This is a genomic window from Halosimplex amylolyticum, assembly GCF_051414035.1.
GTDB classification, from domain to species: Archaea; Halobacteriota; Halobacteria; order Halobacteriales; family Haloarculaceae; genus Halosimplex; species Halosimplex amylolyticum.
Window position 1 is genome coordinate 55079 of the sequence record NZ_JBLKNW010000010.1, and the last position, 53896, is coordinate 108974.

The window sequence follows — 53896 nt, forward strand, 5'->3', positions numbered from 1 at the left end:
GCGCTTGCTCGGCCAGCACCGCGTTGAGCGCGGCGCCGATCAGGACGACGATGCTCCCCGCGTAGTACCACGTCACTAGCAACAGCACGACGCCGAACGCCCCGTAGACGTCGAACTGCCCGGCCATGCCCGCGTAGATCCGAAACGCCGTCCCGAGGAGCGTCCACCCGACGGCCGCGAAAACCGTCCCCGGCGCCGCCGCGCGGAGGGACCCGTCGACGTCGGGGAAGACGTAGAACAGGGGGTAGAAGACGACTGTCAGCACGACCACGAGCGCGACGGTCCCGAGCGCGCCGACGAAGGCGACGCCGGAGTAGCTGACGAGCGTGCCGACCACGACGAGCGCAGCCAGCCCGATGCCGACCGCGCCGAGCGCGACGACGGCGTCGCGGACCCGGCCGACCATCGACGCGGCCGCCTCCGTGCCGTAGATCCGCGAGAACGCGACGTCCAGCCCGCGAAACACTTTGAGCGTACTCCACGCGAGCAGCGGCAGGCTGACCACCGTCGCCGGGGCGCGCCCCGTGGCGTCGAGCAGCGTCGTTCGGACCAGGTCCTGTCCGACTGGCGAGAGCGCGTCGCCGGTGACCGCGAGGACCTCCGCGGCCAGATCCTCCCCGCCGACCGCCGACGCGACGACCAGCAGGAGCATCAGCGACGGGAGCAGGGAGACGAAGGCGTAGTAGGCGATGCCCGCCGCCAGGAACGTCACTTCGCGCTCCCGGACGAGCGCGAAGACGGCCCGCGCGACGGTGACGGCGTCGCGGCCGAAGACGACCGCCCGACCGCCGGCTGAGTCACTCTGCACGCTTTCGACTGCGGCCCTGTCACACTAATAGCCCGGGCACTGACTCGGCCGGTGTGGGAGCATCGACTCGGCCGGACCGGGGCACAGACCCGATCGGGCTGGGACATCGGCCCAACCGGGCCGGGGAACCGACTCGGCCGGGCCGGGGCGCTGACCGAGACGGAAGGCCGCCGGCCCGTGTGACGAAAGGACCAAGACGCGGCCGCTGCGACCGATGGGTATGGACCGCAAGCTGGACGGGGTCGTGATGCGCGCGACCGTCGTCCTGCTCGTCGCCGGCCTCTGTCTCGTCGCCGCCGGGACCGCCGGACTCGGTGGCTCGATCCCGCTCGTCGTCGCCCTCGCCGTCGTCGGCGGCGGCCTGCGCCTCGTCGCGACGGCCGTCGACGCGTCCGGCGACGGCCTCGGCGTCCAGGAGGTCGCGGCCGACCTCTGGATCGGCCCGCTGCTCGCGGCCGCCGTCGTCGTCCTCTGGCTCGACGCGTCCCACGGCGAGGTGCAGGCGCTGGGCGGCCTCGTCGGCCTCCTCGGCATGCTGAACTACTTCCTGCGCCCCCTCTATCACCTCGTCTACGGCGTCGCCGGCCGCGTCGGGATCGCGTGACTGCTCGCCGAGCGCCCGTTTACTCCTCGTCGAGTGCCGCGGCCCGGATCTCGGTCACGTCGGCGTCGGTCTTGAACGTCGTCCCGCCGTAGTGGGTCCGCGAGGCCGCGTGACCCGCCTGGCGCAGCCGTTCGAGGAACTCGTCCATCGCCACGGCACCGACGCCCCAGCGCTTGCACAGCCGGTGCTGGTCGTAGTGGGTCGGCTCGTCGAGCTCCGCCGCGACCCTCTCGCAGAGGTCGCTGGCTTCCTCGGCGGTCCCCATGCCGTCGTCGACGGCGTCGCGGACCGCGTCGGCGAACGCGGGGTCGCAGGTCCGCCCGAGCCAGATCGGCCCGGCGGTCTGGATGGCCTCGTCGCACTTCGGGCACCACTCATGCGGGTCGGCGATCAGCCCGCGCGTCGCCTCGCGGAACAGGCAGTGCTCGCAGTGGTCGACGTGACCCAGGTCCTCGATCAGCGCGTCGGCGGCCTGCGCGCCGGAGTCCAGGCGGAGGTACGTCCGGGCGTAGTGCTTGGTGGCGTGGCTGAACACCGGTTCGGCGGCCAGGTCGTAGCGCGCCGCGGTGCGGACGAGCGCCGAAATGAGGACTCTGAGCCCCATCTCGGCGTGGTACTCGGTGTTGCGCGGGACCGCCGAGTAGTGGCGGACGCCGCTCTCGAAGTGCGCGCCGCAGAGGGGTGCGGTGTCGGTCGCGGTGATGCAGACCAGCCGGCTCGCTCCCCGGAACGCCGCGTCGGCGAAGGGGATCGGCGTGCCGAACGGGTCGACGTCGACCACGTCGAAGGTCTCCTCGTGCATGAGCGCGTTGGCGTCGCGGTGGACGACCCGTCCGTCCAGATCGTTGCGCGCGAGGTTCTCCCGGCACAGTTCGACTGCGTCGGGGTCGACGTCACACAGCGTCGCGTCGTACCCCTCGGCGGCGGCGCGGACGCCGCGAATCCCGGAGGCGGCGTTGGCGTCGAGGTAACTGGGAGTTCGGTCGTCGTCGCTCTCGGGGTCACGCTCCCCTTCGAGTGCCCGCAAGACGGCGACGGTCAGGTCGCGGTTCAGCTCCTGGACGGGGTTGAAGAACACGCCCTCGCCGACGCCGGCGTCGGCCTGCTCGGGCACCTCGACCGCAACCGTTCCCTCGGTGACGCGCATACGTCGGTGTCTGACCGGCGACCGCGAAAAGGGATGCGTTCTCGGACCGGCGGACGCTCGCCTCGCCGACGCGAGTCCGGGGGTTCACACCGCCTTACCCGCGGCCGTCGCGCGGTACGCCCGGATTTCGCCTCTCGTGCACCGAACCTGTTTAGTCCGGGTATCACAAAGAGGTGGTATCGTGAACGCGGTCGACCGCTGGGAGACCGCGCTGGCCGACTCGGGGGAGCTCACCCCCGACGCCGTCGACCTGATCCTCGACGCCCACGGCGAGCGCGGCGCCCGCGCGATCGAAGCCGTCTCCGAGCGGCGCGTCAAGGAGTACCGCGATTTCACCGTCGTCGTCGGCCACGACGACGAGTACGTCGTCGAATCTGACTCCTGTGACTGCAAGGACGCCACCTACAACCTCGACGACGAGGACCCCGAGGAGCTGTGCTGGCACGCCATCGCCGTCCGCATCGCCCGCGCCATCGACGCCCTCGACCACCACGACATGTGGTACTCCGAAGTCCGGGAGTTTCTCTAGACCCCATCTTTTTCCCGGCCGGGTTTCCTCGCGCGCCGTAGGCGCGCTGCGGGAACCCGGCCAGCAAAAACATGGGTGAAAAAGCGCGGACTCGGCTTCGCCTCGTCCGCGTGAACCGCGCTCGCTCCGCTCGCGCGGATGCTTGCCACAACCCACTTCGCTCGGGGTCGTTCCTACCTGCACACCGCAACTCGAATCACAGCCACGGCACCGCCCCCGAAACTCTTGGATCGTCGGTCCATTGGAGGTGCTATGCAAACGCCGGTCGGGTTCCTGGTCGATCTCGTGGCCGAGACGGTAAACGAGTTGGCGGCGGCGCTCATGGCCGCTATCCCCCGGCTCGTGATGGCCGTCATCTTCGTCTCGCTCGCCTACGTCGCGATCAAGGTCGTCCTCACCGTCCTCCGCCGGTTCCTCCGCGGCGTCTACCCCGACGACCAGGACCTCATCGCGCAACTGTGGGTCACCGTCGCCGGCGTCTTCCTCTGGTTCGGCGCCGCGCTCGTGCTCTTGAACATCCTCGGGATGGGCGCGGTGGCCGCGAGCCTCGGCACCGCCACCGGCTTCCTCGCGCTCGGCGTCTCCTACGCCCTCTCGGACATGATCGAAGACGCGGTCTCCGGCGTCTACCTCCTCCGCGACCCGGACTTCAACCCGGGGGATCGCGTCACGACGCAGTCGATCACCGGGACCGTCCGAACCATCGAACTCCGGAAGACCCGGTTCGAACTCGACGACGGGGACACCGTCGTGCTCGCGAACAACGAGGTCGAGAAGCGCTGGACGAAAGAGGCCCGCGGGGGCGACTGACCGGCGGGCGGCGTCGACCGGTCGGACTTCACGGGCGCGGTTCCGCCGTTCAGTCGCGGACCGCCGCCCGCTGGTCGGGGATCAGGTCGAACCGCTCGTTCGTGTCGCCGAGCACCAACAGTGCGTAGTACCGCAGGTACGTGATCACCGGGACCTGCACGAACGCGGCGACGGCGATCACCGCGAGGACGAACAGGATGCCGACGACGACGAACGCCGCGATCCCGACGGGCTCGGCGAGGACGAACAGCCCGAACGCCAGCGCGGCCAGGACGCCGAAGGGGATCAACAGCAGGACGGCGAGGATCGCCGTGACGACGCCCACCAGCGCGCTGCCGACGATCCCGAGGACGAACGCGAGGACGGCGTACGCGAGGTACTCGGTCCACTGCCCGACGAGCGTGGACCAGAAGCGCCGCCAGCCAGCGAGCACCCCACAGTCCTCGACCATCATCACCGGGACGACGAACGCGGTCGTGAACCCGCCGACGATCGCGGCGACGAGCGCGAGCGCGACGAAGGCCGGGACCAGCAGCACCGCGAGGACGACCGCCGCGGGGCCCCAGTCGCCGAGCGCCAGCGGCACGAAGACGAGCGCCGCCAGGAGCGCCGCGGCGGCCAGGATCGCCAGCCCGACGACCAGTCGGAACCCGAACAGGCGCAGTCCGCGTCGGAAGTACCGCCGCCAGTACGTGCGGATCTCGACGTGCTCCTCGCGGAGCGACTCGACGAGGACGAACTCCATCACCGACCCGACGAGCAGGAGGACCAGGCCGACCGCGATCGCGATCACGATCGCGACGGCGACCGCGACCCAGGCTTCGACCGGGATATCGACCGGCGCGTCGACCGGACCGCCCGGCATCGGCGATTCGTCGGTGGGCCCGCTCCCGCCGAACTGGGCACCGCCCGCGTTCGCCGTCGGCAGACCGACGAACAGGCCGATCAGCGCGAGCTTCGCCCACCGCGTCCGGTCCACGGGCCGGAGAAACGCGCTGGTCGCCCGATAGGCGTCGTCGATCGCGTCGAGCGCGGACAGTGACATGTCTCACCGTCCGCGCGAACGTCGGAAAAGTATGTGTCGAATAGTCGCCACGTAACGCGACCGTACCGCGCCGTAGCGCCCGGTTATTGGGACCCGGGTTCGAGCCGGTAGCGGACCGTGGGCTGGCCCTCGAACGTGGGCCCGCCGCCGGCGTGTTCGAACCCCGCGTCCTCGGCGGACTCGCGGGTCCCGCTCTCGTCCTCGGGGACGAGGAGTTCGACGGTCATCCCCTCCGCCGTCGCGAAGCGGATGGGCTCTTCGAGCAGGCGGTCGCGGACGGCCGCCGACCCTTCGAGCTGCGTGACGTGGACCGTGTCTTCGCGCGCGTCGTAGCTGACGAACCCCTGTATCTCCCCGTCGTCGGCCGCGACGCGGACGGTCCGGTCGTGGACCAGGTTCCGCATCACGTCCTGTGGAGACGCCGTGAGCTCCGCCAGCCGCTCCGCGTCCGCTTCGACCGCGTCCCGGATGTCCATACCGCCACCAGGCTCCCTGCGCCATTAAATCCCCGCCTAGGAGTGGACTTCGGTTTCACTGGAACGGAGAACCGTACCGGCGACGGAACTGCAGCGGTGAACAGCGTGAAAGCCCCGACTCGGTAGACTCGCGCGAGTCGCTGCGCGCCTCACTTCGTTCGGTGCTTGCTTCCTCGTGCTTCGTCTACCGAGTCGCCCCTTTCATTCCCACCCGCTTCGGCCGGTCGGTCTGTCTGTGCGGGTGGGAATGAAAGGGGCCGGGCGCTCGCCGGTTACTGACGAAGTAAGCACCGCAGCGAAGCGAGGAGCGCAACGAGTCAGGACCGGTCGAGCGCCCGGGGGCTTTCACGCTGTCCTCGTTGCTGTCTCCGGTCGTAGTCGCAAACACACCGACGCGAATCCCTCGTACCCAAACCGTTTACTCCGCACCGGTCGAATCGCGGGCGTGAGCGAGGACGACCGCGCCTGCTGTAGCCCCGCACGCGAGACGGACCACACCGGCCACAGCGACGATTCCACTGCGGACTCGGACTGGCGGACCGAACCCGCCACGGAGGACGGCGAGCGCACGGACCGGATGGTCCGAATCGACGGCGGAACCTTCCGGATGGGCACCGACGAGGACGTGGGCTTCCCCGAGGACGGCGAGGGGCCGGCCCGCGAGGTCACGACCGGTTCCTACTTCATCGACAGATACGCCGTCACGAACGCCGAGTTCCTGGCGTTCGTCCGCGAGACGGGATACACGACCGACGCCGAGCGCTTCGGCTGGTCGTTCGTCTTCGAGGACTTCGTGGCCGAGGGCGACCGCGAGCACGCGCGCGAACGCGTCCCCGGCGCGGACTGGTGGGTCGCCGTCGCGGGCGCCGACTGGTTCCACCCCCGCGGCCCGAGTTCGAGCGTCGTCGACGACGACCTGCTGAAACACCCGGTGACGCACGTCTCCTGGGCCGACGCGGCGGCGTACGCCGACTGGGCGGGCAAGCGCCTCCCCACCGAAGCCGAGTGGGAGCGAGCGGCCCGCGGCGGCCGCGAGGGCACCCGCTTCCCGTGGGGCGACGAACTCGAACCGGGCGGCGAACACCGCTGTAACGTCTGGCAGGGCGACTTTCCGGAGCACAACACCGGCGCGGACGGCTACCTCGCCACCGCGCCGGTCGACGCCTACGAGCCCAACGGCTTCGGCCTCTACGACGTCTGCGGCAACGTCTGGGAGTGGTGTCGCGACTGGTTCAGCCCCGACCACCACACCACGGACGCCTACGATCCCGAGAACCCGACGGGCCCGGCGACCGGCGACGAGCGGGTGATGCGCGGCGGGTCGCACCTCTGTCACGAGTCGTGGTGCAACCGCTACCGGCTGGCCGCCCGGTCGAGCAACGACCCCGAGAGCTCGGCCGGCAACGTCGGCTTCCGCTGCGTCGTCGACGCCGCACGATAGCTATCGGACGTCGGATAGAAATCGCGTTCGCCACACGCTGAAGTCCCCACCGGGCCTCGGTCGATCTGATGACGGCGTTCGACCCCGAACCACCCTCCACGAACGGTACCCGCTCGCGCAGAACGGTCCTCCGAGCGGTCGCCGGCCTCGCGATGGCCGGCGGCCTCGCGGGCTGTAACGACACCTCCGGCGCTCCCACCGACTCGCCGGCGTCCGGCGGAACCGGGACCGCCACGCCGGGGTCCACTGCGGCGCCCACGGTCACGGCACCGCCGACGGCGACGCCGACGCCCGGTTCGACACCGTCGGAAACGGCGACGGCGACAGCGTCCCCCACGCCCGCGGGACGGAAGACCGCCCGCGAGTTCGTCGCGCACCTCCGCGCGGGCGAGTTCGACGCCGCGCACTCGCTGTTCGCCGATGACCTCGCGTCGCAGATGCCCCGGTCGACGCTCGAACGCTACTGGCTCGGTCTCACCGCCCAGCACGGTGCAGTCGGGTCGGTCGGGAGCGTCGAATCGGACGTCCGCGACGGGTCGGAGACGCTCGTCGTCCCCGTCGACTGCGCCGAAGGGGACCAGCCGACCGAACTCGTCGTCGACGGCGAGGGGCGCGTCTCGGGGCTGTGGTTCCCCGGGGAGTACTCGTCGCCCGACTACGTCGACGAGTCGGCGTTCGCCGAGCGGACGCTGACGCTCGAACCCGAGGGCTGCTCGCTCCCCGCGACGCTCTCGGTGCCCGCGAGCGACGACGGGGGGACGACGACCGCGACGGCGACGGCCGCTGCGACCGCGACGGCCACCCGAACCGCGACTACCGACGGAACGGCCACCGACACCGCGGCGGCCGCTACTGCGGACGGCGTTCCCGGCGTCGTCCTCGTTCACGGGAGCGGCGCCCACGACCGCGACGAGACCATCGGCCCGAACAAGCCCTTTCGAGATGTCGCACAGGGCCTCGCCAGCCGCGGCGTCGCGGTCCTGCGCTACGAGAAGCGAACGTACGCCTGTGACCGGCCGCGCGCGGAGTGGGCTATCGACGACATCATCGTCGACGACGCCGTCCACGCGCTGGGCGTCCTCCGGGAACAGGACGAGGTGGACCCAGGGCGAACCGTCGTGGCGGGCCACAGCGTCGGCGCGACGTGCGTCCCCCGGATCGCCGAGCGCGACGGTTCGGTGGCCGGCGGCGCGCTCCTCGCCGGCAACGCCCGCCCGTTCACCGAGGTCTACCCCGAACAGGTAAAACACATCTTCGAGGTCCAGGGCGGCCTCTCCGCGCGAGAAGAGCGCCAGCTCTCGACGGTGAAACAGCTCATGTCCGCCGTCGAGGACGGCTCCGTGGCCGACGACCGCCAGATCGGCCCGCTCCCTGGTATCTGGTGGAAGACGCTCTTCGAGTACGACCAGGTGGCGACCGCCAACCGCGTCGACGCACCGCTGTTCGTCGCCCACGGCGGACGTGACTTCCAGATCCCCGTCGACCCGGCGCTGTCGGGCTGGCGCGAGGGCCTCGACGACCCAGCCGCCCACCGCTTCGAACGCTATTCCGCCCTTTCACACCTGTTGCAGCCCGGAGCAGAGCCCTCGCTGACGACGGAGTACGTCTTCCCCGACAACGTCGCGGAGGCCCTCGTGGCGGACCTCGCCGACTGGGTGACCGGACTGTAGGCCAGCCGCTCGCTCGTCTGGTTCCGGCGACTCGGCGATGGACTTGTGAGCGTCGGCCGCGAACCGTCGAGGCATGCGACGGGAACCCGCCCGTGTGTCGCGGCCGTGAGTCCGCCGGGAGAGGAGTCCTCGGGGCGCGGCGACGACTCCGCAGAGTCAGGCGCGTCCGACGACTCGCACGTCGACCCGTCGGAGGCGTTCGCGGCGCTGTCGGATCCGCTCCGGGTGGACATCCTCCGTGCGCTGGCCGCCTTCCACCGCGAGTCCGGCCCTGGGCCGATCGGCTTCGCCGACCTGCGAAAGCGCGTCGACGTGCGCGACTCCGGGCGCTTTCGCTACCACCTGAACGAACTCCGCGACCACTTCGTGCGCAAGGCCGACGGCGGCTACCGGCTCACCCACGCTGGCATCGAAATCGTCGCGGCCATCCTCGCCGGGACCTACACGGAGCGCGGGTCGATGGGCCCCGAACCGCTCGATAGCGTCTGCTCGCTCTGCGACGCCTCGGCCGTCGCGGTCTACGAGGACGGGTACTGTGCCGTCTCCTGCGAGAACGACCACCCCCTGTTCCACTGGAGCGTCCCGCCCGCCGCGGCCGCCGACGCGTCGCTCCCCGAGGTCGTCTCCCGCGCCGAACTGTTCGCCCGCCAGGCCATCGAGCGGACGCTCGCGGGCGTCTGTCCGAAGTGCTCCGCGCCGGTCGATCCCGCCATCGTCGAAGACGACGCCGCTCCCACGCCCCGCCTTCGCGCCCGCTGTGACACCTGCGGCGCCACCATGGCGGGCCCGGTCGGCTTCTGCCTGCTCGTCGATCCCGCGGTCGAGTCCTTCTACCGCCGTCACGACCGGCCGCTCGACGACCTGTACGTCTGGGAACCCGCGTTCGTCGCCGACGACTCGACCGTCTCCGTCGCGGCGACCGACCCGCTCCGCGTCGAGATCTCGGTCACCCTCGACGACGAGACGCTCGCGGTCTCCGTCGACGAGGCCGGCCGCGTGTCCGTCGACCAGTCCGACCACCCGTCCACCGACCAGTCCGACCGCCCGTCCACCGACGAGCCGAGCCGCGGCAGCGAGTGACAGATCGCGAATAGAAATCTCGTTCGCCGAGCGCTGAAGTGAGCGCCGGTCGTCGATCCTCGTATGTCCGTGAACAGTCCCGACGCAGGTGAGCCGAGCCTGATCGCCGAAGCGAAATCGATGGCGGCGTCGCCGCTGCTGTACATCGGTGCGATCACGGTCGTCGTCGGCCTCGAGATCGTCGAACTCCTCCCGCTGTCGGACACCCTCACGGCGCTGTCGCTCTTCCCGATCGCGCTCGCGCTGCTGTACGGGCAACTGGCGCTCCTGGCGTTGCTGCGCCGCCGCGGCTACGCCGGAATGTGTGGGTGACCATGTACGCCGACCCCGACCCCGAGTGTGACGACGCGGAGTGGGGGAGGGGGCGGGCGATGCCGGTGCCGGTCGCCGTCGCCGCCGCGTTCGCCGGGGTCTACCTGGCCGTCTACGGATTCGACCGCTACCTCGACTACGCGGCGATGCTCGGCCCGCGCGGCGAGTGGCTCCAGTTCGCCGTCGTGGCCGGCGTCGTCGGTCTCCACGGCGCCGTCCACGCCGTCGCCTACGCGCTGCTGGGCGAGGGGTCGTGGCGCGACGCGGCGGTCGACGCGTCGCTGTTCCCCGGCGGCGTCGACCCCGTGCGTGTCACGGTGTTCCCGGACGGGCCGATCCGCCGCTCGGCGTACCTCGTCGGCGTCGCGGCGCCCGGCGTCCTGCTCGGCGTCGTCCCCGCGACGTGGGCGCTGGTGACCGGCAACCCCCTCGCGCTGTTCGTCGGCCTCGTGGGGGTTCTGCTGACCGGCTCGGACGTGGGCGAGCTGATCGAGACGGCGCGGGCTCCGGACGCCGCGGGCACGGTGGAGTTCGCGTCCTCGTGACGGGGACGTCAGTCTCGACTGTAGTCGTCACTCGGTAAATGTCGCCGAGAGAAACCCGTCGTCGACGGTGACGATCTCCCCGGTCGTGTAGCTCGCGGCGTCGCTCGCCAGGTAGATCGCCGCGCCCGCGATCTCCTCGGGCCGACCCAGCCGCTCCTGGGTCGTCCGGTCTTTGATGGTCTCGAAGCGCGGTTCGCCCTCGGTGTAGGTGCCCTGTGTCTGCTCGCTGATGATAAAGCCCGGCCGCACGGCGTTGACCCGGATCGCCGGACCGAGTTCCTCGGCGGCGACGCGGACGAGCGTGTCGAGCCCGCCCTTCGCCACGGAGTAGGCCGCGAGATTCGGGATCGCGCTCTCGGCCGACGCCGACGCGACGTGGAGGATCGACCCTTCGTCCATCGCCTCGGCGAATATCTGTGTCGCCCGGTAGGCTCCCTTCAGTTGCACGTCGAAGACGGCGTCCCACTGGTCGTCGGTGACCGTCTCGATGCTCTCGCGGGCGATGTAGCTCGGCGCGTAGACGAGGACGTCGACGGATCCGAACTCGGCTTCGACCGCGTCGCGGAGCGCAGTGACGTCGGCGCGGTCGGTCGCGTCGCAGGTCCGTTCGAGCGTCTCGGCGCCGCGCTCGCGGAGTTCGTCGGCGGTTCGGGCGACGCGGTCTTCGTCGCGAGAGGTGGCGACGACGTTCGCGCCCTCCTCGGCGAAGCCCAGGGCGATGGCCCGACCGATCCCGCTCGTCGCACCGATCAGGACCGCGGTCTTCCCCTCGACCGTGACCGGCGTGTGGGAGTAATCGAGTGGCATATCTCCCAGTCGGCGCGGTGGGACTTGGTGGTTCGTTTCGCGGCCGATTTCGTGACTCGCGGGATCTCGGGGGAATCCCGACCGGCACGGTTACGGCTCGCTGGCCCCCCGGTCGACGGGGATCCCGCGCCGTTCGAGCGCCGTCAGGAGGTGGGGGAGGTCGCAGTCGCCGATCACGTCGGCGACGGTGAGCCGTGAGTCGAACGGGACCGCCCGGCGCGTCGCCATCTCGTAGAAGCTCGGTCCGAGGTCCGAGAGCTCGACGCGGGCGACGTTCTCCGCGGCGGCCGCCGCGTACAGGGCCTGGTAGCTCCCGACTCCCTCGCTGACGAACGAGACCTGCGCGGCGCCGGTCTCCGAGCGGAGAACGGCAGCGGCCCGGAGCACGTCGAAGACGCGCATCGCCAGGAGCGACGTGTCCAGCAACAACGCGTCGTTGGCGAACTTGAACTCGGTGCCGAACGTCCCGTAGTAGTCGTCCGCCCAGGACGGAACCGGGATGGTCCGGTTGCGCACGGCGCCGACGCCGCGCGGGTCGAACACCAGCACCGTCCCGTACTCGTTCGCGAGCGAGGCGACCGTCTCGCTCCGCTCCGGGAGTTCCGCGGTCCCGCGGTCGAACAGGACGACCGCTGGCGACTCCGGGTCGGTCTCGGGATCCGACGCGAGAACGCCCGTAACGACGACGTCCGGATCGCGTTCGGTCCTGAACCAGACGCGTTCGACGGCCAGCCCGTCTTCCGTCGTTCGGTGGACGACCCGCGGATGCAGGTCACAGGACTCTCTGTCGAGGTCGAAGCGCTCCGCGACGGTCGCCCGCAGTTGCTCGCCGTAATCGTCACCGTCGTCGTCGACCCGCGGGCTCGCCCCCGCGTCGGGATACCTCGCCGCGACGTGGGCCGCTATCACGTCGTCGATGGTCCGTTCGTCCGCGTATTCGTCGAGGACGTTCCCCGCCTCGGTGCAGCGCACAGCGGACCCGTCGAGCGGCGCCGGGTCGTCGACGGGTCGGTACTCGCCGGCGTCGAGCCGGTCACACAGCCACTCGAACAGGTCGTCACGAAATTCCCACACCGCGCAGTGCTGGGCGTCGGCGACGGTCAGGTCGACCTCGTCTTCTGCGTCGTAGCAGGCGTAGACGTCCCGGACGCGGTCGAGCGCGTCGTGGGTGCCTTCGATGGGGAAGTACCGGTCGTGGGCCGCGGCGCCGACGCAGAGGGGGAGCGGCGCCAGGGCGGCGAGGAGGTCGTCGTAATCGATCCCGCGGTCGACGCTGCCGACGAGCGCCTGCTCGGCGTGCGTCCGGTTCCCGGTTTTCAGCTGTTCGTACCGTTCCGAGACCGAACAGCAGGGCGCGGCGGCGTCGATTCGGTCGTCGAGCAGGGAGAGATAGATCGTCTGCAGGCCACCGCCGGAGGTCCCCGTGACGCCGATCCTGTCCTCGTCGACGTCGGGGCGCCCGCAGAGGAAATCGAGGGCGCACCGGTCGTCGTGGATCACGTACCGGGCGAGATTCGTTCCGGCGTAGAAGCACTTCTGGCCGGCGTAGCTGTGCGGGAAGACCCCTCCGCCACCACTGACTTTCGCGTCCTCGTGGTCCAGGTCCCGATACTGGCGGCGTTCCCCCTGTCCGAGCGGGTCGACGACGAGCACGACGAACCCGTTCTTCGCGAGTTCGACGCACGCTCGCTGGTTCCACTCGTCTTCTCTGGCCGGTCCGGCGTGTCCGCAGAGGAAGAGGATCCCCGGATGCGGCCCGTCGCCGTCGGGCACGTAGCGGTTCGCTGTCACGTGGTAGTCCGGGCGACTCTCGAACGTCACGCACTCGACGGCGTACCCCTCGCGCTCGCGGCGGTCGGTGGTCTCCACGCCCAGGTCGGCAGACCGGTCGGGGAGGCCGCCGATACTCGCCGTCAGGAACGAGCGGACCCGCTCTCGGTGGGCCTCGGCGTCGGCTCGCGACTCGACGTCGTCCAGGGTCCCGCTCCCGCCGCCGCTCCCGAGTTTCGCTTCCGCTCGCCGGAGGAGATAGCGCGACAGCTGGTCCTCGACGTCGAAGTGCCCGTCGACGGCGGTGTCGAACCCGTCCATACACCCCCTGGGTCGCTCGACGCGTACATAAGGGTTGTTCAGGGGTGTCACGGCGTGGCGCGCAGCGACGGACGGAATCTCGGAATACGGAGACAGCGCGCCCTGACCGATAAATCGCGGCAGAACCGGCAGTCAGCGGGATCCGCAGGTCACCGATTCAGCGTGTGGATGGCTTTGCCGAGCGCGTTGGCGCAGGCCTCGCGGATGGCCTCGGAGAGGGTGGGGTGGGTGTGGACCGTCGCGGCCACGTCTTCGAGTTGCGCGCCCATCTCGACGGCCAGCGCGAGTTCGCCGATGAGTTCGGAGGCCTCCGGGGCGACGACCTGCGCGCCGAGAACGAACTCGCTGTCGGCGTCGCCGACGACGCGGACGAACCCGTCGTCCTCGCCGTGGGTGAGCGCGCGACCGTTCGCCCGTAGCGGGAACTCGCCGACGAGCGGGTCGAAGCCCGCCTCCTCGGCCTCGGCTTCGGTCATCCCGACGGTGCCGATCTCGGGGTCGGTGAACACGGCGGCGGGAATGGCCTGGTGGTCCAGCGCGGAGGGCTCGCCGGCGACGACCTCGGCGGCGACCTCCCCCTCGGCGCTGGCCTTGTGCGCGAGCATCGGCTCGCCGGCCACGTCGCCCACGGCGAAGACGTGCTCGACGTCCGTGCGGGCCTCGTGGTCGGTCTCCAGGAAGCCGTTCTCGTTCGGTTCGAGTCCGACGGCGTCGAGTTCGAGCGTGTCCGTGACGGGCCGGCGACCGACTGCGACCAGGCACTTCTCTGCACCGAACTCCTCGATATCGCCGTCCTCGTTCTCGGTCCGGACCGTCATGCCGTCCCCGGCCTCCTCCCAGCCCTGCGCGGCCTGACCGAAGTAGAAGTCGACGCCCAGCTCTTCGGCACGCTTGCGGACCACGCGCGAGACGTCGTCCTCGTAGCCCGGGAGCACGTCGTCCAGCATCTCGACGACGGTCACGTCGCAGCCGAGCTTCTGGTACACCGTCGAGAGTTCCATGCCGATGTAGCCGGCCCCGACGACGACCATGCTCTGGGGCACGGCGTCGAGCGCGAGCGCCTGCCGCGAGGAGAGCACGCGTTCGCCGTCGAACTCGAAGCCCGGTACCTCGATGGGCTTCGAGCCGGTCGAGACGATGGCGTGTTCGAACTCGATGGTCTCCGAGCCCTGGCCCTCGCCGCCGTGGACGATGCGGGCCTTGTTCTCGCCGGCGAACTCCGCGCGGCCCTCGACGAGGTTGACCCCCGCGGCTTTGCAGAGCTTCTCGACGCCGCCGGTGAGCTGGTCGACGACGCCGTCTTTCCACTCGACCATGCCCTGCAGGTCCACCGCCGGGTCGGCGTAGATGCCCATCTCCTCGGCGTGGCCGGCGTCGTGAGCCACGTCCGTCGCCGAGATCATCGCCTTCGACGGGATGCACCCGTAGTTCAGGCAGGTCCCCCCGTAGGCGTCCTTCTCGACGAGGGTCACGTCGAGGTCGAGCTGTCCGGCGCGGATGGCGGCGACGTAGCCGCCCGGCCCCGCGCCGATGACCAGTACGTCGGTTCCAGTAGTGACGTCTCCGACGACCATCTGTTAGTCGAACGGTCGTCCGGGCGGGGTTTAACTGTGGCGAGCGAGCAGGCGATGGCCGCGCGAACCGGTGACCGGCGGCCGGCCCCCGGTCAGATCACGTTCACGTGGCCGTCGGAGACGAACTCACACTCCTCGGTCGGGTCGAACGTTATCTCGAGCTGGTGAGTCACGACCATCCCGCCGATGATCTTCGCGGCCTCCTCGGGGGCCATGTCCGGGTCGGCGCTGTTGACGTCCTGGGCGACGACGTAGTATCGCCACATCCCGAGCCGTGCGTCCTTTCGCCGGAAGTCGAACTCGCCCGTGTAGACGCCGTCGTCGGGCTTCTGGTCCGGGTCGATGCCGTCGTCCTGCAGCACGAACCGCTCGTACTCGCCGTTCGGGCCGGCGAGGATACACTGGACGAACAGCTCGTCCCCGGTCACCTGGTTCCCGTCCTCGTCGAAGAACTCCGCCTCGACGACGAAGGGGTCCCGCTGGCCCGTGTCGACGACGTCGGGCGCGCGGATCTCGTAGCGCGAGAGGACGTGCTGGTTCGTGTTGGTCTCGCTGACGCTGTGGGTGTACGTCCCTCCGGTCGTCTGGCGGGTGTACGTCCACTTCACGTCGGCGGCGAACGGTCGTCCGAGCGCGATGGGCTCCCCGTAAGAGATCTCCGCATCGAGCCGCTCGCTCGTGGTCTGTTCGCCGGCGCTCGGGTCGGTGTTGTCCTGACCGCGCCGGAACGGGTCGCGGTCGTCGGAGTAGACGGCGGCCGTCGCCGCCGCCGCCGCGGCCGCGACCAGGCCCGCTACCAGGTAGCTGCTGCTCCCGCCCGACGCGCTGACGCCACAGCAGTCTTCGTCCCCGCCTGCGCCGCCACCACCGCCACCGCCGCCACCGACGATCACGGTACCGCCCTCCTGTGACGCGGCGATCGCGGCGGCGATCAGGAGGACGACGACGATGATACACAGGACGATCTTCCACCAGGGATCCTGGAACGGGAGGTCGCCGTGCTTCCCGTCGTAGGGAGGCGTCCGCTCGACACCGACCGACATCTCCTCGGGGAGGTACCCCGGCGGACAGAACTCGAAGTCCTCCTCGTGGCCCTCGAACGCCTGCAGGTATTCGATCACGTCCGGTCGTCCGTCGACGCGGGTCTGCTCCGGTCTGTCCCTGTCCGGCGTCCGGCAACAGCGATCCCGTGGCTCGACCATGTCCGTGAACTGGACCTCCATGTTCCCTTCCGGCGTCTCCGCACCGAACGTGAGCGTGTTCGGGTCGAAGTTCACCCGCGTGACGAATATCTTCTTGATCAACCGAGTGCGGTCTGACCCGTTCTCCGCCACGAAGCTGACGTGGTGCACGCCGGGCGAGACGGCGCTGAAGTCGGCCTCCCAGGACACCTGTCGCGAGGCGCCACTCGAGAGCCCGGACACCTCGTGGGTCCGGGGAGACACGGTGAGCGCCGGCGTCGATGCCCCTTCGATGTACACGTTCACACTGGTGGGAGAGTTGCCGACGTTCCGCAGGTGGACGTTGATGTTCTGGGCCCCGATCGACGTCTCGAAGATGCCGTCGGGGAGCATGAGGCCAGTGATCTGTTCGGTCGCGAACGGTCGGTTGGGGATGGTGACGTGCGTCATCGGTTCGCCTCCGTGACGAGGACGGTCAGTCCGCCCAGCGGTCGGTCGCGGTCGGTGCGTCGGTCGCTCCGGAGCGTGACGTTCACGAGCGCGGCCTCCCCGTCGAGGCGCCCGACGAGCGAGAAGCCGGTCTGTCGCTGTGCGTCGAGTTCGAGGTCGCCGATCCGCTCCTCGGCGTCGTCGACGTCGTCGAGGTCCGGACACGGCTCGTCCACGAACCCGAGGTCCTCGACGGCCCCCTCGTCGGGCAGTTCGAACTCTGGTCCGAACAGCGATTCGAGTCCCCGGACCGACTCGAAGTCGACCTGTTCGGCTCTCAGACTGAACGTCTGGGGAACGCGTTCTGCGTTGTGGACCTCGAACGCGAACGAGAACCGGTACTCCATCGACTCCAGCGCCTGGACTATCGTGATGTTCCGCTGTGCGATGTGTCTATCCGTCGGGACGTCGAAGGACCCGCTCGGCGACAGGGGGTCGAGGGGCTCGTGGAACACCTCCGCCAGCAGGCACACGTGCCCCTCGTTGACGAACTCCGGTACCCACGGCGTCAGACACAGCACCTCGGTCGTCTCCCCCGGGTCCAGGCTGACGTACGAAGTCCCGATCTGAGTCGCGGTCGTCCGGTCGAAGGCGACGGACGGGTTCGCCCAGTAGAACCGCACCACGGCGTTCTCGGCTCGCTCGCTCCCTTCGTTGCGTACGCGCGCCCAGACGTAACACGGCTCACCGGCGACCGGCGTCCCGGGAGTCCCCTGCGGGTCGCCACCCGGGACGGTCCAGATGTCGTTGCTCGCCCACCAGGGCTCGCCGTCGCGTATGGTAAGTTCGACAGTCATTATACGGTGAATACATTTCGATTTCACACGAATAGTAACCAGCCCGCTATCGCTGGGTTGGGGAGAGTAAGTCCGACTTACCTCGGAACCGCCCGACGGCACTGTCACTCGGAAGATCACTCGCGCGTCGAAGCCACGCCCGGTGGTCGGACGTTCGAGGAGGTGCGACACGGAGGCGGGCCGAGCGCGGCCGCTGGCGGATCCGGGCGACGCGGAGGAGCGGCGAACGAGACGCCTGCCCGCGCTCCGATCGACGCGTTACTCCAGCAACAGCAGGGTCGGGTCTTCGAGGTACTCCTTGAGCGTGTTGACGAACCGCGCGGCGTCGGCGCCATCGACGACCCGGTGGTCGATCGACAGCGAGAGCGTCAGCACGTCCCGTGCAACCACCTCGCCGTCAACGACCATCGGCCGCTTCTCGATGGCACCGAGGCCGAGGATCGCCGTCTCGGGGTAGTTGATGATCGGCGTGGCGTACTCGCCGCCGATGGCCCCGAAGTTGGTGATGGTGAACGTACCGCCCTGCATCTCCTCGCGGGCGATCGAGCGTTCGCGGGCCTTCGAGACGAGTTCGTTCGTCTCCGAGGCCAGCTGCAAGAGGCCCTTGCCGTCGACGTCTTTCACGACCGGGACCATCAGCCCGGCGTCGGTCGCGGTCGCGACGCCGACGTTGTGGTCGGACTTGAAGACGATCTCGTCGTTCTCTTCGTCGAGTTGCGTGTTGAGCACCGGGTGCTCGGCCAGCGCGGCGGCGACGGCTTTCATCACGAACGGCACGTAGGTCAGCTTCACGCCACGTTCCTCCGCGCGCGGTTTGAGCTTCTCCCGCAGCTCGACCAGCGCCGTCGCGTCCACCTTGTCGTGGTGGGTGACGTGCGGCGCGGTGAACTTCGAGCGCTCCATCGCCTCGCCGATGGTCTTGCGGACGCCCCGGTAGGGCTCGCGGCGGTCACCCTCCGCGGCCGCGACGGCGTCGGGTCCGGCGCCGCTCTCTGCCGTCGTCGTCGGCGGCCCCGCTTCGCCGGCGCTCTCAGCCTCGGCGAGCGCCTCGGCGTCGGCCTCCTGCGCCCGCTGCTGGACCTCCGCGTACTCGCGGACCGCCGCCTCGTCGACGTAGGGCTCGCCGTCGCGCATCTCGTCGGTCGGTACGTCGTCGATGTCGACGCCGAGTTCGTCGGCGACCTGCCGCGTGGCCGGCGCGGCCAGCGTCCGGTCGCGCCCGGCGGCCTCGATGGACTGGGCCGCGGCGCCCGCGCCGGTCGCGCCCGCCGCTCCGCCGGCGCTCGCGCCCGCCGGCTCGCCTGCGTCGCCGTCGTCGATGCGCGAGACGGCGGATTTCAGCCCGCCGCTGTCCCCCGACTGGCCGTCTCCCCCGTCGTCACCGATGCGGCTGACGGCGGATTCGAGTTGCGTGCCGCCGTCGTCGGACTCGCCCTCGTCTTCCGCGGCGGCGCGCACGTCGGCCTCGGTGACGCGACCGCCGGGACCGGATCCCGCGACGGCCGCGATGTCGACGCCGAGTTCCCGTGCGAGCCGACGGGCGCTCGGTGCGGCGAACACGCGCCCGCCCTGTCCGTTCACCGACTCACTCGCCTGCGCGGCGTCGCCGCCCTCGTCCGCGACGGCCTGTTCGGACGCTCCGACCGTCGCTGACTCGTCGGACACGGCCTCGGTCTCCGTGTCGGCGGTGGCGTCCTGGTCGCTCTCTTCCGTCGGCGCCTCGCCTTCCACGTCGAAGGTGATGATCACCGTCCCGACCGGGACCACCTCGCCGGGTTCGGCGAGCAACTCTCGGACCGTCCCGTTGACGGGCGAGGGGACGTCGACGACGGCCTTGTCGGTCTCCACGTCGGCGACGACCTGATCTTCGGTGACCGTGTCGCCGGGTTCGACGTGCCACTCCAGGAGCTCGCCCTCGGCGACGCCCTCGCCCACGTCCGGCAGCTTGAACTCGCGGACCATGGCTCAGAACTCGAAAGCGTCCCTGATGCCGTCTTCGATGCGCTCCGGTTCGGGCAGGTAGTAGTCCTCCAGCGCGTACAGCGGGTAGGGCACGTCGAAGCCGGTGATCCGCTCGATGGGCGCCTCCTGGTACAGCAGCGCCTCTTCCTGGATGGTCGCCGTGATCTCGCCGGCGAGCCCGCCCGTCTTGGGCGCTTCGTGGACGACCGCGGCGCGGCCGGTCTTCTTGAACGACTCGACGATGGCCTCCTCGTCCAGCGGCGAGAGCGTCCGCAGGTCGACGACCTCGACGTCGATCTCGCCGGCGAGATTTTCGGCGGCCTCCATCGTCGGCCGGGTCATCGCGCCCCAGGTGAACACGGAGACGTCCTCGCCCTCGCGGCGGACGGCCGCCTCGCCCAGCGGCACGGTGTACTCGTCCTCCGGTACGTCCTCGCGGAACGCCCGGTAGATCAGTTTCGGTTCGAGGAAGATCACCGGGTCGGGGTCGCGAATCGCCGAGGCGAGCAGCCCCTTCGTGTCGTAGGGCGTGCTCGGTATGACGACCTTGAGGCCGGGTTCGTGGACGAAGAAGGCCTCCTTCGATTCGGAGTGGTGCTCCGGGGCGCGGATGCCGCCGCCGTAGGGCGCCCGGACGACGAGCGGGCAGGTAAACTCCCCGCGCGAGCGCGTCCGCAGGCGCGCCGCGTGCGAGACGATCTGGTCGAACGCGGGGTAGATGAACCCCATGAACTGGATCTCCGGCACGGGGCGCAGGCCGTAGGCGGCCATGCCGATGGCGGAGCCGACGATGCCGGACTCCGCGAGGGGCGTGTCGATCACGCGGTCGGCGCCGAACTCGTCGAGCAGTCCCTCGGTGGCGCGGAAGACGCCGCCGTTCTCGCCCACGTCCTCCCCCATCACGACGACGCGGTCGTCGCGTGCCATCTCCGTCTGGAGGCCGTCCCGGACGGCCTGGACCAGGGTCAGACTCTGCGTTTCGCCGCTCGATGCCTCCGCGTCGCTCTCGCTGTCGGTAGTTTGACTCATGATTACTCCAGGAGCGCCTCGTCGCCGTGTCGGTCGCGCAGTCGCTGCAGGTAGTCGATCTGTTCGTCCAGTCGCTTCGGCATGCCCTCGTAGACGTGTGCGAACATCTCCGACGGGTCGGGCCGCTTGACGTCCTCGGCCCCGGAGATCGCGTCGGCCACCGCCTCCTCGACGTCGCTCTGGATGGCGTCGACGCGCTCGTCGTCGAGCACACCGCGATCACGCAGGAACGCCTCCATCCGCGGGATCGGGTCCTTCGCGCGCCACTTCTGGACCTCTTCCTCGTCGCGGTAGACCGAGGGGTCGTCGGCGGTCGTGTGGGCGCCGTAGCGGTACTGAACGGCCTCGATCAGCGTCGGTCGCAACTCGTCGGGGTTGGGGTGTTTGGCCTTCTCGACGGCGGCTTTGGTCACCTGGTACACCGCGAGCGGGTCCATCCCGTCGACCTGGACGCCCTCGAAGCCGTAGGCGTCGGCCTTCTGGGCGAGCGTCGCGCTCCGCGTCTGGCGCTCGCGGGGGACGGAGATGGCCCACTGGTTGTTGTTGCAGAAAAAGACCGCGGGCACGTCGAACACGCCCGCGAAGTTGAGCCCCTCGTGGAAGTCGCCCTCGCTCGTGGCGCCGTCGCCGAAGTAACAGAGGAACGCCTTGCTCTCGTCTTTGAGCTTCGACGCCCACGCGGCCCCCGTGGCGTGGGGGATCTGCGTCGCGATGGGCACGGCGACCGAGAAGATGTTCTCGTCCTCCCGGACGTTGCCCTCCTCGTGGCCCATCCAGTACAGCAGCGTCTGCTGCAGTGACAGGCCCTTGTGGAGCATCGCGGCGTGCTCCCGGTAGCTCGGGAACAGCCAGTCGTCGTCTGCCAGCGCGTGGACGCTGCCGATCTGTGCGCCCTCCTGGCCGGACAGCGGCGGATACGTGCCCATCCGACCCTGGCGCTGCAGGCTCACCGCTCGCTGGTCGAAGTGCCTGGCGAGTTTCATCTCCCGGTACATCTCGACGAGCGTCTCGTCGGACAGGTCCGGGACGGTCGCCCCCTCCCGTACCTGTCCCTCCTCGTCGAGGACCTGGATCCGGTCCTCCGGATCGCGCTGTAAAGTGCTCATAAAACCCTCCGAAGCATACCCGGACCAAGTAGGGCTGTCGGCTTAAGGATTTTCGTAAATAGCTTTCGCTGCACCCCAATCTTGCCAGTCTGGGTGGGCGAACCGGCGACGACGGAGCAACTTTCGATCGGTTTCACCTCTAAAAACCGGGTCAAATTAGACGAACGTCCAATTCGACCGATTCGACCCTCGTGGGAAATTAGCTGTCGATCACCGGGCGTCGGTATCACGTCGTTCCACCAACTTACTTGTCAGCTGCCCGTCTCGATGGGATCGATGGAACCGGACCGATCGTCGGGCAGCACCCGGCGGGCAGTACTGGCGAGCGCGCTGGGGGTCGCCACGGCCGGGTGTCGACTCCCGGGCAGCGACAGGGAGACGCCGACACAGGCGGACACGACGTCCACACCCGCTCAAGCCACTGCCGAAGGGACCACGCCCGGCGAGTGGGACCGACCCCTGGAAGTCGTCCACGGCTGGTACGACGACATCCTCGAACGCGGCCCGGCGGCGCTCGCGTCGGCGTTCGAAAACGCCCATCCCGATGTCCCGTTCAGCGTCGACGTCGCCGCCGATACGGCCTCCGAACGGTACGATCGCTACCTCGAACGCCGCTTCCAGAACGAGGACCCGCCCGGTTCCTTCGCGACGACGCCGGGGGCGACGCTCGACCGGTTCGGTTACGTCCTCGAAGACTGCGAGGAATCCGTCTGGACGGCCGCGGACCTCCGGACCCACGTCGAACCCGACGTCCGCCGGACGTGCGTGATCGACGACCAGTGGGTCGCCGTCCCGATCAGTGCTCACCGAGTGAACACGCTGTTCTACAATCCGTCGGTGCTCGACGCGGCCGGCGTCGACGCGTCGTCGCTCGCCGGCGTCGACGACCTGCTCGGCGCGTTCCGGCGCGTCCAGGCCGAGACCGACGCCACGCCACTCGGACACGCCGGAATGTACCCCTGGACCACCTTCCAGTTCCTCGAAACGCTCCTCGCGAACCGGGGGACCCACGACGACGTGCGTCTGGGCGAGGGATCCGTGGCCGACGTTCGGGCGGCGCTGGAGACGGCGAAACCGATGCTGACGGACTACGCGGATCCGGACGGAGACACGCACGGGTATCGGGAGGCGGCCGAACGGCTAGCCGCCGGTCGCGCGGCGTTCGTCCAGCAAGGGTCCTGGCTGGCCCGGCACCTCGAATCGAACGGACACGCCTACGGCGAGGACTGGGACGCGGTCCCGTTCCCCGGCGGCAGTGAGACCTTCCTGGTGTCGCTGTCGGCGTTCGCGTATCCGGCCTGGAATCCGACGCCGACGAAGACCGAGCAGTGGCTCCGGGTCGTCGGGAGCGAGGCCGGGCAACTCGCGTTCAACGAGCCGCTGTGGTCGGCTCCCGTCAGAGAGGACTGCTCGACGGATCGGCTCGGCCCGTTCCAGACCGACCTGTACGAGCAGTTGCGGGACGATCGGACGGGATTCGCGCTCTCGATGGCCCACGGTGTGGGATTGAGACGTGATCGGGTGGCTGACGTACACGGGGCGCTCCGGGACCATTTCAGCGGATCTACGTACGCCGTTTCGGAAGCCGCCATCGAGGTCTACGCGGCGATCAGGTGATCACCGTCGCGTCAGGCCCGTCTCGCTTCGACGCGCGCCCGCTCGACGCTCTTGCCGTCCCGCAGGACTGCGTCGACGAACAGTTCCCCCGCTCGATACGACGACCGGACCATCGGCCCGGAGGCGCAGTAGAGGAAGTCGAGTTCCTCCTCGGCGACGCGTTGCCAGGTGTCGAAGGCGTCCGGGTGGACGTAGTCGGCGACTTCGAGGTGCGACCGGGAGGGCTGGAGGTACTGGCCGAGCGTCACCACGTCGACGCCCACGCTCCGCAGGTCGGCGAGCGTCTGGTACACCTCGTGGTCGTACTCGCCGACGCCGAGCATGACGCTCGTCTTGACGTACGACGCAGACTCGGCGGCGGCCTGGCGCAGGACCGAGAGGGACTGCTCGTACCCCGCCCGACGGTCCCGGACTGGCCACTGCAGGCGCTCGACCGTCTCGACGTTGTGGGCGAACACGTCGGGTTCGGCCTCCAGCACGTTCCGGACGAGTCGCTCCTCGCCCTGGAAGTCGGGCACGAGCGCCTCGACGAGGATACCCGGGTGGCGCTCCTTGATCGCCTCGACGGTCCGCGCGAAGTGGCCGGCGCCCTGGTCCGGCAGGTCGTCCCGATCCACCGAGGTGAGGACGACGTAGTCCAGCCCGATCTCGGCGACGGCGTCGGCCACCTGCTCGGGTTCGTCCTCGTCCAGCGGGTCCATCCCGCCGGTCTCGACGTCGCAGAAGTTACAGCCCCGCGAGCAGGTGTCGCCCATCAGCATGAACGTGGCCGTGCCGGGGCCGTCGCGCCCGCTCCAGCACTCTCCCATGTTCGGGCAGTTGGCCTCCTCACAGACGGTGTTGAGATCACGGTCGCGGAGGCTCTCTTTGATCTCCGTGAAGCGCTCGCCCGACGGCGGCCGCATCTTCAACCACTCGGGCTTGCGGGCGCGACTCATTGACGGAGGTTAGATTCGGTCGCTGAAAAACGTGCGGGAGTCAGATCCCCGTCCGGTCCGGTGCGGGAGTCAGATCCCCGTCCGGTCCGGTGCGGGAGTCAGATCCCGTCCGGTCCGGTACGAGCGAACGACAGAACTGTGACCTGTCGGACAGGATATCAATGGATAGACCATTACGTCTGTACGCGGTAAGACGTATACGAACAGTCGCCATGGTCTCACTGCTGGTCGTCGCCGGACTGATCGTCGCAGCGTTCGTCGGATTCAACATCGGCGGGTCGTCGACCGGTGTCGCCTTCGGCCCGGCCGTCGGGAGCCGCCTCGTCAGGAAAGCGACCGCCGCCGCGCTCTTTACGGTCTTCGCGTTCCTGGGGGCGTGGACGGTCGGTCGGAAGGTCATCGTGACCATGAGCGAGGGCATCGTCCCGGCCGCGCAGTTCTCCCCCGTCGCTGGCGTCGGGGTCCTGTTCTTCACCGGCCTCTCGCTGCTGGTCTCCAATCTCTACGGCGTCCCCGCGTCGACGTCGATGACGGCCGTGGGTTCGATCGTGGGCCTCGGACTCGCGACGGGGTCGCTCAACGAGGCACTGATGTTCACGATCGTCTCCGCGTGGATCGTCGCCCCGCTCATCGGGTTCGGGATCGGTGCGATCGTCGGGCGGTACGTCTATCCCCAGCTCGCGGCTCGTCTGGCGTTCACGCGTCTCGAACGCCAGTTGGTACAGATCGACCGCTCGGGCAGTGTCCCGCGCCTTCGACTCAACGAGAACGCGTCACGGCAGGACCTCGTCGGGTCGGCGCTGGTGCTCGGGATCGCCTGTTACATGGGGTTCAGCGCGGGCGCCTCGAACGCCGCGAACGCCGTCGCCCCGCTGGTCGGCAACGGCGCAGTTAGTATCGATCAAGGGGTATTACTCGCCGTCGCTGCCATCAGCCTCGGCGGGTTCACGATCGCCAGGCGCACCCTCGCGACGGTCGGCGACGGCATCACGGACCTCCCCATCCTGGCGGCGCTCATCGTCTCCACCGTCGGCGCGTCGATCATCACCGTCCTCTCGTACTACGGCATTCCCGCGAGCCTCGCCGTGAGCACGACCTGCTGTATCATCGGTCTGGGCTGGGGTCGGGCGAGTCGTGCCGTCACGCTCGCGGAACTCGCAACTCCCACGCCGGGGGAGACGCCGAGTACGGAGTTCACCGCCGACGCACTCGCTGCCCCCTCGACGGTGGACAGCGGATCCGAACCCCAGACCGTGGGCGAGATCGCGGCGGGAGAGTCCCCGGACACCGAAACTCGACAGGGCGACGCTCCGTCGGTCCCTCCGATCGGGGAAGAGGACCTCGAAGAGCTGACCGCCGAGAGCCTGTTCGACCCGGCGGCGACGACCCGAATCATCTCCCTCTGGATCCTCACGCCGTCGCTGTCGGTCGTCGGATCGTTCGTCCTCTTCGCCCTGCTCCTGTAATCCGGCCACTCGACCGGGTATCAGCCACCCTCTCTCGCTACCGGACTTCCACACCGCCGTCGGCCGGCAGGGGTCCGCTAAACGAACTCCGTCTGGAACCGGCTGATGTTCTCGTCGGTCCCGGCCACCACGAGTTCGTCACCGGGTTCGATCACGAACGACGCGCCGGGGTTGGTGACGACGCTCCCCGCTCGTTCGGCGGCGACCACGGTACAGCCGGTCCGGTTACGGATGTCCGCGTCGGCGAGCGAATCGCCGACAGCACCGGGGACTGTCGTCCTGACGAGTTTGAGCTGCGTCCCCGACGAGAGGATCTCTTCGCCGAGGACGATCGACGCGAGCATCCGACCGTTGACCGCCGAGAGCGAGAGCACGTAGTCCGCGCCGGCGCGATACAGTTTCGACACGTTCTCGTGCTCGTTCGCCTGGGCGATGATCTCGATGCGTGGATTGAGTTCGCGGATGACGAACGTCGCGAAGATGGCCGTCGTATCGTCCGATAGCGCGAGGACGACGGTGCCGGCGTCGTCGATACCGGCCTCCCGGAGGACCGGTCGCTCGGTCGCGTCGCCGACCACGTCGACGGTCGAGCCCGCCGCGAGGTCGATAGTGGTGTACTGGTACCTGTCGTTCGAGAGCGCGGCCGTGACGGCCCGCCCGACGACGCCCATCCCAGCGATGACGACGTCTCCCCGCCGGCGCCGTCCCTCGGAGCGCGTCATCTCCTTCAGTCGGTCGAGTTCCGCCTCTCCGCCGGTCGCGACGAGGACGCTCCGGGCGTCGAATCTGGTGTCGAGCGGCGGTGGACTCCGGAAGGTTCCCCGGACCCACACCCCGATGACGGCCGCGCCCGTTCGCTCCGTGACGTCGCTCTCGTCGATGGTCTGGCCGATCAGTTCGCTCCCGCTCTGGAGTGGGAACTCCGCGATGTCGAAGTGCTCGTCGATCTCGACGGCTTCGGTGGCCTCCGGGTCGAACGTCCCGACCGCTTTTGCGGCGAGCTGCTCGCCCAGTATCTGCTTGGGCGAGAGCACGTGGTCGGCCCCCGCGTACCGGTGGTAATCGGCGGTGTCCGGGTCGTCGGCAAGGCTGACCGTCCGGACGTCGGGACTGACCGCTCGGGCGGAGAGGAGGACGCTCGGATTGGTCTCGTCGTCGACGTTGGCGATCAGCGTGTCGGCGTGCTCCAGCCGGGCACGTCGGAGTGCCGCGTCCGACTCGGGATCCCCGAACATCACCGTGTAGCCCGCCGTGTACAGGTCGTTGGCACTCTCCCGGTCTGCGTCGACGACGACGTACTCGACGCCGCGTTCGGTGAGTTCGTCGATGAGGACCTCCTCGCGGGGCCCGTAGTCACAGAGGACGACGTGCTCGTCGACGTCTCGAACCGACGTCGGGGCGCTTGACGTGAAGGCGTCCTCGAAGAGAGGCACGACGAGCACCGGGAGCGCCGCGAAGATGAGCACGAGCCCCGAGAGAGACATGAGCGAGACGAGGTAGTTCATCTGCGGGCTCGACCACGGGGCGTCCCCGCCGTACCCCACGGTGGTGACCGTCTGGACGACGGCTTCGATCGACCGGTACAACGGCTGCGGTCGCCCCTCCCACGTGGCCATCCCGTAGTTGTACAGGACCACGAACCCGGAGAGCACACCGACGACGAGGACGACGTAGTAGACGGTGAGACGCGTTCGCCGGTCCATCCTCTCTAGTATCGGGGCGGGGCCAGTAATATCCACTCCCCGGAAGCGGGTGCCTATCGACGGCGGCGACGACCGTCGGCCCCCGACGCCGACGGTCGACGCCCGCACGACGGTCACGGAGCCGGAGAGCGTCGCCCTACGCCCGACAGACGGCGAGCACCGACGCCAGCCCTTCGAGTCCGACCAGTCGTTCGACGTCCAGTCCCGCCGCTTCTAGCAGGTCCTCGAACTCGTCGGCGCGGAAGAAGTGCGTCTCGGTGAACGCCGAGTCGTAGCCGAGGCGGTCGACGAAGTCGCGGTCGGAGTCGCGCTCACCCCGACGGCCGCCCGCGAAGCCGAGTGATCCGCTCGGTCAGCGGCGGGTGGTACGACAGCAACCGCGACGGGCCGGTCGCTTCCACGACGAACCGGTGCTCGGCGAGCGTCTCCAGCGCGCTCGCGAGCGCGGTTCCGCTCACGGCCTCGGCGGCGTAGGCGTCGGCCTGTGCCTCGGTCCGGCGGACGATCCACGCCAGGACAACGGCCGCGGGGGCGATGCCGATCAGGAGCGTCGCCAGCGCGATTCCGGGCGCGACGGACGCGACGCCGAGCGCGACGCCCGCCGCCACGGCGACCAGCGAGTACCGCAGGAGGACGTGCTCGCGCTCGTGGTGGCCGACCTCGTGGGCGACGACGGCGCGCAGTTCCTCGTCGTCGAGCACGGCGAACAGCGACTCGGTGCAGAAGACGTACTCGCCGCCGGGGACGAACCCGGCGGCGACGGCGCTCCCGAGGCGCGTCCGGTCGTCGACGACCCGGAGGCGGACGCCGGGCGGGAGCACGTCCGCGACGGCCGCGCGCTCGGCGTCGGTCGGCCAGCGGGTCCGCAGGGCGACGACCAGCGCGAACGGCGTGAGCGCCGTCGCGACAAGGCCGATCCCCACCGCAGCGAGGACGCGCGGCAACCCACCGGGAACCAGCGCGATGGCGCCGGCGGCGAGGAGCACGGCGAGGAATCCGACGCCGTCCCGTTCGAGTTCCCACGCCGCGGCGTCGCGGTAGCGGAGTCGAAACCCGCGGACGGCGCGTCGGTAGGGGACCGTCGCCAGGCGGACGGCGAGCGCGAGGGCCACGACCGGCAGGGCGTAGACCGCGACGGCGACGAGGACGCCGGCGACCGCACCGACCGTCGCCGCTCCCGTCGAGCCCGCGAGGGCGTCGGTCGCAGTGGCCTGCGCCGTCCGCGCGAGACCGAACCGGTTGGTGACGACCGCGGTCAGGGCCCCGCCGGCGAGCAGTCCCCGGTGGCGGAGGGCCCGGAGCTCGGCAGCGGTCTCGGCGTCACCGGCCGGCCCCTCGTAGGAGGTCCGGGCGCGCCAGCGGACCGCCGCACCGACGACCAGGACGACCGTCGCGTTGACTGCGACGGCCGTCGCGGCGGGGAGCGGAGGACTCACTCCCGGAGCGACGACTGGCGGACACAAAATGTCATCGAACGATTCTGTACTTCAATCAAAACATAGATACAAATATTTAACATGTAGTGGGGAGTGAGGATACGGCATGTTCGATGTGTCGCGCGAGGACATCGTGGGGGGGTCGCTGGCCCGGGCCCTGGTGATACTGGCCGGACCGCTGGTCGCCCAGAACTTCGCGCTGGTCGCGCAGTCGGTGGTGGACCTCTTCTGGGTCGGCCGGCTCGGCGGGCAGGCCGTGGCGGCTGTCGGCCTCGCGGCCGTCGTCGTCGCGCTGCTGACGGTGCCACTCCGCGGGTTCTTCGTGGGGGGACAGATCGTCACCTCCCAGCGCGTCGGGGCCGACGAGACGGTCGCGGCCCGGCGAGTGCCGTTCACCGCGGCCGCCGGTGCGATCGTCGTCGCGGGAGTGCTCGGCCTCGGACTCGTCGCCGCGGCCGATCCGATCGCGGGCGCGTTCGTCGACGACCCGACCGTCCAGCGGTACGCGGTCAGCTACCTCACGGCCTACGCGCTCGCGCTCGTCGCCATCGCCGCCAGCGACACGCTGGAGAGCGGCTTCACCGGGTGGGGCGACACGCGCGCGGCGCTGTACGTCAACCTCACCGCCATCGTCGTCAACGTGATCGCCGACCCCTTCCTCATCCTCGGCTGGTGGGTGTTCCCCCGGCTCGAGCTGTTCGGCGCCGCGCTCGCGACCGCCATCGGCTACGGCTGCGGCGCCCTGTTCGCGCTCGCGCTCGCGGCCCGCGGCCGACAGGGGTTCGTGCTCACCCGCGAGGCGCTCCGGCCGCACCTCGACACGGCCCGCGAAGTGGTCGACGTCGGCCTCCCCATCGCCGGGCAGAGCGCCGGCCGGCAGGTCGCTCGCCTCGGGATGATCGCCATCGTCTCCGCGGTCGGCGGGTCGGCCGGCCTGGCGGCATACCACATCGGGTCGCAGGTCGCGACCGTCGCGTTCGTCCCCGCCCAGGGCGTCGCCCAGGCCGCGACGAGCGTCGTCGGGCAGAATCTCGGCGCGGAGCAGCCCTCGCGCGCTCGCCGGGCCACCTGGACCGGCGTGGCCATCGCCGCCGTCGGACTCACGGTGTTCGGCGCGATCCAGTGGGTCTTCCCCGCGTCCATCGCACAGGTCTTCGTCCCCGACCTGTCCGGGCAGGCGCTGGAGTACACCGTGCTCTACCTGCAGATCCTCGCCTACGGCTACTGGGCGCTGGGCGCTATCTACACGGTCGAGGCGGGCTTCAACGGCGCCGGGAACACGGACGTGAGCATGTACTCGACGCTCGCACAGTACTGGGCGGTCCGCCTGCCGGTCGCGCTCGTCGGCGCGTACGTCCTCGACCTGGGCGTCGCCGCCGTCTTCTGGGGCGTCACCCTCTCGAACGCCGCCGCGGCGCTGTGGCTGGCGGCGTACTTCTATCGCTCGGCCGACCGCGGGATGCTCCATCGGGCCGCGGACGACGCCGCGGCGTCGGACTGAGCGCGGCCCTCGCCGACGCGGGCTGCCGCGGTCGGTTCGCGCACGACCGCGTGACTCGCCCGCGACCACTTTCACTCCGGCATAGAAACGCATATGGCGACGGGGCCCCCGCCTCCTGTCGTGTCATCGTACGCCGACGGCGAGACGGAGCTGGCGGTGTCGGAGGTGTTGCCCGAGTACGCCGACGCGTTCCCCTTCGAGCGGTTCAACGCCATGCAGTGTTCGGTGTTGCCGGCCCTGCTCGACTCCGCGGAGAACGTCGTCGTCAGCGCGCCGACCGCCAGCGGCAAGACCGCACTCGCCGAAGTCGCCATCTGCGAAGCCATCGAAGCCGACGGAACCGCCCTCTTCCTCGCCCCGCTGCGCGCCCTGACGAACGAGAAGGAGAGCGAGTGGGAGCGCTTCGAGGAGATGGGCTACTCCGTCTACGTCGTCACCGGCGAACGCGACCTGAACCCGCGCCGCGCCGAGCGGGCGGACATCCTCGTGATGACGCCCGAGAAGGCCGACTCCGCCACCCGGAAACACGACTCGCCGCGCTACTCCTTCATCACCGACGTGGACTGCTGCGTCATCGACGAGGTCCACCTGCTCGACTCGGAGAAGCGCGGCTCCGTGCTGGAAGTGACAGTATCGAGACTGCGCCGCCTCTGTGACCCCCGCGTGGTCGCGCTCTCGGCGACGATGCCGAACGTCGACGACGTGGCCGGGTGGCTCGACGCGCCCGCCGACAACACCTTCGAGTTCGGCGACGAGTACCGGCCGGTCCCGCTGCACGCCGACGTGCGGACGTACACCCACGGCGACAACGCCTTCGCCGACAAGTACCGTCGACTCTACCGCGCGCTCGACATCGCCGAACCGCACATCCGCGACGAGGGGCAGGCGCTCGTGTTCGTCTCCTCGCGGCAGGACACCGTCCAGGCCGCCAAGAAGGCCCGCGACGAGATCGTCGAGCGCGACATCCCGATGGGCGCCCGCGGCGACTACGACTTCCACACCGACGCCTCCGATCTCTCGAACGACACGCTCCGCCAGTCCGTCCTCGACGGGGTCGGCTTCCACCACGCCGGGCTCTCGAAGGACGACAAGAACCTCGTCGAGCAGTGGTTCAAGGAGGGGAAACTCCAGCTCCTCTTCTCGACGTCGACGCTCGCGTGGGGCGTGAACCTCCCCGCCCGCTGCGTCGTCATCCGCGACACGAAGCTCCACGACCCCCTGGAGGGCGAGGTGGACATGAGCCCGCTCGACGTCCTCCAGATGCTCGGCCGGGCCGGTCGACCGGGCTACGACGACAAGGGGTACGCCTGGGTCGTCTGCGACTCCGCGGACGCCGACAAGTACCGGACGCTCCTGCGAGACGGCAAGGAGATCGAGTCGCGACTCGCAGAGGACCTGGACGCCCACCTCAACGCGGAGATCGCGCTGGGGACCATCGGCGACATCGACGACGTGATGGACTGGCTGGAGACGACGTTTTACTACGTTCGCGCCCAGAGCGCCCCCGACGAGTACGCCTCCGAGAGCGCGCTCCGCGAGCGGGTGAGCGACACGCTCCGGTCGCTGGTCGCCAGCGGGTTCGTCGAGCGCGAGGACATGCGCCTCGAACCCACGCCGCTCGGTCGCCTCGCCTCGAAGTTTTACCTGCGGCTCGACACCGCCCGCGAGTTCGCCGACCTGGCCGAACAGGCCGAGGAAGACGGCGAACTCGGCCAGGACGCCATCCTGCGAGCCATCGCGACTGCCGCGGAATTCGACAGCGTCAGCGCGCGCTCGGACGAGCGCGACGCCGTCGCTGCCGTCCTCGGCCAGACCGAGGACCTGGACCCGGGCGGTCGGAAGGTGCTCGCGATCCTCGAATCGCGGATGCGCGGGACGACACCCGGCGAGTTACAGAGCGACGCCTGGGTCATCACCCAGAACGCCCTCCGCCTGCTCGCCGCGCTCCGCGCGTTCCTCGACCGACTGGCCGGCGCCGAGGCCGCCAACCTCGCCTGCCGCATCGAGGCCCGCATCGAGAACGGCATCAGCGACGACGCGGTCGGGCTCACGGCGATCGACGGCGTCGGCCCCGGTCGCGCGAGCAAGCTCGCCGCCGAGGGCATCACGACGCCCGCCGACGTCCGCGACGCCGGCGTCGACGGACTCGTCTCGGCCGGGCTCTCGGAGGGCGTCGCCGAGCGCGTGATCGAGAGCGCCGGTGAGCTCCCGAACGTCGTCGTCGAGTGGGGCGACTTCCCCGACACCGTGGCGGCCGGCGAGAACGACATGCAGGAGGTCACCGTCCGGAACGTCGGCGGCGACGCCCGCGCGGGCCTGCGCGTGACAGTCAACGCGGTCGAGATGACGTCCATGAACCGCTACCTCGGCGAGGCCGACCTGCCGGTCGGCGTCTTCGGCGGCGACGCCGACGAACTGGAGTACGCCATCGAGGTCGCGTTCCCCGAACTGCCGCTCCACCCGGTCGTCGAGACCCGGCCGGTCCGCGTCGAGTGAGCGACCGGCAGGCGCCGAGTGGTCGTTCAGCAGGTGTCGAGTAGCCGACCGACGAACGCCGAGTGACCGATCGGTTCGGTCCCCTCTGCGCGCGCCGCGATCACCCGAGGTGCGATTCGGCCGAGCCCCATCTGTCCGTGTCGACTCGCTGACCGACGGTCCGAACTTCGGCTATCGGAATTAATTGATTAGATCCGGTTCTAAACGTTCTAGACGATTCTGCACCGGTTGTAAAACGTTAGAAAATCGACTAAAAGGTCGGATCGGGGGAGGCTAAATCGGCCGATTCGCGACAAACGGCGCGAAATCACCCTAGCGATCTGTTCTTTATATGGGGTAACGGATGCAAGTGGGGAGTAGGTGACAACAGATGTCCAGTGCTTCCCCGTTCCGTCGCTCCGTCCCCGAACTCTCCTCCAACCGCGGTGCACAGCGACTCCAGTCCCTCCTCGTGGGTTCCGCCCAGTTCGCCGGCTTCTGGTCGGCCGTCGCGCTGCCCTTCGCGATGCTCGCGCTCGTCGCGTCGGGCTCGGCCGCCCAGCGGGCGCCGCTGTTCGTCGCGCTGCTGATCGCGAACGTCGTCGCGCTCCGGATCGGCCACGGCTACAATCAGGACTGACCCTCGCGACCGACCCCTCCACCGCAGTCTCCTGCCGGTAGACGCCCTCCGTTTTCTCGCTCCACGCCGGCCCTCACGTTTCCGCCGCTCCCTGACGTTTAAGTCCGAGAGCGCGACCACGTCGACCCATGCACGACGAAGTGCGCGTCGTCGCGGGCGACTGCACGACGACGTTCGACGGGCGTAGCGAACGCGAACACCGCGGCGACGTAGTCACGGTGGTCAAGCCGGACAACACGGTGCTGGTCCACGACGCCGACGGTTACCAGCCGGTGGCGTGGCTCACCAGGGCCGACAGCGTCCAGTTCGCCGACGGCGTGCTCGACGCCCGCGAGGGCGACCAGCGCCTGCGCGTCGAGGTCCACGACGAACACGGCAGCGCACGCCACCCCGTCTCGCGGGCCGGAGTCCCCGTCGGCGACTGCCCGGTCTGCGACGGCCAGCTCGTGCTCGCCAGCGGGGCCGTCCGCTGTGGCGACTGCGACGACGAGTACTCGGTGCCGCGGGACGCGGCCGTCCTGGACGAGACCTGTCCGGTCTGCGGTCTCCCGCTGTTGCGGGTCGAACGGGGCGAACCGTTCGAAGTCTGCGTCGACCGGGCGTGCGAGTCCATCGACGACCGCGTCACCGAGCGCTTCGACCGGGAGTGGGACTGTCCGAACTGCGACGGCGAGTTACGGGTGCTCCGCCGGGGCGGTCTCATCGCCGGCTGCGAGCACTACCCCGACTGCGACACCGGCTTCGGCATCCCGACCGGCGTGGTCGACGGGACCTGCGACTGCGGGCTGCCGGTCTTCGAGACGCCCTCCGGACGGCGGTGTCTCGATACCGGGTGCGCGGAGACCTGACCGCCCCCGGACCGGCGCTGTCGGCGGTTACGTGCCCCCGTCCGCGCGGCCGAGCAGGTGTTCACGCAGGTCGGCCGGCGAATCGGCGACGTAGTCCGCGGTGCTCCGGTCGGTCTCGTCGGCGCCGCCGTGGCGGAAGCCGACGACGTGCATCCCGGCGCGACTCGCGGACTCGATCCCGTGAACGGAGTCCTCGACGGCGACCGCATCGACGGGGTCGACGCCGACTTCGCGGGCGGCGTGTTCGTAGACGGCGGGTTCGGGCTTGCCCGGCCCGTCGAGGGCGTCGGCGCTGATCACCGCGTCGAATTCCAGATCGAAGCGGTCGAGGACGACCTCGATCCAGTCGTGTGGCGACGAGGAGACGAGCGCGAGGGTGACGCCGCGCTCGTCGAGCGTCGCCAGCAGGTCGTCGGCGCCGTCGAGCAGGCGCACCTCCTCGCCGTAGATGGTGGTGGCGGCCTCGTCGTACCACCCGAGGAACTCCGCGCGCGCCATCTCGATCTCGTAGGTCTCGACCAGGTAGTCGTAGATCTCCCGGTAGTTCATCCCCGTGATCTCGTCGAGGTCGAGGTCGCCGAGGCCGATCTGCGGGAGGAGCTCGTCCCGTTCGTAGGGATGCCAGTAGTCCTCCGAGTCGACCAGCACTCCGTCCATGTCGAAACAGACCGCGTCCATGTGTGTCCGTTTCGCGGACGGGTCGAGTGTCTTTTGGATAGGCCGTGTCTCGTCGGCGGCTCTCCGCTGATTTCGACGACGAGCGGCTCGGTGAGGCGTCGGCTGTCGGGAGCTACCTCCGCGATTCGGGCGCCGTCTCCGGCGGCGACGATGGCAGCGACGTACCAGCCACGCACAACCCACGATCGCAGGGGCTTTCAGCGCAGACTGGTACCGATGACTCATGGAAGCGACGCTCTCGGGTGACGTGGTGCGGGCGGGGGACCAGGCCCGCGAGCGGTTCTACGACTCCAGTGGCTACGGCCACCCGGTCGACGCCGGCGCGCTCGAACTCGCGCCCGTCGAGGCCGCACACCTCCTCTACCGCGGCGACCTCGACGCAGTCGCGGGCCCCGACGGCGAGGCGATGGACTTCCGGGCGTTCCTCGCCTCGGCCGCCGTCTCCGAGACCGCGTTCCTCGTCTACAAGGACCTGCGCGACCGCGGGTTCTACCTCTCGCCGGCCCGCGCCGGCTGGACCGACTCACAGGCCGCCCGGAGCGCGATCGACGACCCCGCGGTGGACTTCGTCGTCTACCCCCGCGGCTCGGGCCCGTGGGACGACGAGGTGGCCTACCGCGTCGCCGTCGTCAGCGAGCGCGAGGACGTCCCGGCGGCGGCCCTTGGCGATCTCGTGCTCGCCGTCGTCGACGAGGAGAGCGAACTCACCTACCTGGAGACCGAACGCCGGGAGATAGCGGGGACGAGCGACGCCGACCTGCCCGGAGGCGTCTCGGGCGAGCTACTGTCAGACCGCGTCCTGCTGTGGGACCCGCCCGAGGCGCTCTACGACCGCGCGTTCTACGGGCAGCCGCTGGACGACCAGCGCGGGGACGTGATCCAGCTCTCCCTCCTCGAAGCGGCCTATCTCGCCCGCGAAGGCGTCCTGGACGTCGACGGCGGCACCGAGGCGGTCGTCGCGCGCGGCCGCGAGGTCGAGGGCGAACGCTTCGACCGCCGGCTGCGCGTCTACGAGTCGCTGCGCGACCGCGGCGTCGTTCCCAAGACCGGCTACAAGTTCGGGGCGGACTTCCGGACCTACGCCGACGTGCAGTCGGTCGAGGACCTGGGCCACTCCGAACTGCTCGTGCGCGTGGTCGGCGCCGAGAACACCTTCTCGCCGCGCGATCTGGCGCTCGACGTCCGACTGGCCCACGGGGTTCGCAAGGAGATGGTGTTCGCGCTCGTCGGCGACGACGGCGCGGCCGGCGGCGGCGACGTCGAGTGGCTCTCGGTGACCCGGCTGACGCCGTGAATCCCCCGACAGCGCGCGCCCTCGTGGATAGCCGCCCTTCGCCGACCTACTTCGGCACGTACACCAGCGGGTGGTGACGCCAGGCCCACCGGGTGTCGGGCCTCTCGACGACGGACCAGACGCTCTGGGGCCAGGTGCCCAGTGCGTCGTGAATCCGTTCGTAGGACAGCAGGTTCTCGCCGTCGAGCAGGAGCCGGAAGCGGTCTTCGAAGCGGTCGGCGTCGAACTGTGAATTCTCGCCGAGGAACTCGTCGGGATTGTCCGCCATTCGCTGCCAGTGAGCGCGCGCGAGGCGGTTCTGGTAGTTGAAGACCAGATAGCCGCCGGGCGCGACGGCGTCGTACATCGTCTGCAGGGCGCGCTCGACGTCCGCGACGTAACAGAGCGTGAAGTACGAGAAGACGACGCCGAAGCGCCGGTCGGCGTCGAACTCCGGAAGCACTGTCCGATCGAAGCGGAGGTTCTCGACGCCGCGGTCGCGGGCGCGCTGGCGGTTGTCGGCGAGGACCGGCTCGGCCGCGTCGTAGCCGACGACGTCGGTCTCGGGATAGCGCTCGGCGACGTCGAAGGCGACGTGGCCGGGGCCACACCCCACGTCGGCGAACGCCTCGGGAACGCCGGTTTCCTCCAGGAAGTCCACGACGACGTCGGTGGCGTGGTGAGCGCTCGGTCCCGCGTCCGCGCGGTCGTCTTCGTCTGCCGTTGCCCAGAAATCGTGCCAATCGATGGTGTCTGTGTCGGTCATGGAGTGGGTCGGATGCCGCGTGTCTGCGAACGGGCGAACCGATTCCGGCGGCGTCACTCGAGGACAGTCCGGATATCCGCGATCACGTCCCCCTCCTCGTCGGGGTCGACGGGCAGTTCGTCGTACCACCCCGCCCGCCAGCCGTCGGCGGCCGCGGTCGGGTCGTTCCCGTCGGAGACGCCCACCGGCGAGGCGTGAAAGAGCACGTGTTGGGTTGCGTTCTGGTGGCGAGTTCCCTCGTCCGTCTCGACGACGTGGTCGACCGTCCGCACGTACTCTACCCCGTCGAGTCGGACGGTCGTGCCGGTCTCTTCTGCCACCGTACGCCGGGCGACGGTCGCCCAGTCGTCGCCGGACTCGACGACGGCGTTCGGCAGGATCACGTGGTCGCTCTCCGACCGGACGAGGAGGAGGACCTCGTCGTCGTCGTCGGTCGTCGCCCCGACGATCACCCGGCCGGCGGCCGTCGCCTCGCAGTGGTCCGGGGTCTCGTGCGTGTACGTGGTGTCGTGGGCGATCACGTCGTCTCGCTCCCGCAGCGCCGTCGGGTCCGTCAGCGATTTCACCGGATCCTCCCTCTCGGGGTCGACCGCCGCCGCCGTCACCGCATCGCTCCCGTCGTTCGTCTCCGTGTCCGTTCCGCCGTCCGTCGCGAATCCGTATGGCAAGTGTACTGTCATGTCGGGGGATAGCTGTCGCTGGTCGTCGAGCGGTGCGTTCGGGCCGGAACGACCGAGAGGCGCCCGTGCTCTCGGGAGTACACCGTAGCTGCCGCTCACCGATAAAAATTACTATTTAGCTTAAGTTTACTCTTCACTTACAACTTCGCCCGCCTGGGATTTAAAACTTGCGGCGCTCTCGTTCGCGGGGCCGGTCACCGTCTCGGTCCGGGCAGCTCGGGGTGGGCAAAGCGAACGGTATTAGTGCGTGTCGGCGCGAGTACATCGCAATCGATGACATCCGATTCGCCCGATTCTGACCTGGCGGAGCGACGTCCGGACTCGGACGCGCCGATCGCCGACGGAGGGGTCGACGCCGAGGGGGCCGACGACGTGGCGCTGGACCCGTGGGGGTCGGCCACGGTGTCGGACTACCGGAAACTGTTCGCCGAGTTCGGCATCGAGGAGTTCGACGAGGTGCTCCCCGAGGTCCCCGACCCGCACTACCTGATGCGCCGTGGGGTCATCTTCGGCCACCGCGACTACCGCCCCGTCGCCCGCGCCATGCGCGAGGGCGAGGACTTCGCCGCGCTCTCCGGGTTCATGCCCACCGGCGACCCCCACATCGGCCACAAGCTCGTCTTCGACGAGATCATCTGGCACCAGCAGCGGGGCGGCGACGCCTACGGCCTCATCGCCGACCTGGAGGCACACAGCGCCCGCGGGCTCACCTGGGACGAGATCGACACGCACGCACGCGACTACGTCCTCTCCCTGCTCGCGCTCGGGTTCGACCCCGAGGAGGGCGAACTCTACCGCCAGTCCACCAACCGCGAGGTGCAGGACCTGGCCTTCGAACTCGGCGTCGAGGCGAACTTCTCCGAACTCCAGGCGATCTACGACTTCGACGGCGAGACGGACGTCTCGCACATGCAGAGCGTCGTCACGCAGATGGCCGACATCCTCTACCCGCAGGCCGACGGGCCGCGACCGACGGTCATCCCCGTCGGCCCGGACCAGGACCCGCACATGCGGCTCGCCCGCGACCTGGCCGCCCGGATGCGTTACTTCCGCGTCACCGAGGCGTTCGCCGGCTTCGAGGTGGGCGAGGAGGACGAGCGCGACCTGCTCGGTGCGGTGTACGAGTCGCTGGACGAACCCGACGACGACACGCTCCGCTGCGAGGACGCCGCCGCGGCCCTGCGCGACGACCGGGCGGACTACGAGTCGGCGGGCTACGACGCGACCACCGTCGAGGGCGTGCTCACCAAGCTCGAGAACGCCGGGATGGAGCCGATCCGCCGGCGGACCCGCTTCCTCGGCCGCAACGCCACCGACGAGGCTTTCGACGCGCTGATCGAGGCCGTCGACGGCGAGAAGCGCGTCTACGACGAGCACATCGACGCCTTCGACCTCTCGCGCGCCGAGGCCGAGGGCCTCGCCCGCGACGTCGAACTCGACCACGGCGGCTACGGCTTCCGCGCCCCGTCGTCGATCTACCACCGGTTCATGACCGGCCTCACCGGCGGGAAGATGTCCTCCTCCGTTCCGGCATCGCACATCTCCCTGCTCGACGACCCCGAGGACGGCTACGACAAGGTGAAAGCGGCGACCACGGGCGGGCGCGAGACCGCCGAGGAACAGCGGGAACTCGGCGGCGAGGCCGACGAGTGCCCGGTGTACGAGCTGTACGCCTACCTGCTCGCGGGCGACGACGACGAGTTCGCGACGGAGGTCTACGAGGAGTGCGTCGGCGGCGAGCGGTTATGTGGCGGGTGCAAGGAGCAGGCCGCCGAACTCATGGCCGAGTTCCTCGAAGACCACCAGGACAAACGCGACGAGTGGGAGGAGAAACTCGACGAGCTGGACATCGACCTGGACGTGGCTGCCAGGCGGCGCGGGTGAGGCGCACGGTTCGAACGCGAGCGCAGTTCTAATCGCCGGTCGCTATTCGTCGATCTCGATCTCTATCGGCTCCGACGTGGGTTCGACGCGGACGTCGTCGAACCGTCCGCTCAGGCGCCAGCTCGCGACGGCGCCGAGGCTCCCGAGCACCATTCCGGCGCGGACGCCGGCGTCCCGGTCTTTCAGGAGTCGGCCGAGGACGTAGCCGACGAGGAAGTTGGTCGCAAACGTGAACAGGGCGCTGCGAATGCGGTCCATACCCGCCCTTTGCGGTCGGTCCCCATAGACGTTGCCACGACGGCGACCGCGGCCGTACCGACTGCACCGGTCACACCGTCCGCACCGCACCGGCCGCGCTGTACTGGCCGCACCGTCCGCACCGCGCCGCACCGTCCGCACCGCACCGTCCGCACCGGCCGCACCAGTCACATCGTCGGCACCGGTCACACCGCCGTGGCCCACCGCCGAGTCCGGAACGCTTTTCGGCGCCGGTGCGGATCTGTGACGTATGGCACCCGAGCCCACGAGGGAAGGCATCGCCCGCAGACCGGTAGCGGCGCGGTCCGGGTTCGGGTTTTTCTCCGGCGCCTGACGGACGGCGGACGCCCGGGCCCGAACGGTCCGTGTCGAAACGGACCCCAGTGGCCCCGGCGGAAACCGTCCACGCTGACCGGCGCCGATCCGCGCTCTACGCGCGCAGCCGTCTGTACCGACGCGCTCGGCGCAACAAGAATCGTTAACTGACGACCACGCAGATACAGCGACAACGAATGAAACTCCCGGAAACGCAGGTCGCCGTGCTCGAGGCCGCGAGCGCGGACGACCCCACACCAGTCGAACAGATCGCCGACGAGACCGGCGAGCAGGAGGCCGCCGTCCGCGGCGCCGCCTTCGACCTCGAAGAGCGGGGGCTGCTCACCGTCTCCGAGCGCACCGAGACCGAACTCGTGCTCACCGAAGAGGGCGAGGAGTACGCCTACGAGGGGTTGCCCGAACACACCCTCTGGGTCGGCGCCCTCTCGAACGATGCCCACGAGGAGCCGATCGAACTCGGCCAGGCCCTCGGCCGCGGTGGCCTGGAGGACGACCAGGTCGAGATCGCCCTCTCGAACTTCGCCCGGAAGGGGATGGGCAGTATCGACAGCGGCACCATCGAGGTCGACGAGGACTACGACCTCGAGGCCGACCCCGAGCGCGCGCTCCTCGAGACGCTGCGCGGCGAGGAGGGCGACGTCGACCCCGACGAGGCCGACGAGGAGGCCGTCGCCGGGCTCGAACGCCGCGGGCTCCTCGAGGAACACGAGCACACGGTCCTCGAGGTCGCGCTGACCGACGACGGCGTCACCGCCCTGATGGAGGGGCTGGAGGTCGCCGAGACGGTCGGCCAGGTCACGCCCGAACTGCTCACCTCCGGTGAGTGGGAGACCGTCGAGTTCGCCGAGTACAACGTCGAGGCCGACGCCGAGACGGTCCACGGCGGCAAGCCCCACCCGCTCCGCGAGATGTCCGAGCGCGTCAAGGACGTCCTGGTCGGGATGGGCTTCGAGGAGATGCAGGGACCCCACGTCGACGCCGACTTCTACATCAACGACTGCCTGTTCATGCCCCAGGACCACCCGGCGCGCAACCACTGGGACCGCTTCGCCCTCGAAGAACCGGCGTCGATGGATCGGGAAGACGTCCCCGACGACCTCGTCGAGGCCGTCGAGAACGCCCATCGAAACGGCGTCGGCCCCGACGGCGAGGGGTATCACTCCCCCTGGGACGAGGACTTCGCCCGCGCGCTCGCCCTGCGGGGGCACACGACGAACCTCTCCGTGCGCCACCTCGCCGGCATCGCCGAGGGCGACATCGAGCCGCCCCAGCGCTACTTCTCCATCGAGAAGGCCTACCGCAACGACACGCTCGACGCGACGCACCTGCTGGAGTTCTTCCAGATCGAGGGCTGGGTGATGGCCGAGGACCTCTCCGTTCGTGACCTGATGGGCACCTTCACGGAGTTCTACGAGCAGTTCGGCATCACCGACGTCGAGTTCAAGCCCCACTACAACCCCTACACGGAGCCGAGCTTCGAGCTGTTCGGCCGCCATCCCGAGACCGGGGAACTCATCGAGATCGGGAACTCGGGCATCTTCCGCCCGGAGATGCTCGAACCCCTGGGTGTGGAAGCCGACGTGATGGCCTGGGGACTCGCCCTGGAGCGGCTGTTCATGCTCGCGACCGGCGCCGAGGACATCCGCGACGTCCACGGCACGCTCGTCGACCTCGACTTCCTCCGCACCGAGGAGGTGGTGTACTGATGCCTACCGTCGAGATCGACCCCGACGAGCTGCGCGAGCTGACCGGCCACCCGGAGAAGGACGACGGGACGCTCCGCGACGAGCTGTTCGCGCTCGGCCTGGAGTACGAGGGCGAGACCGACGACGGCGAGTTCGAACTGGAGTTCGCGCCGGATCGACTGGACCGGCTGTCCGTCGAGGGCGTCGCCCGCTCGCTGCGCTACCAGTACGGGGAGGACCGCGGCATCTACATCCCCAACACGAACGACGCCGAGTGGACCATCGAGGTCGACGCAGACGTCCCGGACGAGCGCCCGTACGTCACCGGCGCCGTCGTCCGCGGGCTCGACATGGACGAGGCGGCCCTGGAGTCGCTCATCCAGCTGCAGGAGAAGCTCCACGCGACGATGGGCCGCCAGCGCGCCAAGGGCGCCATCGGGGTTCACGACCTGACCATGCTCAAGGGGCAGGTCGCCGCCACCGGCGGCGAGAACACGCCCGAAGAGGAGGAGGACCCGCGCACCGAGACCGCCTCGCCCGGCGGAAAGTCGGTCCGGTACACGGGCATCGGCAAGCGCGAAGACACGTTCGTCCCGCTGGAGGAGAACCACGAGATGAACCCCCAGGAGGTGCTGATGGGCCACCACACCGCCCACAAGTTCGCCGACCTCGTCGAGAGCTACGAGCGGATGCCGGCCATCTACGACGACATCGGGCTGTTCTCGTTCCCGCCGGTCATCAACGGCAAGCGCACCGAGGTGACCACCGACTCGCGGGATCTCTTCATCGAGATGACCGGCACCGACCAGTGGACCATCGACCACATGCTCACCATCGTCTGTTACGCGCTCGACGCCCGCGGCGGTCGCGTCGAGGAGGTCGACGTCCAGTACGCCGACGACGCCGCGGGCGACTACGCCGGCCACACGCTCACCCGGCCGCTGTTCGAGACCAAGACCAAGACCGTCGCCCACAGCGACGTCGAGTCGACGCTCGGTATCGACCTCGACGGCGAGGAGGTCGTCGACCTGCTGGAACGGGCCGGTCTCGGCGTCGTCGCCGACGACAGCGCAGCGGACGACATCCACTACGACGTCGAGATTCCGCCCTACCGCGTCGACGTGCTCCACCCCGTCGACGTGATCGACGACGTGGGTCGCGCCTTCGGCTTCAACCTGCTCGAACCCCGCTACCCCGACGTCTCCACCGTCGGCGGCCGCCACGAGCGCTCCCGTCTGGAGCGGGCCGCGCGCACCTCGCTCGTCGGCCTCGGCTTCGAGGACCTGCTCAACTTCCACCTCATCAGCGAGGAGGCGAACTACGACCGCCTGGACGTAGAGCGGGGCAGCGACGTGTTCGGCGGCGGCGAGCCCGCGGTCATCCAGGAGCCCTACAGCGAGGACTACGAGATCGTCCGGACGTGGGCGCTCCCCTCGCTGATGCTCGTCCTGGAGAACAACACCCACCGCTCCTATCCGCAGGACCTCGCGGAGGTCGGCTTCGCCGCCCGCCAGAACGACGACGAGGCGACCAAGATGGCCGAGCGCCAGACCGTCGCCGCCGCGCTCGCCCGCCACGACGCCTCCTACGAGGACGCCAAGGCGCGCCTCCAGGCGCTCTGTCGCGCCTTCGACGTCGAACTGGTGACCCCGCCCGCCGAGCACCCCGCGTTCGTCTCCGGTCGCACCGCCGACATCATCATCGACTGCGAGCGAGTCGGCGTCATCGGCGAAGTGCACCCGAAGGTGCTCGTCGAGTACGACCTGGAAGTCCCGGTGGCGGCCTTCGAGTTCGACCTCGACGCGCTCCGGGAGTAAGTCGCCTCTGTTTTCAGGAACTTCACTCCCTGATATCCTCGATTTGCGATCTATTGGATTATCACTCTCCCTCTGGCTTTCTAAATCCTATTCCGTGGAATTGTAAGACAAATGTCGCACCTATAATCATACCCAAAAATGCCCCGAAGAGATGCGTGACGTCGTCAGCACCACTTATCACGGGAATTATCTCGATTGTTTGGTGCGCCTTCAGAAATCCAAATGCAAATGGTAGTACGTGCCACGCTCTCCTATCGAAATTCCCACTGTATGCCATCTCTAGCAGGCGGCTCGTAGAATGAATCAGTAGCCACGATGTCAGTCCGAATGTTACTCCGCTCGCCCCAATTGCTCCCGAAAATCCAATCGTCAGCGGCGCCCATGCCGCAAGGTAACCAACACTGAGGTAGAATACATAGAGGAAATGTTGGTCGTATTCATATTCTAAGTATCCGCCTGCAATAAGCAACATACCGAGGTTGCCGATTAGATGTCGCGGCCCTTGATGGATGAATGGACCCGCTACAGCCGCAATAAGCACTTTGAATTCCTTGGATAATGCTTGTAGAAGTTCCCGAGATGTTGAATATTCTAAGGAACTGGCTACAACTATCTCTACCTGAAAGACTGCAATAAGGATTGCAGTAAGCGTGAGTGTCCCGACAATCCGATTTCTAATACTATTGGTAGACTCTGAAATCGCCGAGAAAATCTCTGGAAGAGTTTCCCAGATCTTCGAAATCTTATTTGAGGGGGTCGCGGCCATCTTTCTTTGTGAATGTCTACCAGCTAATATATCTTCTTGGGTTCTCTTAGTATATGATGTGCAATGTGGCGCGCACTGGCCCGCAGAGCTGAAAGCCCCGACGTGCTCGACGGCTGCGACTCGCTGCGCTCCTCACTCCGTTCCGGTGCTTGCGTCGTCTCGCTCGTCGAGCACGTCGCCCCTTTCAGTCCCGCCCGGATCCAATACAGCACCGCGCCTCACCCCTCCCCAACCGACTGCGCTTCTCGCTCACTCCGTTCGCTGCGATGCTCATCCACCTGAAGACTCGCTCCGCTCGTCTTCCGAGCCTTCGTTCACTCCGTTCACGAAGACCTCGCACGGCTTCGCCTCGCGGCCCTCACGATGTTCGCGCACGCTCGGCAGCGCGCGCCACCGCACTCGCCACCGTCTTTTACACGTCCGATTCCAGTCACTCACCCGTCGACGTACTCGATCCGACCGTCGGGTTCGACCGTCAAATCGTCCACTCCGCGGGCGTACTCGACGAACGCCCGGTACTGCAGGCCGTGCAACTCCCGGACGTCCTCCGGACCGACCGTCTCGAACTCGTCGGTGTAAACGACGTAGCCATTGACAGCCAACCGCAACTCCCGCTCTTCGCCGAGGAGCGTTCCGTCGAACAACACCTCGGTTTCCCTTGCATCGGAATCGCGTCGGATCTCGATCCCGCTGAACTGTCCGGTCCAGACCTCGAAATCGCGGCCGTCGACGCCGTCGGGGTGGACCGATTCGTCGACGAGCGAGCGTAACTCGCTGCCGGAGACGGTCGCGACGAAGACGCCGGCCTCGAAGGGGGCGATCCCCCGGAGGTCGGCGACGGTCACGTCGGGGCCGATGGGCGGGCCGTCCCGGAGTCCCCGCGTATCGACGTGGGCCACGTCGGCGTCAGCGACCCAGCGCAGGGCGTCCGTCGCGAGGGCGGCGAGCGCGCACTCGCCGCGGAGACAGCGGGCGCGCTCGCGCGGCACGGGCTCGTCGACCGTTGCGACCACCTCGGCCAGGCCGGTGTCGGCCATGCGCCCGCGAACGGCGGCGGCCATCGCTTCGTCGAGTGGACCGTCGGGCACTGCGTGGCGAGTCGCGGTCACTCCGTCGTCGGTCAGTTCCACGTCCCAGAGGACGCGTCCGTTGGCGCCGGGGCGGACGAGGAGCGTGTCGTCGACGCGGTCGCGGGTCACGTCGTGGACGTGGCCGGCGAGCACGGCGTCGGCGGCGGTCTCGCGGGCGATTTCGCGGGCGACGGCGTCGCCGGTGTGTGCGAGGACGACCAGCCAGTCCGGGTCCGTGTCGAGGTTCGCCACGGCCGCTCGGACGGCCTCGACGGGATCGGAGACGCTGACCGCCGGCGGCAGGGAGATGCCTGGGCCGCTCACTCCGACGAGTGCCACGCGGTCGCCACCCCGATCGACGGTCGTCACCGCGTCCACGCCGGCGAAGCGCTCGCCGTCTACGCGGACGTTGGCGCTCACCCAGTCGACGGGCGATTCACGGACTACGGCGCGCGTGTCGGCGAGCGCGTAGTCGAAGTCGTGGTTGCCGAACGTCTCGGCGTCGGGCGCGACGCGCTCGAAGAAGTCGAGGGCCTGGCGCCCCCGCTGTTCGAGCGCGAGTGCACCCGGCGCGGTGTCGTCGCCGGTGCCGACCACGAGCGTCTCGGAGTCCCGGATCGACTCGATCGTACCGGCGAGTCGGCCCACGCGCTCGGGACGATCGAAGGCGTTCTCGATGTCGGAGTAGTGGAGGAGTCGCGGGGCCATCGTCGGGCTGTCACTCCGGGGATCCCGGGGACCCGGCGTCCCCCGACTCGTTCAGCCGGCGTTCGTACTTCGCGAGCGACGTCTCCAGCGCGGCCCCGGCGTCGATATCGAGGGCGTCGGCGGTCGCCAGCAGCGAGAACAGGGCGTCGCCGAGTTCGTCCTCGCTGACGGCCAGATTCTCGGGGGCAGCGCCGTAGTCGCTGGACTTCGCGGCGTCGGCGGCGACCTCGCCGATCTCGGCGGTCAGGTCGAGGATCCGATAGGCGGGGTCGGCGTCCATGTCGTGCTCGTCGACGAACGCGGCGACGCGGTCCTGTGCGTCCATGGGCCGGCGTTCGACGGGATCCGTCAAAAACTGCCGGGCTCCGCCGCCCGGCGGTCGCGGTTCAGGGCTGCGACGCGGCGGCCCCGACGACGGGCGCACCGCCGGTCTCCGTGAACTCGAAGCGGGCGCCCCCCTCCGGGCTTTCGGTGACCGCCGACGTCCAGCCGTGCGCGTCCGCGATCGTCTTCACGATCGAGAGGCCGAGGCCGGTTCCCGACTCGCGCGTCGTGAACCCGCTCTCGAAGATGTCGCCGCGGATCTCGGCCGGGATCCCCGGGCCGTCGTCTTCGACGAAGAAGCCGTCGTCGAGCGCCCCGACGGTGACGGTCAGCCCCTCGCCGGCCGCCCCCTCGTCGCGCCCTCCTCGGGCATCGCGTTCGACGGAGTCCCCGGGCGCTCGTGAGTCGGAACTCGGTGCGCTGTGTTCCACGGCGTCCTCCGGAGCGTCAGCGACGGAGGGCTTGACGGAACTCGTTCCGTCAGCGTCCCGCTGAGTCTGCGAGTCGGGGCTCGTGGAGCTGTGCTCCACGGCGTCCGCAGACGCGTCAGCGTCTGCGTGGCTCGTCGAACTGTGTTCGACGGCGTTCCGGAAGAGGTTCTCGAACAGTTGCCGCAGGCGCTTTTCGTCGCCGCGGACGCGGCGGTCGACTTCGACGGCGAGCGACGCGTCGCCCGTCTCGACGGTGCCCCAGGCGCGCTGGGCGACGGTGCCGAGGTCGACCCACGCGCCGTCGCTGACTGTCTGGCCGAGCGAGGCGACCTTCAGCATGTCTTCGATGATCGCCTCCATCCGCACCAGCGACTCCACGGCGGCCGCGACGTGTTCCTGGTCGTCGCCGGCGTCGACGAGTTCTAGCCGCCCCATCGCGACGTTCAGCGGATTTCGGAGGTCGTGGGAGACGACGCTCGCGAACTCCTCGAGGCGCTCGTTCTGTCGCTCCAGCTTCGTCGCGTGCGCCTCCAGCTCTCGCTTCTGGCGCTCGCGATCGGTCACGTCGTGGACGAGGAACACGCGACCGGCAAGGGCCGCGTCGTCGGTCCGGACGGGGGTGATCCACACGTCGAAACACCGCCGCCGTCCGTCGTCCGTCGGTACCCAGACGCCGCGGAACTCCCCGGTCACGTCGGTGTCCAGCAGCGGCACGTCCATGCCCGCCAGGGTCTGGTCGGGGATCACTCCCGCCGCGTGCCGCCCGACCACCCGGTCGTCGGTCGCATCGAGGACCGCCCGACCGGCGGGGTTGATGTCGACGATGCGGCCCTCGTGGTCGGTCACGAAGAACCCCGTGTCCAGTTCTTCCAGGGCCGCGTCGCGGGCGACTGGCGAGAGGCTCTGGTACTGGCTGCCCAGCCGTTCGAGCGCGCGGTCGATCGGGATCCGTCCGAGGAGCCAATCGCTCCTGACGAGCAAGAGCGCGACGCCGAACACCGCCAGGCCCGCGAGCGGCCCGAGCGAGGAGTACGGGAGCGGGCTCAGCCCGGCGACGCTCGCCGCGTGGGCCGCGACGAACGTCAGGCTCATCGCCACGAGCACGAACGTCCGCTTGCGGTAGACGTTCCGCGACGCGAGGAACTTCTTCGCCAGGACCGCGTTCGCACCGAGCAACAGCGCGTACTGGGCGACGTAATGGACCGGCAACAGCGGCCCCGACTCGTACGCGAACGCCGACGCGCCGAGTCGTCGCGCGACCGTCGGGTCCGCGTACACCAGCCCGTGGGCGTCGGTGGTCGCCAGGACCGCGACGAACGCGAGCGGTTCGAGCGCCAGGAGCGCGACCGTCCCCCGACGCAGGAGGTCGGTCCGCCCGGTGTACTGCAGCGCGAACACCATCCACAGGGGGCCGATCGCCGACTGCGACAGGAGCGTGACGTGCAGGCCGACGAGCCCGCCGGTCGTCGACGCCGCCGACACGAGGAGCGCCTGTCCGAACGCCCACCCCGCCATCGCCGTCGTCTCCGCTGCGAGCACCGTCGCCCCGGACTTCGGACGTAGGCGCCAGACCGCGTAGGTGAACGCGAGCGTGAGGAGTCCGGACGCAGTCAGCACGGCCCCGTACGGAGTGACGTTCCAGGCCCCTCCCGCGGGAGACATACTGTGGGTAATTCCGCTACCCTGATGTAAAACCTCGGCCTGATAACACTCGGTCGCCGCCACCGCGTCCGGTCTCGGTCCCGGCTCCGCCCGTAGCTATTTCCCGCGACCGGGCGGATAGAGGCCCATGGCCGCACTCGAAGTCGAGGGACTCACCAAGGACTACGGCGAGGTCCTCGCCAACGACGACGTCACCTTCGCCGTCGCGGAGGGCGAGGTGTTCGGCTACCTCGGGCCGAACGGCGCCGGGAAGACGACGACGATCCGGACGCTGATGGGGTTCCAGTCGCCCACCAGCGGCGGCGGGACCGTCCTCGGTCACGACGTGACCGACGAGGCCGACCTGATCGCCGCCAAGCGACGGATCGGCTATCTCCCGGCCAATCCCTCCTTCGACGAGGGGGTCTCCGGTCGGGAGATCCTGGACCTGCACGCGTCGATCAAGGGCGACGAGCGCCGCGAGGAGCTACTGGAGACCTTCGACCCGCCGATCGACCGCAAAGTTCGGGACTACTCGACGGGAAACGTTCAGAAGCTCGGGCTCGTGCAGGCGTTCATGCACGACCCCGACCTGGTCGTGATGGACGAACCAACCGCCGGGCTGGACCCACTCATGCAGCGGGCGTTCAACGACTTCGTCGAGGCCGAGAAAGAACGGGGTCTGACCGTCTTCCTCTCCTCGCACGTCCTCAGCGAAGTCCGCCGGGTCTGCGACCGCGTGGGTATCCTCCGGGGGGGCCGCCTCGTCACGACCGAACACATCGAGGATCTCCTCCACCGGACGGGCAAGTTCGTCCGCGTGCGCGTCGCGGGCGACGTGGGCGCGAGCGCGTTCGACCTCGACGGCGTCCACGACGTGTCCTGCAGCACGACCGACGGTGGGCGGGTCGACGAACCTGCCGAGGTCGACGGCGAGACGGTTGATCCCCCCGATACCGGCGACGAGACGACGGATCGCGCCGTCCCCGGCGACGCCGACTCGCCCCGCGTTGACGGGCCGGTCACCGAGTGCACCTTCACCTTCACCGGGAACGTCAACGACCTGATCGCGGCGCTGGGCGAGCGGACCGTCATCGACCTCGACGTGGAGGAGGCGCCGCTCGAAGAAGTGTTCATGCGGTTCTACGGGGGCGACGATGCTTGAACTGGCCCGCTACAAGGGGCGCCACCGGGTCCGCGGGGCCGCCGCGGCGACCGCCGCGCTCGCGGGGTTCGCGCTGCTGTACATCTTTGTCTACCCCACGTTCGCGGAGAGCCTCGGCACCGACATCGACCAGTTGCTCGAAGCCTACCCGGAAGCGCTCTCGAAGGCATTCGGCGTCCAGTCGCTGGCGAGCATGGAGGGATACCTCGCCTCCGAACTGTACACCTTCGGCTGGCTGCTGATCGTCGGCATCTACTTCGCGTACGCGGCCGCGACGCTCATCGCCGCGGACGTGGAGCGCGAGCGGATGGACATGCTCCTCTCGCTGCCCGTCTCGCGCGCGCGTGTCGTCCTCGAAGCGTTCGCCTCGCTGGCAGTCCCGCTGGTCGCGCTCTCGACGGTCGTCCCGGTGGTCGTCGTCGTCGCCACTGAGGTCGTCGGCTATCCCGTCCCCGCCGTCGACGTGGCCGCGATCCACCTCCTCTCGGTCCCGTATCTCACGACCTGCGCGGGGATCGGTCTCGTCGCCTCCGTCGTCTTCGACCGCGCGGGCATCGCCCAGCGGGCCGCCGCCGGCGTCCTCGTCGGTCTCTTCTTCGCCGAGTCGCTCGTCACCGACACGGACTTCGAAGCGGTCGGCGTCGTCTCCCCGACCCGGTACGTCGACCCCAACGCCGTCCTCCGGGAGAGCGAGTACGCCCTCGGCGACGCCGCCGTCCTCGTCGTCGCGACGCTCGCGCTCGTCGGACTCGCGGTCATCCTCTTCAGACAGAAGGACATCGAGTGAGCCGCGAACGGAGCCCGTCGCCCGCTTCTCACTCGATGTCCGCGCCGACGGCGTCCTCGATCGAGTCGAAGCCGTCGCGCGCCAGCAGGTCGAGCAGGCCGCGGTTGATCTCGCGGGCGATCGACGGCCCGCGGTAGAGGAAGGCGGTGTAGAGCTGGACGACGCTGGCGCCCGCGCGGATCTTCCGGTAGGCGTCCTCGGCGGTGGCGACGCCGCCGACGCCGACCACTGGCACGTCGACTCGCTCGGCGACGAACCGGGTCGTCTCCGTCGCGCGCGCCTCGATGGGCGCGCCCGAGAGGCCGCCGGTCTCGACGCGGTTCGGACTCTGCAGGTCGTCGGGACGCTCCGTGGACGTGTTCGTCGCGACGACGCCGTCCAGGCCGAGTTCGGTGACGAGGTCGAGCGTGTCCGCGACGGCCGGTTCCGGCAGATCCGGCGAGAGCTTGACGAGCAGCGGCGCGGCCCCCGCGTCCTGGAGTTCGGTGAGGATGGCCGTCATCGCCTCGCGGTTCTGCAACTCCTCGAACCCCTGGGAGTTCGGACAGGAGACGTTGACGACGAAGAAGTCGCCTCCGTCGGCGACCTGCTCGTAGGTGGCCCGGTAGTCGGCGGGCGCGCCCGCGGTGTCGACGTGCTCGGACTTGGCGATGTTCACGCCGACGGGGACCGGCGCGTCCAGGTTCGCGAGGCGCCGGCCGACGGTCTCGGCGCCGTCGTTGTTGAGGCCCATGCGGTTGATGACGGCGTCGTCCTCGCGGAGTCGGAACATGCGGGGGCGGGGGTTGCCCGACTGCGGGACGGCGGTGACGCCGCCGACCTCGACGAAGCCGAAGCCGAGGGCGGCCAGCCCGCGGGCGGCCTCGGCGTTCTTGTCGAAGCCGGCGGCCACGCCGACGGGGTTGGGGAACGACTGGCCGAACGCGTCGACGCGCAACCGTTCGTCGTCGACGGCGTAGCGGCGCGCGATGGCGCGGTCCAGCGGCGCCCGCCCGGCGAGTCTGACGGCGCCGTGGCCGAGGGTGTGGGCGGTCTCGGCCGGGAGTGAGAACAACAGTGGTTTGGCGATGTCGTAGGCGTTCATGTGTGGACGCCCCGGAAGCGGGGCTGGACCGGCCCGGGCGTCAAAACTCGTGTTCCACGTCGTCCGGGTCGGCTTTCTGAATGATGATCTTGTTGTCGCGGACCCGGACGAACACCTCGTCGCCGATCTCCATCCCGGCGACGGCCAGCTCGTCCTCGTGGATGTTGATGTGGACGTTGTGGTACTCGCCGTCCTCGTCTTTGGCGCCACTCGGGCTGAGCTTCTTCTTTCGCACCATCGCGCTATCCTATTCGGCCCTTCGCCGCAGGATACACTTAAGTCTACCGTGCGCGCCCGGATGCGGCCCCCCGCTCGGCCGGTAGAGTGCGCGCGCGAGATAAATTCCGGTCGCTCGCGGCGGAAATATGGGCCTGCTCGACCGGTTCTCGCGGAGGTTTCGGCCGGCCTATATAAACGAATCGCCAGCACGCGCCGCGATCCGGGGGTATATTTATAATGAATCATGTGCTGGGTTGGCATGGAGCGGTCGAATCAATGGCACCCGACAGCGACAAGCGCAACTTCGCGCTCAGGATGGAGAACGGCGAGGAAGACAGCGTCTTTTCGGGGAGCACACCTCGGCAGGCGGCACTGAAGGCGGCGCGGCGACTCAGCCCGGCGAGCAGCGAGGAGGCGGCCGACCGGGAATCGATCCGACTGCGGGAGAAGGGCACCCACAAGGTGCACGTCTACGAGGGATGGTCCTGGAAGGAGTCGCCGCCGGACGTGGACATGAACGAGTGGGACGCCGACGACCCCTCGGACGTCTGGATGAACGAGGTCGACGAGATCACGAAGGCCAACGTGTCGAAACAGGGCGTCGAGCACCTGGACGAGATTTGAGTCGGTGCGGCGGCACTTCTCCCCGAGTACCCTCCTTGACGTCTCCGCACCGACCGGCGGGTGTCCGGGCGGCCCCCGCCGGTCGCGTGCGTGAACTACATGAGGTTCGGCCACCGAGCGACAAGCGCGTGGCTCCCACCCGGCCGGACCGAGCGCGCGACGCGCGGGATGACCGGCCGTTCTCCTTCCACGCGACATTCCGATCCCGGGAGCGCTGACGCCGGGCGCCGACCCGTGCTCCTGTGATTCCGTCCCATGAAACCCCGTGACGAAGCGGGTGCCGATCCGACGGCCTTAAGTAAAACACCCCCATCGAATCTGGTACGAAGCGGCGCGGGGCGCACGCCCCCGTCGGGCCGTCGGACGACCGACGCCCGGTCGGGGTCGCCGCGACCCGTCCGTCGGACCTGTTCGACGCCGAAGGTGTTATATATCGCCGTCGGCTTACGTTACGGTCCGAAGGAATGAGGATTCCACCCCTGCGGTCCGCCGTACAGATGGAATCTGATGTTAGCCCTGGTAGTTCGGTGACACCCGGTCTGTGACCGTGTGTCGCCGGATGCTACACGACGATAGCGATAGAGATCACACTCGTTTCGAGTGTGTTCCCGCCTAACCCCCCTGCTTCGGCAGGGGACATTCCGGTTGATCCTGCCGGAGGCCATTGCTATCGGAGTCCGATTTAGCCATGCTAGTTGCACGGGTTCAGGCCCGTAGCAAATAGCTCAGTAACACGTGGCCAAACTACCCTACAGACCGCAATAACCTCGGGAAACTGAGGCTAATAGCGGATACAGCTCTCAGACTGGAGTGTCGAGAGCTGGAAACGTTCCGGCGCTGTAGGATGTGGCTGCGGCCGATTAGGTAGACGGTGGGGTAACGGCCCACCGTGCCGATAATCGGTACAGGTTGTGAGAGCAAGAGCCTGGAGACGGAATCTGAGACAAGATTCCGGGCCCTACGGGGCGCAGCAGGCGCGAAACCTTTACACTGCACGACAGTGCGATAGGGGGACTCCGAGTGCGAGGGCATACAACGCCCTCGCTTTTCTACACCGTAAGGTGGTGTAGGAACAAGTGCTGGGCAAGACCGGTGCCAGCCGCCGCGGTAATACCGGCAGCACGAGTGATGGCCGATTTTATTGGGCCTAAAGCGTCCGTAGCCGGCCGAGCAAGTCTGTTGGGAAATCCACGCGCCCAACGCGTGGGCGTCCAGCGGAAACTGTTCGGCTTGGGGCCAGAGGACTCGAGGGGTACGTTCGGGGTAGGAGTGAAATCCTGTAATCCTGAACGGACCACCGATGGCGAAAGCACCTCGAGAAGATGGACCCGACGGTGAGGGACGAAAGCTTGGGTCTCGAACCGGATTAGATACCCGGGTAGTCCAAGCTGTAAACGATGCTCGCTAGGTGTGCCGCAGGCTACGAGCCTGCGCTGCGCCGTAGGGAAGCCGAGAAGCGAGCCGCCTGGGAAGTACGTCCGCAAGGATGAAACTTAAAGGAATTGGCGGGGGAGCACTACAACCGGAGGAGCCTGCGGTTTAATTGGACTCAACGCCGGACATCTCACCAGCA

At 69.0% G+C, this 53896-nt stretch carries 47 protein-coding genes, 1 rRNA gene and 1 pseudogene (1 of these 49 only partly in view); 23 read left to right on the plus strand and 26 right to left on the minus strand.

From position 1 onward, the window contains the following. Window positions 1–808: the 5' portion of a YihY/virulence factor BrkB family protein gene (locus ACMGFE_RS23765; protein WP_436927757.1), read on the minus strand. Its footprint begins 56 nt before the window's first position; 808 of the gene's 864 nt are visible here — the first part of the coding sequence; it begins with the start codon at window positions 806–808; the stop codon falls past the left edge of the window. Window positions 809–1028: 220 nt separating this feature from the next. Here ACMGFE_RS23765 and ACMGFE_RS23770 point away from each other — a divergent pair, with 220 nt between their 5' ends. Further along, the gene (locus ACMGFE_RS23770) at window positions 1029–1412 is read left to right on the plus strand and encodes a hypothetical protein (RefSeq protein WP_436927758.1); all 384 of its coding nucleotides are present in this window, start codon (window positions 1029–1031) and stop codon (window positions 1410–1412) included. Between the two features lie 19 nt (window positions 1413–1431). Here ACMGFE_RS23770 and ACMGFE_RS23775 read toward each other — a convergent pair whose 3' ends face one another. Further along, window positions 1432–2559: a tRNA (guanine(26)-N(2))-dimethyltransferase gene (locus tag ACMGFE_RS23775; protein WP_436927759.1), complete on the minus strand. Its 1128-nt coding sequence runs from the start codon at window positions 2557–2559 to the stop codon at window positions 1432–1434. Window positions 2560–2740: 181 nt separating this feature from the next. Between ACMGFE_RS23775 and ACMGFE_RS23780 the strand changes: the two genes are divergently transcribed. Together ACMGFE_RS23780 and ACMGFE_RS23785 are read left to right on the plus strand one after the other, a co-directional pair. Further along, entirely contained in the window at window positions 2741–3088 is a 348-nt protein-coding gene (locus tag ACMGFE_RS23780; protein ID WP_436927760.1) for a hypothetical protein, read from the plus strand. Window positions 3089–3340: 252 nt separating this feature from the next. Beyond that, entirely contained in the window at window positions 3341–3898 is a 558-nt protein-coding gene (locus tag ACMGFE_RS23785; protein WP_415379761.1) for a mechanosensitive ion channel family protein, read from the plus strand. A gap of 49 nt (window positions 3899–3947) precedes the next feature. Here ACMGFE_RS23785 and ACMGFE_RS23790 read toward each other — a convergent pair whose 3' ends face one another. Continuing rightward, entirely contained in the window at window positions 3948–4943 is a 996-nt protein-coding gene (locus tag ACMGFE_RS23790; RefSeq protein WP_436927761.1) for a DUF7544 domain-containing protein, read from the minus strand. An 83-nt stretch (window positions 4944–5026) separates the two neighbouring features. After that, window positions 5027–5419, minus strand: a complete 393-nt coding sequence (locus ACMGFE_RS23795; protein ID WP_436927762.1) for a GNAT family N-acetyltransferase — start codon at window positions 5417–5419, stop codon at window positions 5027–5029. A 445-nt stretch (window positions 5420–5864) separates the two neighbouring features. On the opposite strand from ACMGFE_RS23795, the gene ACMGFE_RS23800 reads away from it, so the two are divergent. The 5 genes from ACMGFE_RS23800 (at window position 5865) to ACMGFE_RS23820 (ending at window position 10467) form a co-directional block, all read left to right on the plus strand. Beyond that, window positions 5865–6860 carry a formylglycine-generating enzyme family protein gene (locus ACMGFE_RS23800; RefSeq protein WP_436927763.1) on the plus strand — a complete coding sequence of 332 codons (996 nt, stop codon included), beginning with the start codon at window positions 5865–5867 and terminating at the stop codon, window positions 6858–6860. A gap of 68 nt (window positions 6861–6928) precedes the next feature. Continuing rightward, entirely contained in the window at window positions 6929–8530 is a 1602-nt protein-coding gene (locus ACMGFE_RS23805) for an alpha/beta hydrolase (protein WP_436927764.1), read from the plus strand. Between the two features lie 105 nt (window positions 8531–8635). Next, window positions 8636–9610: a winged helix-turn-helix domain-containing protein gene (locus ACMGFE_RS23810; RefSeq protein ID WP_436927765.1), complete on the plus strand. Its 975-nt coding sequence runs from the start codon at window positions 8636–8638 to the stop codon at window positions 9608–9610. 63 nt (window positions 9611–9673) lie between these two features. After that, on the plus strand, window positions 9674–9922 hold the full coding sequence (locus ACMGFE_RS23815) for a hypothetical protein (protein WP_436927766.1): 249 nt from the start codon (window positions 9674–9676) through the stop codon (window positions 9920–9922). A 2-nt stretch (window positions 9923–9924) separates the two neighbouring features. Beyond that, window positions 9925–10467, plus strand: a complete 543-nt coding sequence (locus ACMGFE_RS23820) for a hypothetical protein (RefSeq protein WP_436927767.1) — start codon at window positions 9925–9927, stop codon at window positions 10465–10467. Between the two features lie 27 nt (window positions 10468–10494). On the opposite strand, the gene ACMGFE_RS23825 is transcribed toward ACMGFE_RS23820, so the two are convergent. The 8 genes from ACMGFE_RS23825 to pdhA form a co-directional block, all read right to left on the minus strand. After that, the gene (locus ACMGFE_RS23825) at window positions 10495–11274 is read right to left on the minus strand and encodes an SDR family NAD(P)-dependent oxidoreductase (RefSeq protein WP_436927768.1); all 780 of its coding nucleotides are present in this window, start codon (window positions 11272–11274) and stop codon (window positions 10495–10497) included. Between the two features lie 90 nt (window positions 11275–11364). After that, window positions 11365–13365, minus strand: coding sequence for an alpha/beta hydrolase family protein (locus tag ACMGFE_RS23830; RefSeq protein WP_436927769.1), 2001 nt, complete (start codon window positions 13363–13365; stop codon window positions 11365–11367). A 149-nt stretch (window positions 13366–13514) separates the two neighbouring features. Next, window positions 13515–14939, minus strand: coding sequence for a dihydrolipoyl dehydrogenase (lpdA, locus tag ACMGFE_RS23835; RefSeq protein ID WP_436927770.1), 1425 nt, complete (start codon window positions 14937–14939; stop codon window positions 13515–13517). Between the two features lie 92 nt (window positions 14940–15031). Further along, a complete protein-coding gene (locus tag ACMGFE_RS23840) occupies window positions 15032–16570 on the minus strand; it encodes a choice-of-anchor X domain-containing protein (RefSeq protein WP_436927771.1) in 1539 nt (512 codons plus the stop codon). Next, entirely contained in the window at window positions 16567–17406 is an 840-nt protein-coding gene (locus ACMGFE_RS23845) for a hypothetical protein (RefSeq protein WP_436927772.1), read from the minus strand. Before ACMGFE_RS23845 ends, ACMGFE_RS23840 begins: the two co-directional genes overlap by 4 nt. A 258-nt stretch (window positions 17407–17664) precedes the next feature. After that, window positions 17665–19368, minus strand: coding sequence for a dihydrolipoamide acetyltransferase family protein (locus tag ACMGFE_RS23850; RefSeq protein ID WP_436927773.1), 1704 nt, complete (start codon window positions 19366–19368; stop codon window positions 17665–17667). A 3-nt stretch (window positions 19369–19371) separates the two neighbouring features. Continuing rightward, window positions 19372–20397, minus strand: coding sequence for an alpha-ketoacid dehydrogenase subunit beta (locus ACMGFE_RS23855; RefSeq protein ID WP_436927774.1), 1026 nt, complete (start codon window positions 20395–20397; stop codon window positions 19372–19374). Window positions 20398–20399: 2 nt separating this feature from the next. Next, complete coding sequence (gene pdhA, locus ACMGFE_RS23860) at window positions 20400–21503, minus strand: pyruvate dehydrogenase (acetyl-transferring) E1 component subunit alpha (RefSeq protein WP_436927775.1); 1104 nt, start codon at window positions 21501–21503, stop codon at window positions 20400–20402. A gap of 276 nt (window positions 21504–21779) precedes the next feature. Between pdhA and ACMGFE_RS23865 the strand changes: the two genes are divergently transcribed. Continuing rightward, the gene (locus tag ACMGFE_RS23865) at window positions 21780–23120 is read left to right on the plus strand and encodes an ABC transporter substrate-binding protein (protein WP_436927776.1); all 1341 of its coding nucleotides are present in this window, start codon (window positions 21780–21782) and stop codon (window positions 23118–23120) included. Between the two features lie 11 nt (window positions 23121–23131). Here ACMGFE_RS23865 and lipA read toward each other — a convergent pair whose 3' ends face one another. Continuing rightward, the gene (gene lipA, locus ACMGFE_RS23870; protein ID WP_436927777.1) at window positions 23132–24058 is read right to left on the minus strand and encodes a lipoyl synthase; all 927 of its coding nucleotides are present in this window, start codon (window positions 24056–24058) and stop codon (window positions 23132–23134) included. Between the two features lie 212 nt (window positions 24059–24270). On the opposite strand from lipA, the gene ACMGFE_RS23875 reads away from it, so the two are divergent. Continuing rightward, window positions 24271–25524: an inorganic phosphate transporter gene (locus ACMGFE_RS23875; RefSeq protein ID WP_436927778.1), complete on the plus strand. Its 1254-nt coding sequence runs from the start codon at window positions 24271–24273 to the stop codon at window positions 25522–25524. A 77-nt stretch (window positions 25525–25601) separates the two neighbouring features. On the opposite strand, the gene ACMGFE_RS23880 is transcribed toward ACMGFE_RS23875, so the two are convergent. Continuing rightward, complete coding sequence (locus tag ACMGFE_RS23880; RefSeq protein WP_436927779.1) at window positions 25602–27227, minus strand: potassium channel family protein; 1626 nt, start codon at window positions 27225–27227, stop codon at window positions 25602–25604. A gap of 49 nt (window positions 27228–27276) precedes the next feature. Between ACMGFE_RS23880 and ACMGFE_RS23885 the strand changes: the two genes are divergently transcribed. Continuing rightward, on the plus strand, window positions 27277–27444 hold the full coding sequence (locus tag ACMGFE_RS23885; RefSeq protein ID WP_436927780.1) for a hypothetical protein: 168 nt from the start codon (window positions 27277–27279) through the stop codon (window positions 27442–27444). Here the strand turns inward: ACMGFE_RS23885 and ACMGFE_RS23890 are convergent. After that, a pseudogene (locus ACMGFE_RS23890) lies at window positions 27379–27534 on the minus strand (class I SAM-dependent methyltransferase); the annotation flags it as partial. The gene ACMGFE_RS23885 and the pseudogene ACMGFE_RS23890 sit on opposite strands and share 66 nt — an antisense overlap. 4 nt (window positions 27535–27538) lie before the next feature. Continuing rightward, window positions 27539–28663 carry a M48 family metallopeptidase gene (locus ACMGFE_RS23895; protein ID WP_436927781.1) on the minus strand — a complete coding sequence of 375 codons (1125 nt, stop codon included), beginning with the start codon at window positions 28661–28663 and terminating at the stop codon, window positions 27539–27541. Window positions 28664–28769: 106 nt separating this feature from the next. On the opposite strand from ACMGFE_RS23895, the gene ACMGFE_RS23900 reads away from it, so the two are divergent. The 4 genes from ACMGFE_RS23900 (at window position 28770) to ACMGFE_RS23915 (ending at window position 34127) form a co-directional block, all read left to right on the plus strand. Beyond that, window positions 28770–30164, plus strand: coding sequence for an MATE family efflux transporter (locus ACMGFE_RS23900; protein WP_436927782.1), 1395 nt, complete (start codon window positions 28770–28772; stop codon window positions 30162–30164). A gap of 150 nt (window positions 30165–30314) precedes the next feature. Beyond that, window positions 30315–32660 (plus strand): DEAD/DEAH box helicase, encoded by a 2346-nt coding sequence (locus ACMGFE_RS23905; RefSeq protein WP_436927803.1) that lies wholly within the window; start codon window positions 30315–30317, stop codon window positions 32658–32660. Window positions 32661–33030: 370 nt separating this feature from the next. Then, entirely contained in the window at window positions 33031–33279 is a 249-nt protein-coding gene (locus ACMGFE_RS23910) for a DUF8028 family protein (RefSeq protein ID WP_436927783.1), read from the plus strand. Window positions 33280–33407: 128 nt separating this feature from the next. Beyond that, window positions 33408–34127 carry a topoisomerase DNA-binding C4 zinc finger domain-containing protein gene (locus tag ACMGFE_RS23915; RefSeq protein WP_436927784.1) on the plus strand — a complete coding sequence of 240 codons (720 nt, stop codon included), beginning with the start codon at window positions 33408–33410 and terminating at the stop codon, window positions 34125–34127. Between the two features lie 27 nt (window positions 34128–34154). On the opposite strand, the gene ACMGFE_RS23920 is transcribed toward ACMGFE_RS23915, so the two are convergent. After that, window positions 34155–34805, minus strand: a complete 651-nt coding sequence (locus tag ACMGFE_RS23920) for an HAD family hydrolase (RefSeq protein WP_436927785.1) — start codon at window positions 34803–34805, stop codon at window positions 34155–34157. 223 nt (window positions 34806–35028) lie between these two features. Here ACMGFE_RS23920 and endA point away from each other — a divergent pair, with 223 nt between their 5' ends. Next, the gene (gene endA, locus ACMGFE_RS23925) at window positions 35029–36099 is read left to right on the plus strand and encodes a tRNA-intron lyase (protein WP_436927786.1); all 1071 of its coding nucleotides are present in this window, start codon (window positions 35029–35031) and stop codon (window positions 36097–36099) included. Between the two features lie 46 nt (window positions 36100–36145). Here endA and ACMGFE_RS23930 read toward each other — a convergent pair whose 3' ends face one another. Next, window positions 36146–36844 (minus strand): class I SAM-dependent methyltransferase, encoded by a 699-nt coding sequence (locus tag ACMGFE_RS23930; protein WP_436927787.1) that lies wholly within the window; start codon window positions 36842–36844, stop codon window positions 36146–36148. Window positions 36845–36897: 53 nt separating this feature from the next. Beyond that, window positions 36898–37524 carry an NUDIX domain-containing protein gene (locus tag ACMGFE_RS23935; RefSeq protein WP_436927788.1) on the minus strand — a complete coding sequence of 209 codons (627 nt, stop codon included), beginning with the start codon at window positions 37522–37524 and terminating at the stop codon, window positions 36898–36900. A gap of 273 nt (window positions 37525–37797) precedes the next feature. Between ACMGFE_RS23935 and ACMGFE_RS23940 the strand changes: the two genes are divergently transcribed. Next, a complete protein-coding gene (locus ACMGFE_RS23940; protein ID WP_436927789.1) occupies window positions 37798–39408 on the plus strand; it encodes a tryptophan--tRNA ligase in 1611 nt (536 codons plus the stop codon). 42 nt (window positions 39409–39450) lie between these two features. Here the strand turns inward: ACMGFE_RS23940 and ACMGFE_RS23945 are convergent, their stop codons facing one another. Continuing rightward, window positions 39451–39666: a hypothetical protein gene (locus tag ACMGFE_RS23945; RefSeq protein WP_436927790.1), complete on the minus strand. Its 216-nt coding sequence runs from the start codon at window positions 39664–39666 to the stop codon at window positions 39451–39453. A 512-nt stretch (window positions 39667–40178) separates the two neighbouring features. Between ACMGFE_RS23945 and pheS the strand changes: the two genes are divergently transcribed. Together pheS and ACMGFE_RS23955 are read left to right on the plus strand one after the other, a co-directional pair. Further along, window positions 40179–41708 carry a phenylalanine--tRNA ligase subunit alpha gene (gene pheS, locus ACMGFE_RS23950; protein WP_436927791.1) on the plus strand — a complete coding sequence of 510 codons (1530 nt, stop codon included), beginning with the start codon at window positions 40179–40181 and terminating at the stop codon, window positions 41706–41708. Further along, on the plus strand, window positions 41708–43504 hold the full coding sequence (locus tag ACMGFE_RS23955; RefSeq protein ID WP_436927792.1) for a phenylalanine--tRNA ligase subunit beta: 1797 nt from the start codon (window positions 41708–41710) through the stop codon (window positions 43502–43504). The genes pheS and ACMGFE_RS23955 overlap by 1 nt, the downstream gene beginning before the upstream one ends. 61 nt (window positions 43505–43565) lie before the next feature. Here the strand turns inward: ACMGFE_RS23955 and ACMGFE_RS23960 are convergent, their stop codons facing one another. The 4 genes from ACMGFE_RS23960 to ACMGFE_RS23975 all read right to left on the minus strand — a co-directional run bounded on the left by ACMGFE_RS23960 (window position 43566) and on the right by ACMGFE_RS23975 (window position 48465). Next, on the minus strand, window positions 43566–44270 hold the full coding sequence (locus ACMGFE_RS23960; protein WP_436927793.1) for a rhomboid family intramembrane serine protease: 705 nt from the start codon (window positions 44268–44270) through the stop codon (window positions 43566–43568). A 434-nt stretch (window positions 44271–44704) separates the two neighbouring features. Continuing rightward, window positions 44705–46048, minus strand: a complete 1344-nt coding sequence (locus ACMGFE_RS23965) for a bifunctional metallophosphatase/5'-nucleotidase (RefSeq protein ID WP_436927794.1) — start codon at window positions 46046–46048, stop codon at window positions 44705–44707. A 10-nt stretch (window positions 46049–46058) separates the two neighbouring features. Further along, entirely contained in the window at window positions 46059–46373 is a 315-nt protein-coding gene (locus tag ACMGFE_RS23970; protein ID WP_436927795.1) for a MazG nucleotide pyrophosphohydrolase domain-containing protein, read from the minus strand. A 61-nt stretch (window positions 46374–46434) separates the two neighbouring features. After that, entirely contained in the window at window positions 46435–48465 is a 2031-nt protein-coding gene (locus ACMGFE_RS23975) for a histidine kinase N-terminal 7TM domain-containing protein (RefSeq protein WP_436927796.1), read from the minus strand. Window positions 48466–48592: 127 nt separating this feature from the next. On the opposite strand from ACMGFE_RS23975, the gene ACMGFE_RS23980 reads away from it, so the two are divergent. Both ACMGFE_RS23980 and ACMGFE_RS23985 read left to right on the plus strand, forming a co-directional pair. After that, window positions 48593–49609, plus strand: coding sequence for an ABC transporter ATP-binding protein (locus ACMGFE_RS23980; RefSeq protein WP_436927797.1), 1017 nt, complete (start codon window positions 48593–48595; stop codon window positions 49607–49609). Continuing rightward, window positions 49602–50396, plus strand: a complete 795-nt coding sequence (locus ACMGFE_RS23985) for an ABC transporter permease subunit (RefSeq protein ID WP_436927798.1) — start codon at window positions 49602–49604, stop codon at window positions 50394–50396. The genes ACMGFE_RS23980 and ACMGFE_RS23985 overlap by 8 nt, the downstream gene beginning before the upstream one ends. A gap of 28 nt (window positions 50397–50424) precedes the next feature. Here the strand turns inward: ACMGFE_RS23985 and ACMGFE_RS23990 are convergent, their stop codons facing one another. Both ACMGFE_RS23990 and ACMGFE_RS23995 read right to left on the minus strand, forming a co-directional pair. Continuing rightward, entirely contained in the window at window positions 50425–51480 is a 1056-nt protein-coding gene (locus tag ACMGFE_RS23990; RefSeq protein ID WP_436927799.1) for a quinone-dependent dihydroorotate dehydrogenase, read from the minus strand. A gap of 40 nt (window positions 51481–51520) precedes the next feature. Then, a complete protein-coding gene (locus ACMGFE_RS23995) occupies window positions 51521–51718 on the minus strand; it encodes a hypothetical protein (RefSeq protein ID WP_006882158.1) in 198 nt (65 codons plus the stop codon). Window positions 51719–51975: 257 nt separating this feature from the next. Between ACMGFE_RS23995 and ACMGFE_RS24000 the strand changes: the two genes are divergently transcribed. Beyond that, on the plus strand, window positions 51976–52323 hold the full coding sequence (locus tag ACMGFE_RS24000) for a non-histone chromosomal MC1 family protein (RefSeq protein ID WP_436927800.1): 348 nt from the start codon (window positions 51976–51978) through the stop codon (window positions 52321–52323). A gap of 638 nt (window positions 52324–52961) precedes the next feature. Further along, a 16S ribosomal RNA gene (locus ACMGFE_RS24005) occupies window positions 52962–53896 on the plus strand; the annotation flags it as partial.

Excerpts from the sequence above, each read along its gene's own strand:
- ACMGFE_RS23770 (WP_436927758.1), top strand. The coding sequence starts at position 1,029 with ATGGACCGCAAGCTGGACGGGGTCGTGATGCGCGCGACCGTCGTCCTG.
- ACMGFE_RS23775 (WP_436927759.1), bottom strand. The coding sequence starts at position 2,559 with ATGCGCGTCACCGAGGGAACGGTTGCGGTCGAGGTGCCCGAGCAGGCC.
- ACMGFE_RS23785 (WP_415379761.1), top strand. The coding sequence starts at position 3,341 with ATGCAAACGCCGGTCGGGTTCCTGGTCGATCTCGTGGCCGAGACGGTA.
- ACMGFE_RS23790 (WP_436927761.1), bottom strand. The coding sequence starts at position 4,943 with ATGTCACTGTCCGCGCTCGACGCGATCGACGACGCCTATCGGGCGACC.
- ACMGFE_RS23795 (WP_436927762.1), bottom strand. The coding sequence starts at position 5,419 with ATGGACATCCGGGACGCGGTCGAAGCGGACGCGGAGCGGCTGGCGGAG.
- ACMGFE_RS23805 (WP_436927764.1), top strand. The coding sequence starts at position 6,929 with ATGACGGCGTTCGACCCCGAACCACCCTCCACGAACGGTACCCGCTCG.
- ACMGFE_RS23815 (WP_436927766.1), top strand. The coding sequence starts at position 9,674 with ATGTCCGTGAACAGTCCCGACGCAGGTGAGCCGAGCCTGATCGCCGAA.
- ACMGFE_RS23820 (WP_436927767.1), top strand. The coding sequence starts at position 9,925 with ATGTACGCCGACCCCGACCCCGAGTGTGACGACGCGGAGTGGGGGAGG.
- ACMGFE_RS23825 (WP_436927768.1), bottom strand. The coding sequence starts at position 11,274 with ATGCCACTCGATTACTCCCACACGCCGGTCACGGTCGAGGGGAAGACC.
- ACMGFE_RS23830 (WP_436927769.1), bottom strand. The coding sequence starts at position 13,365 with ATGGACGGGTTCGACACCGCCGTCGACGGGCACTTCGACGTCGAGGAC.
- lpdA (WP_436927770.1), bottom strand. The coding sequence starts at position 14,939 with ATGGTCGTCGGAGACGTCACTACTGGAACCGACGTACTGGTCATCGGC.
- ACMGFE_RS23840 (WP_436927771.1), bottom strand. The coding sequence starts at position 16,570 with ATGACGCACGTCACCATCCCCAACCGACCGTTCGCGACCGAACAGATC.
- ACMGFE_RS23845 (WP_436927772.1), bottom strand. The coding sequence starts at position 17,406 with ATGACTGTCGAACTTACCATACGCGACGGCGAGCCCTGGTGGGCGAGC.
- ACMGFE_RS23850 (WP_436927773.1), bottom strand. The coding sequence starts at position 19,368 with ATGGTCCGCGAGTTCAAGCTGCCGGACGTGGGCGAGGGCGTCGCCGAG.
- ACMGFE_RS23855 (WP_436927774.1), bottom strand. The coding sequence starts at position 20,397 with ATGAGTCAAACTACCGACAGCGAGAGCGACGCGGAGGCATCGAGCGGC.
- pdhA (WP_436927775.1), bottom strand. The coding sequence starts at position 21,503 with ATGAGCACTTTACAGCGCGATCCGGAGGACCGGATCCAGGTCCTCGAC.
- ACMGFE_RS23865 (WP_436927776.1), top strand. The coding sequence starts at position 21,780 with ATGGAACCGGACCGATCGTCGGGCAGCACCCGGCGGGCAGTACTGGCG.
- lipA (WP_436927777.1), bottom strand. The coding sequence starts at position 24,058 with ATGAGTCGCGCCCGCAAGCCCGAGTGGTTGAAGATGCGGCCGCCGTCG.
- ACMGFE_RS23875 (WP_436927778.1), top strand. The coding sequence starts at position 24,271 with ATGGTCTCACTGCTGGTCGTCGCCGGACTGATCGTCGCAGCGTTCGTC.
- ACMGFE_RS23880 (WP_436927779.1), bottom strand. The coding sequence starts at position 27,227 with ATGGACCGGCGAACGCGTCTCACCGTCTACTACGTCGTCCTCGTCGTC.
- ACMGFE_RS23900 (WP_436927782.1), top strand. The coding sequence starts at position 28,770 with ATGTTCGATGTGTCGCGCGAGGACATCGTGGGGGGGTCGCTGGCCCGG.
- ACMGFE_RS23910 (WP_436927783.1), top strand. The coding sequence starts at position 33,031 with ATGTCCAGTGCTTCCCCGTTCCGTCGCTCCGTCCCCGAACTCTCCTCC.
- ACMGFE_RS23915 (WP_436927784.1), top strand. The coding sequence starts at position 33,408 with ATGCACGACGAAGTGCGCGTCGTCGCGGGCGACTGCACGACGACGTTC.
- ACMGFE_RS23920 (WP_436927785.1), bottom strand. The coding sequence starts at position 34,805 with ATGGACGCGGTCTGTTTCGACATGGACGGAGTGCTGGTCGACTCGGAG.
- endA (WP_436927786.1), top strand. The coding sequence starts at position 35,029 with ATGGAAGCGACGCTCTCGGGTGACGTGGTGCGGGCGGGGGACCAGGCC.
- ACMGFE_RS23930 (WP_436927787.1), bottom strand. The coding sequence starts at position 36,844 with ATGACCGACACAGACACCATCGATTGGCACGATTTCTGGGCAACGGCA.
- ACMGFE_RS23935 (WP_436927788.1), bottom strand. The coding sequence starts at position 37,524 with ATGACAGTACACTTGCCATACGGATTCGCGACGGACGGCGGAACGGAC.
- ACMGFE_RS23940 (WP_436927789.1), top strand. The coding sequence starts at position 37,798 with ATGACATCCGATTCGCCCGATTCTGACCTGGCGGAGCGACGTCCGGAC.
- ACMGFE_RS23945 (WP_436927790.1), bottom strand. The coding sequence starts at position 39,666 with ATGGACCGCATTCGCAGCGCCCTGTTCACGTTTGCGACCAACTTCCTC.
- pheS (WP_436927791.1), top strand. The coding sequence starts at position 40,179 with ATGAAACTCCCGGAAACGCAGGTCGCCGTGCTCGAGGCCGCGAGCGCG.
- ACMGFE_RS23955 (WP_436927792.1), top strand. The coding sequence starts at position 41,708 with ATGCCTACCGTCGAGATCGACCCCGACGAGCTGCGCGAGCTGACCGGC.
- ACMGFE_RS23960 (WP_436927793.1), bottom strand. The coding sequence starts at position 44,270 with ATGGCCGCGACCCCCTCAAATAAGATTTCGAAGATCTGGGAAACTCTT.
- ACMGFE_RS23965 (WP_436927794.1), bottom strand. The coding sequence starts at position 46,048 with ATGGCCCCGCGACTCCTCCACTACTCCGACATCGAGAACGCCTTCGAT.
- ACMGFE_RS23970 (WP_436927795.1), bottom strand. The coding sequence starts at position 46,373 with ATGGACGCACAGGACCGCGTCGCCGCGTTCGTCGACGAGCACGACATG.
- ACMGFE_RS23975 (WP_436927796.1), bottom strand. The coding sequence starts at position 48,465 with ATGTCTCCCGCGGGAGGGGCCTGGAACGTCACTCCGTACGGGGCCGTG.
- ACMGFE_RS23980 (WP_436927797.1), top strand. The coding sequence starts at position 48,593 with ATGGCCGCACTCGAAGTCGAGGGACTCACCAAGGACTACGGCGAGGTC.
- ACMGFE_RS23985 (WP_436927798.1), top strand. The coding sequence starts at position 49,602 with ATGCTTGAACTGGCCCGCTACAAGGGGCGCCACCGGGTCCGCGGGGCC.
- ACMGFE_RS23990 (WP_436927799.1), bottom strand. The coding sequence starts at position 51,480 with ATGAACGCCTACGACATCGCCAAACCACTGTTGTTCTCACTCCCGGCC.
- ACMGFE_RS23995 (WP_006882158.1), bottom strand. The coding sequence starts at position 51,718 with ATGGTGCGAAAGAAGAAGCTCAGCCCGAGTGGCGCCAAAGACGAGGAC.
- ACMGFE_RS24000 (WP_436927800.1), top strand. The coding sequence starts at position 51,976 with ATGGCACCCGACAGCGACAAGCGCAACTTCGCGCTCAGGATGGAGAAC.